Annotated in this window: 39 protein-coding genes and 1 pseudogene; 27 read left to right on the top strand and 13 right to left on the bottom strand. The window is 37.7% G+C overall.

Features of this window, described 5'->3' with window-relative positions:
• The 3 genes and pseudogenes from WBG45_RS16240 to WBG45_RS16230 form a co-directional block, all read left to right on the top strand.
• Positions 1–176, top strand: a pseudogene (locus WBG45_RS16240) (protoporphyrinogen oxidase); the annotation flags it as partial.
• Positions 177–1,194: 1,018 nt separating this feature from the next.
• Entirely contained in the window at positions 1,195–1,764 is a 570-nt protein-coding gene (locus tag WBG45_RS16235; protein WP_424416126.1) for a TetR/AcrR family transcriptional regulator, read from the top strand.
• Between the two features lie 81 nt (positions 1,765–1,845).
• Entirely contained in the window at positions 1,846–4,029 is a 2,184-nt protein-coding gene (locus WBG45_RS16230) for a YhgE/Pip family protein (protein WP_424416125.1), read from the top strand.
• A 79-nt stretch (positions 4,030–4,108) separates the two neighbouring features.
• Here the strand turns inward: WBG45_RS16230 and yhfH are convergent, their stop codons facing one another.
• The gene (gene yhfH / locus WBG45_RS16225) at positions 4,109–4,234 is read right to left on the bottom strand and encodes a protein YhfH (RefSeq protein ID WP_424416124.1); all 126 of its coding nucleotides are present in this window, start codon (positions 4,232–4,234) and stop codon (positions 4,109–4,111) included.
• A 140-nt stretch (positions 4,235–4,374) separates the two neighbouring features.
• On the opposite strand from yhfH, the gene WBG45_RS16220 reads away from it, so the two are divergent.
• From WBG45_RS16220 to WBG45_RS16195, 6 genes are all read left to right on the top strand, one after another.
• The gene (locus tag WBG45_RS16220) at positions 4,375–5,367 is read left to right on the top strand and encodes a lipoate--protein ligase (protein WP_424416123.1); all 993 of its coding nucleotides are present in this window, start codon (positions 4,375–4,377) and stop codon (positions 5,365–5,367) included.
• 242 nt (positions 5,368–5,609) lie between these two features.
• Positions 5,610–6,314, top strand: coding sequence for a winged helix-turn-helix domain-containing protein (locus WBG45_RS16215; protein WP_424416122.1), 705 nt, complete (start codon positions 5,610–5,612; stop codon positions 6,312–6,314).
• A complete protein-coding gene (locus WBG45_RS16210) occupies positions 6,314–7,330 on the top strand; it encodes a sensor histidine kinase (protein ID WP_424416121.1) in 1,017 nt (338 codons plus the stop codon). Before WBG45_RS16215 ends, WBG45_RS16210 begins: the two co-directional genes overlap by 1 nt.
• Positions 7,327–8,100, top strand: coding sequence for an ABC transporter ATP-binding protein (locus WBG45_RS16205; RefSeq protein WP_424416120.1), 774 nt, complete (start codon positions 7,327–7,329; stop codon positions 8,098–8,100). Before WBG45_RS16210 ends, WBG45_RS16205 begins: the two co-directional genes overlap by 4 nt.
• Positions 8,072–10,006: an FtsX-like permease family protein gene (locus WBG45_RS16200; RefSeq protein WP_424416119.1), complete on the top strand. Its 1,935-nt coding sequence runs from the start codon at positions 8,072–8,074 to the stop codon at positions 10,004–10,006. Before WBG45_RS16205 ends, WBG45_RS16200 begins: the two co-directional genes overlap by 29 nt.
• Positions 10,007–10,170: 164 nt before the next feature.
• Entirely contained in the window at positions 10,171–11,724 is a 1,554-nt protein-coding gene (locus WBG45_RS16195; protein ID WP_424416118.1) for a fatty acid--CoA ligase family protein, read from the top strand.
• A 236-nt stretch (positions 11,725–11,960) separates the two neighbouring features.
• Here the strand turns inward: WBG45_RS16195 and nadA are convergent, their stop codons facing one another.
• From nadA to nadB, 3 genes are read right to left on the bottom strand one after another with little or no spacing between them, the layout of a single operon-like run.
• Complete coding sequence (gene nadA, locus WBG45_RS16190; RefSeq protein WP_424416117.1) at positions 11,961–13,055, bottom strand: quinolinate synthase NadA; 1,095 nt, start codon at positions 13,053–13,055, stop codon at positions 11,961–11,963.
• Positions 13,052–13,906, bottom strand: a complete 855-nt coding sequence (gene nadC / locus WBG45_RS16185) for a carboxylating nicotinate-nucleotide diphosphorylase (RefSeq protein ID WP_424416116.1) — start codon at positions 13,904–13,906, stop codon at positions 13,052–13,054. The genes nadA and nadC overlap by 4 nt, the downstream gene beginning before the upstream one ends.
• Positions 13,903–15,444 carry an L-aspartate oxidase gene (gene nadB, locus WBG45_RS16180; protein WP_424416115.1) on the bottom strand — a complete coding sequence of 514 codons (1,542 nt, stop codon included), beginning with the start codon at positions 15,442–15,444 and terminating at the stop codon, positions 13,903–13,905. The genes nadC and nadB overlap by 4 nt, the downstream gene beginning before the upstream one ends.
• Before the next feature lie 114 nt (positions 15,445–15,558).
• Here nadB and WBG45_RS16175 point away from each other — a divergent pair, with 114 nt between their 5' ends.
• Positions 15,559–16,695 carry an IscS subfamily cysteine desulfurase gene (locus tag WBG45_RS16175; RefSeq protein ID WP_424416114.1) on the top strand — a complete coding sequence of 379 codons (1,137 nt, stop codon included), beginning with the start codon at positions 15,559–15,561 and terminating at the stop codon, positions 16,693–16,695.
• Between the two features lie 412 nt (positions 16,696–17,107).
• Here the strand turns inward: WBG45_RS16175 and WBG45_RS16170 are convergent, their stop codons facing one another.
• Together WBG45_RS16170 and WBG45_RS16165 are read right to left on the bottom strand one after the other, a co-directional pair.
• Complete coding sequence (locus tag WBG45_RS16170) at positions 17,108–17,245, bottom strand: hypothetical protein (RefSeq protein WP_155979631.1); 138 nt, start codon at positions 17,243–17,245, stop codon at positions 17,108–17,110.
• Positions 17,245–18,534 carry a helix-turn-helix domain-containing protein gene (locus WBG45_RS16165; protein WP_424416113.1) on the bottom strand — a complete coding sequence of 430 codons (1,290 nt, stop codon included), beginning with the start codon at positions 18,532–18,534 and terminating at the stop codon, positions 17,245–17,247. Before WBG45_RS16165 ends, WBG45_RS16170 begins: the two co-directional genes overlap by 1 nt.
• A 267-nt stretch (positions 18,535–18,801) precedes the next feature.
• Here WBG45_RS16165 and WBG45_RS16160 point away from each other — a divergent pair, with 267 nt between their 5' ends.
• Positions 18,802–19,098, top strand: coding sequence for a DUF3006 domain-containing protein (locus WBG45_RS16160; protein ID WP_424416112.1), 297 nt, complete (start codon positions 18,802–18,804; stop codon positions 19,096–19,098).
• 100 nt (positions 19,099–19,198) lie between these two features.
• Here the strand turns inward: WBG45_RS16160 and WBG45_RS16155 are convergent, their stop codons facing one another.
• A complete protein-coding gene (locus tag WBG45_RS16155) occupies positions 19,199–20,488 on the bottom strand; it encodes a helix-turn-helix domain-containing protein (protein ID WP_424416111.1) in 1,290 nt (429 codons plus the stop codon).
• Between the two features lie 240 nt (positions 20,489–20,728).
• On the opposite strand from WBG45_RS16155, the gene WBG45_RS16150 reads away from it, so the two are divergent.
• Positions 20,729–20,938, top strand: a complete 210-nt coding sequence (locus tag WBG45_RS16150) for a hypothetical protein (protein ID WP_424416110.1) — start codon at positions 20,729–20,731, stop codon at positions 20,936–20,938.
• Positions 20,939–20,989: 51 nt separating this feature from the next.
• Here the strand turns inward: WBG45_RS16150 and WBG45_RS16145 are convergent, their stop codons facing one another.
• The 3 genes from WBG45_RS16145 to WBG45_RS16135 form a co-directional block, all read right to left on the bottom strand.
• On the bottom strand, positions 20,990–22,129 hold the full coding sequence (locus tag WBG45_RS16145; RefSeq protein ID WP_424416109.1) for a zinc-dependent alcohol dehydrogenase: 1,140 nt from the start codon (positions 22,127–22,129) through the stop codon (positions 20,990–20,992).
• Positions 22,130–22,298: 169 nt separating this feature from the next.
• Positions 22,299–24,161, bottom strand: coding sequence for a SpoIIE family protein phosphatase (locus WBG45_RS16140; RefSeq protein ID WP_424416108.1), 1,863 nt, complete (start codon positions 24,159–24,161; stop codon positions 22,299–22,301).
• 164 nt (positions 24,162–24,325) lie between these two features.
• Positions 24,326–25,903, bottom strand: coding sequence for an FAD-dependent oxidoreductase (locus WBG45_RS16135; RefSeq protein ID WP_424416107.1), 1,578 nt, complete (start codon positions 25,901–25,903; stop codon positions 24,326–24,328).
• 156 nt (positions 25,904–26,059) lie between these two features.
• Here WBG45_RS16135 and WBG45_RS16130 point away from each other — a divergent pair, with 156 nt between their 5' ends.
• From WBG45_RS16130 to WBG45_RS16100, 7 genes are all read left to right on the top strand, one after another.
• Positions 26,060–28,042, top strand: a complete 1,983-nt coding sequence (locus tag WBG45_RS16130; protein ID WP_424416106.1) for a S9 family peptidase — start codon at positions 26,060–26,062, stop codon at positions 28,040–28,042.
• Between the two features lie 11 nt (positions 28,043–28,053).
• Positions 28,054–28,596 carry a GNAT family N-acetyltransferase gene (locus WBG45_RS16125; protein WP_424416105.1) on the top strand — a complete coding sequence of 181 codons (543 nt, stop codon included), beginning with the start codon at positions 28,054–28,056 and terminating at the stop codon, positions 28,594–28,596.
• Positions 28,597–29,248: 652 nt separating this feature from the next.
• Positions 29,249–29,884, top strand: a complete 636-nt coding sequence (locus WBG45_RS16120; protein WP_424416104.1) for a class I SAM-dependent methyltransferase — start codon at positions 29,249–29,251, stop codon at positions 29,882–29,884.
• Positions 29,885–29,896: 12 nt separating this feature from the next.
• On the top strand, positions 29,897–30,367 hold the full coding sequence (locus tag WBG45_RS16115) for an S-ribosylhomocysteine lyase (protein ID WP_424416103.1): 471 nt from the start codon (positions 29,897–29,899) through the stop codon (positions 30,365–30,367).
• Complete coding sequence (locus tag WBG45_RS16110; RefSeq protein WP_424416102.1) at positions 30,367–31,305, top strand: PLP-dependent cysteine synthase family protein; 939 nt, start codon at positions 30,367–30,369, stop codon at positions 31,303–31,305. Before WBG45_RS16115 ends, WBG45_RS16110 begins: the two co-directional genes overlap by 1 nt.
• Positions 31,302–32,435 carry a bifunctional cystathionine gamma-lyase/homocysteine desulfhydrase gene (locus tag WBG45_RS16105; RefSeq protein ID WP_424416101.1) on the top strand — a complete coding sequence of 378 codons (1,134 nt, stop codon included), beginning with the start codon at positions 31,302–31,304 and terminating at the stop codon, positions 32,433–32,435. Before WBG45_RS16110 ends, WBG45_RS16105 begins: the two co-directional genes overlap by 4 nt.
• Before the next feature lie 107 nt (positions 32,436–32,542).
• A complete protein-coding gene (locus WBG45_RS16100) occupies positions 32,543–32,920 on the top strand; it encodes a hypothetical protein (RefSeq protein ID WP_424416100.1) in 378 nt (125 codons plus the stop codon).
• A 349-nt stretch (positions 32,921–33,269) separates the two neighbouring features.
• Here the strand turns inward: WBG45_RS16100 and WBG45_RS16095 are convergent, their stop codons facing one another.
• Positions 33,270–34,046 (bottom strand): enoyl-CoA hydratase-related protein, encoded by a 777-nt coding sequence (locus tag WBG45_RS16095; RefSeq protein WP_424416099.1) that lies wholly within the window; start codon positions 34,044–34,046, stop codon positions 33,270–33,272.
• Positions 34,047–34,162: 116 nt separating this feature from the next.
• Between WBG45_RS16095 and WBG45_RS16090 the strand changes: the two genes are divergently transcribed.
• Both WBG45_RS16090 and WBG45_RS16085 read left to right on the top strand, forming a co-directional pair.
• A complete protein-coding gene (locus tag WBG45_RS16090; RefSeq protein ID WP_424416098.1) occupies positions 34,163–35,776 on the top strand; it encodes an ABC1 kinase family protein in 1,614 nt (537 codons plus the stop codon).
• Positions 35,777–36,389: 613 nt separating this feature from the next.
• Positions 36,390–36,755 (top strand): hypothetical protein, encoded by a 366-nt coding sequence (locus tag WBG45_RS16085; protein WP_424416097.1) that lies wholly within the window; start codon positions 36,390–36,392, stop codon positions 36,753–36,755.
• A 77-nt stretch (positions 36,756–36,832) separates the two neighbouring features.
• Here WBG45_RS16085 and WBG45_RS16080 read toward each other — a convergent pair whose 3' ends face one another.
• A complete protein-coding gene (locus tag WBG45_RS16080; protein WP_424416096.1) occupies positions 36,833–37,381 on the bottom strand; it encodes a competence protein ComK in 549 nt (182 codons plus the stop codon).
• 187 nt (positions 37,382–37,568) lie between these two features.
• On the opposite strand from WBG45_RS16080, the gene WBG45_RS16075 reads away from it, so the two are divergent.
• The 4 genes from WBG45_RS16075 to WBG45_RS16060 all read left to right on the top strand — a co-directional run bounded on the left by WBG45_RS16075 (position 37,569) and on the right by WBG45_RS16060 (position 44,175).
• On the top strand, positions 37,569–37,808 hold the full coding sequence (locus WBG45_RS16075) for an IDEAL domain-containing protein (RefSeq protein ID WP_424416095.1): 240 nt from the start codon (positions 37,569–37,571) through the stop codon (positions 37,806–37,808).
• A gap of 241 nt (positions 37,809–38,049) precedes the next feature.
• Entirely contained in the window at positions 38,050–40,032 is a 1,983-nt protein-coding gene (uvrB, locus tag WBG45_RS16070; RefSeq protein ID WP_424416094.1) for an excinuclease ABC subunit UvrB, read from the top strand.
• A gap of 6 nt (positions 40,033–40,038) precedes the next feature.
• Positions 40,039–42,939, top strand: a complete 2,901-nt coding sequence (uvrA, locus tag WBG45_RS16065) for an excinuclease ABC subunit UvrA (RefSeq protein WP_424416093.1) — start codon at positions 40,039–40,041, stop codon at positions 42,937–42,939.
• A gap of 78 nt (positions 42,940–43,017) precedes the next feature.
• Positions 43,018–44,175, top strand: a complete 1,158-nt coding sequence (locus WBG45_RS16060) for a DUF4097 family beta strand repeat-containing protein (RefSeq protein WP_424416092.1) — start codon at positions 43,018–43,020, stop codon at positions 44,173–44,175.
• A gap of 116 nt (positions 44,176–44,291) precedes the next feature.
• On the opposite strand, the gene WBG45_RS16055 is transcribed toward WBG45_RS16060, so the two are convergent.
• Positions 44,292–44,909 carry a cyclase family protein gene (locus tag WBG45_RS16055; protein ID WP_424416091.1) on the bottom strand — a complete coding sequence of 206 codons (618 nt, stop codon included), beginning with the start codon at positions 44,907–44,909 and terminating at the stop codon, positions 44,292–44,294.
• Between the two features lie 432 nt (positions 44,910–45,341).
• Between WBG45_RS16055 and zwf the strand changes: the two genes are divergently transcribed.
• Both zwf and WBG45_RS16045 read left to right on the top strand, forming a co-directional pair.
• The gene (gene zwf / locus WBG45_RS16050; RefSeq protein WP_424416090.1) at positions 45,342–46,796 is read left to right on the top strand and encodes a glucose-6-phosphate dehydrogenase; all 1,455 of its coding nucleotides are present in this window, start codon (positions 45,342–45,344) and stop codon (positions 46,794–46,796) included.
• A gap of 117 nt (positions 46,797–46,913) precedes the next feature.
• Positions 46,914–48,222: glucose-6-phosphate isomerase (locus tag WBG45_RS16045; RefSeq protein WP_424416089.1), on the top strand; the 1,309-nt coding region annotated here is incomplete at its 3' end.

Below are 48,222 nucleotides of genomic sequence, written 5' to 3'. Positions count from 1 at the left end.
TTGTAGGACATAGAGAACGAGTGGCTAAGTCGAAAAAGGAAATTCAAGAACATTTCCCGATGATTCAGCTTGCTGGAAGTTCTTATGAAGGTCTTGGCTTACCAGATTGTGTTGATCAAGGGAAAGCGGCAGTTGAGAAAGTATTAGAAGAATTGTTTGTGAATCCAACTAATTAGAACTGTTTAATCCAAGTCCGTAAAGGGTCTTGGATTTTTTCTTTTTTAATGGCTATATTAAATGTTGCTGTTGATATTCCGCAAAACAGTTACGCTTTCCGCGGGCTTGCGCCGAACTAACTCGGACTTAACGTCCGAGTGGAGTTCTGCACTTCGCTTTTCCCGCTGGTGTCTTCACTGTTTTGCTCCATATCACTAAATCGAAAGCTATCTCATATACTTATTCACTAGAATGATTGTAGTAGAAGGCGCGGGAAAACATGGTGCTCCTGCGGTTACTCGTCGCAAAGATATTGGACGAAATGACAGTTCGTTCAATATTTTTCCAGCGGGATAAGCGTGTCCAAACTAGACCCCGCAGTGAGCATAAATAAGGAGAGAAGGCAAAGTACGTCACTTCGTGGTGCTCCTGCGGTTACTCGTCGCAAAATGCAGGGCTAAGAAATTTGACAATGCCTTCGTGACCAACATCCTGTTGGCCCGAGGGAGGCTAGTGACCGCCCGCGGAAAGCATCCGCCTGTTTCTGTTTCTGTTTCTGTTTCTGCATCGCTTTGCTAGCTTCGAAACATGAAAGTGCGCTGCATCGCTTTGCTAGCTTCGAAACATGAAAGTGCGTTGGAACGAAAATCAACAATATCGTTTAACTGAGCCTTTTTAATTATAAATGGTGTATAGTTTAAATTATGAGAATATGAGTTTAGGAGTGTAGATTTCGTGTATGCCATTTTAAAATATTTAATATTCATTATCCTTATATATGTGTTTGACTACCTCTTAAAAATTATTATTTTTCATCCCTTAGGTTTCGATGGAATCATGAGCTTTTTCGTGCGATCCTTCATTGCAACGGTATTGACCATAATTAGTACATACTATATTTTAAGATTGATCAATGATTTATAAAAAGTAAGTTTACAAATATATTCTTGCAAAAATTTTATAAAACAGGTAAAATAATGACTAAATGACCAATGTGGTTTTTTAGTCATTTTTTTATTGATACGGGGTGAACCATAAATGGATCGCAGACAAGTAATTTTAGAAGCGGCGACTAAATCATTTTCTTTATTCGGCTATAAAGCGACTACCATGGACCAAGTTGCAAAGCTTGCGAACGTAGGAAAAGGGACGATATATACGTTTTTCGCAAATAAAGAAGAATTATTTCATGAAATCGTCTTTACAATGATTCATGAAATGAAAGCAGAAAAAGATGCGGTAATTTCTGATCAGTGTTCGTTCCAGGATAACGCTCATCTCGTTTTGATGAAAATGCTGGAATTCCGGGAACGTCATGCGTTGCTGGCAAAGTTAATTGCTGAAGAAAAAGATATGCAAACACCAATCGTTCAAGCGGTTCTTGTAAAAGTAGAAAAAGAAATTTTGCAATATATCGCAGAACATATCGAACGAGCTATTGCTAAAGGCGAAATAAGACAAGTGGATGTCGAGCTTGTTGCTTATTTATTATTTAAAGCCTATTTGGCCTTTGCAGTAGATTGGCAAGTTACGCATGAACATGCCTTATCAGAAGAAAAAATTGTAGACGTATTTCGTGATACGATTTTTCGCAGTCTCATCAAGTGAGACTCTTTTTTTGGAATAATATGACCAATTGGACATATTGGTCAATTAGTATTAAAGATACTTTATTAGGAGGAAATTTTAATGATAAAACAAGAATTCTTAAATATCTTCAAAAATAAAAAATTACTGATTCCGGTACTAGCTGTGCTTTTTATCCCCGTATTATATGCGGGAATGTTTTTATGGGCTTTCTGGGATCCGTATGAACAGTTAAATGAGCTCCCAGTAGCTATTGTTAATGAAGATTTAGGAGCAGAACTAGAGGGTGAACAATTGTCTGTAGGAAAAGATGTTACAAAGAAACTAATAGAAGGTAAACAATTTCATTTTGTCGAAGTATCAAAAGAGCAAGGTGAAGAAGCATTAGAAAATCAAGATTATTATATGGTAATAGAAATTCCTTCAAATTTTTCACAACACGCAACAACTCTTTTAGATAAACAACCTGAAAAATTAATGATTGAATACAAACCTAATGAAGGCTTCAATTTCTTGTCAGCACAAATTGGAGAAACTGCAATGGAAAGAATTCGTGCGGAGGTAAATAAGCAAGTCGTTGCAAGCTATTCCGAAAAACTCTTTGCATCCATTTCGAAAATGGGTGATGGTTACGGAGATGCAGCAGATGGGGCTGGGAAATTAACAGCTGGGGCAAATAAGTTATCTTCTGGTGCATCAGATTTAAAAGGATATTTAGAGCAATTAGCTAGCGGCTCTGTTGATTTAGCAGATGGTACGACAAAATTAGCTTCAGGAACTGTAAAAGCATCAAATGGAGCTACTGAGTTGAATTCAGGACTTGGCAAACTATATTCTGGAGCGACACAACTACAACAAGGATCTAGTCGCTTATCGTCAGGTGCTGGCCAGTTACAAGAGGGTGTTGCAACATATACACAAGGAGTCGCACAAATATCAGCTGGAATGGCTACGGCAAATGAAAAAGAGCAACAACTTGTAGCAGCTTTGAATCAACTTCAAGAAGGTGCAGCGACAGCAAATCAATCAGTTGGACAATTAGCTGGAGGGGCATCTCAAGTAACTTCTGGAATCGAGTCTTTATCACAACAAATGGCTCCGATTTTAGCATCTTTGCCTGAGGAACAACAAGTGGCTCTCAAAGGGGCCTTCACACAACTACAACAAGGAAGTTCACAAGTTTCGGAAGGCTTAGGTGCACTTCAAGGTGGAACGGAACAGCTAAGCGGTGGTTTGAATCAAGCTTCAACGGGAGCTGGGAAATTAGCGGCCGGACATACAGAAGTAGCTAAAGGACTTACAACTTTAACGCAGTCTTCAACTACGTTAAACGAAGGAGCTTCAGGCTTAGCAACTGCTAGTGGCACACTTACGAACAAATTAAGTGATTTTCAAAAAGGAGTAGAAAGTGCATCTACTGGAAGCCGAAACCTCTCTAATGGTTTACAGCAACTAGTACAAGGGTCAACCCAATTAACTTCAGGTACATCTGAATTTGCTTTGAAATCGGGTGAAATTGCAGAAGGATCAAGTCAGCTTGTAGATGGAACAGTGGAACTTGCACAAGGCACAACTACTTTACAAAATAAACTATCTGATGCTTCAATTAAAGCTGATGAAGTTAACCCGACAGCTGATACTATAGACATGGCTTCATCTCCAGTCGAAGTTACTAAATCTGCAATTAATCATGTTCCTAACTATGGTACAGGGTTTGCACCATATTTCTTGTCACTTGGACTATTTGTGGGAGCATTAATGATTTCAATTGTTTTCCCGCTTGTCCAATCAGCTATTCCACCAACGAGCGGATGGGCATGGGCAACAAGTAAAATGGTCGTGTTAGGCATAGTTGGAGTTGCGCAAGCATTAATGGCTGTAGGTATTTTACTTTTTGGTTTAGGGTTGGAACCCGTCAATCTTGGGTGGTTTATTGCTACCGCCATTATGACAAGTTTCACATACTTAGCTCTTGTTCAATTGCTCGTATCGGTTCTTGGCGACAGTGGACGTTTTGTAGCTATTTTAGTTCTCATCTTGCAGTTAACAACAAGTGCTGGTACATTCCCACTTGAATTAATTCCAAGACCTTTGCAAATATTTAACCAATGGTTACCAATGACTTATTCCGTTCAAGGCTTCAAAGCAGCGATATCTTCAACAGATATTAGTTTTATCCAATGGAATAATAGTGTTTTATTCACCTTCTTTATTGTTGCTGTTGGATGCACCATTTCTTACTTTATGGTTATATTTAAACGACGATTTTCACATATTCATGAATAATAAAAAGCAGCCGTTCAGGAGAAAACCCTGAACGGCTGCTTTTTTTTGAGCCGAGCTCAAATGGAGCTTTGCACTTTTTTTATAAGTGGTTACATTTGTCGCAAGTATTGCCGTAGCATTCATGCTGTTCTTCGATTTTATCACCACATTGTGTACATTTTTTCGGCGGAAGATTTTTAAAGAATTCGATTACATTGTCAATCATGTCGTTGTCCTCCTTTTTTCATACTGTACTAGTACTGTTATTGTTTATAGTAGTGTATTATAACAGTCAGACATTTGTCAACACAAAATGAGAATTTTCCTTTATAGTGTATGTAGCACGTTTAAAAGGAGCGATACTTTATGTATTTTATTGATAACAAAGGAATTACTGATCCTCGCATAAATTTAGCGATTGAAGAATACGCATTGAAAACAATGGATGTTGATAAAGATTCTTTCTTCCTGTTCTATATCAATGAACCAGCTATTATTATCGGCAAAAACCAAAACACAATAGAAGAAATAAATACGGACTTCGTCGACATCAATGGAATTCACGTAGTACGCCGTTTATCAGGTGGAGGAGCTGTGTATCATGATCTTGGAAACTTGAATTTTAGTTTCCTTACGAAAGATGATGGTGATAGCTTCCGTAACTTCAAAAAGTTCACACAACCTATCGTTGATGCATTGAAAGAAATGGGCGTTGATGCAGAACTATCTGGACGCAATGATATATTAGCCGAGGGACGTAAAATTTCTGGAAATGCACAATTCACTACTAAAGGTCGGATGTTTAGCCATGGTACATTGATGTTTGATACAGAAATTGATGCTGTAGTTTCTGCTCTTAAAGTACGCAAGGATAAAATCGAATCAAAAGGTATTAAATCAATTCGTAGCCGTGTCGCCAACATTACAGAGTTTTTGGAACAGAAAACATCGATTGAAGAGTTCCGCTTAACATTGCTGGAGTCGATTTTTGGTGGCAAAGAAAACATCAAAGAAATGGTGTTAACTGAAGAAGACTGGACAAATATTAAAGAATTATCAAAAGAGCGTTATGGTAACTGGGATTGGAACTATGGAAAATCTCCAGCTTTTAACATGTCTCACTCAGAACGTTTCCCTACCGGAGGAATTGATGTGCGTTTACAAGTGAAAAATGGATTGATTGAAGATGCACATATTTACGGAGATTTCTTTGGAGTCGGTGACGTTGCTGACATCGAAAAGCGTTTGATAGGTGTGTCATATGACAAATCAGTGATTTCAGAAGCATTAGGGGATTTAGAAATCACCACTTATTTAGGAGGCATAACGAAAGAACAATTCCTTCAATTAATTTATTAATTCACCTTGTAGCCTGACTTCGGTCAGGCTATTTTTCATTTATTCGTCTAAATAGTATTTTGTACAACCTGGAACAGCAAAGCGTCAACCTGGATCGACAAAGCGTCAACCTGGAACCGCAAACTGTCTAGCCGTAGCAACTTCAATGTTGAATTCACTCTTTCAATCTACAATCTAGCAAAAGTAGCACTTTGGGCTGTTCTTAAGTACAATTAAGAAAAAGAGTAAAGGGTGAAGAAAAGATGTCGACCCATCGTATTTATATTGTTGAAGATGATCGTAAAATCGCCTCACTACTTGCCGATACCTTACGTAAATATCATTATGAAGTGAAAACAGTTCAAGATTTTGATCTTATTTTAGAAGAATTTGAAGAGTTTGATCCTCACCTCATTTTGTTAGATATTAATTTACCTTCTTATGATGGGTACTACTGGTGCCGTCAATTCCGTACGAAAACGACTTGTCCAATCTTGTTTATATCAGCTAGGTCAGGGGATATGGACCAAGTATTCGCTTTAGAAAATGGAGGCGATGATTTCATAACGAAACCTTTCCACTATGAAATCGTCTTAGCCAAAATAAGAAGTCATTTACGAAGAACATACGGTGAGTATGCGATGAAACAAGAAGAAAGGACCGTTAAGCTTGGCAAATTATGTTTATATTTAGAGAGAATGGAACTGCATTTTGCTTCTCTTGAAATTCCACTGCAAAAGCGAGAATGTACAATATTGGAGCTATTATTAAGTCAGTCACCTAAAGTGGTAACTCGAGAGCAATTGCTTGAAGAATTATGGGATGATCAAGCTTTTGTTGATGAAAATACCTTAAACGTTAACATGACCCGTGTCCGTAAAAAGTTACAAGACTATGGAATTACGTCATCTATTGAAACTGTGCGAGGAGCAGGCTATCGGTTTGTATTGAGCACGGAGGAGTCATGATGAGTTTTCATTTGTTTGTTAAAGAACATGTTGCATATGTAATTTTCCAACTGATTATGGTGCTCTTCATCATGTCTCTATATTGGTTAGATGGTTTTCGGAATATCGATACTGCTATTTATTCTGTTGTCATTAGTACGTTACTGATATTTTCGTTCTTATTTGGAAGGTATGTGAAGCGCTATAGCTTTTACCACAAATTATTGTCACGCCCTACTCAAATGGAAGCTGCATTGCAACGTGACGGAAAATCACCTGAACAATATCAAGTTGAAGCATATCTTCACGGGTTATATCGTTTATATCAAAATGAAGTAGAAGCCTTATATGCTAATCAAAATCGTCATTTGCAGTTTATGAATCAATGGGTACATCAAATGAAGACTCCATTATCAGTAGCTGAATTGCTCCTTCAAGAAGATGGTGAGCTTGATAAAAAAAGCATGCAAGAAGAAATCGATCGGTTAAAACGAGGACTTGATTCAGTTTTAATCAATGCTCGACTTGATACATTTGAACAAGATATGCAAATTGAACAAGTACAGTTAAAAACATTGGTAACAGAAATCGTGTCTGAAAATAAACGTTTATTTATCACACATCATGTGTATCCGGTCATTTCAATCGATGAAAAATTCATCGTTCCTACGGATGCAAAATGGATGAGATTTGTCATTGGTCAGTTCATTACAAATGCAGTGAAATACACATTTGAAGAAGGCAAAAAAGTACATATCCAGGCAACTTGTCAACAGGGACAAGTATTGCTTAAGGTACGAGATGAAGGAATTGGAATTCCGCCAACTGATCTTCCGCGAGTAATGAAAGCTTTCTTTACAGGCGAAAATGGAAGAAAGACCGGTGAAAGTACAGGTATGGGATTGTATTTAGCTAATGAAATTTGTGAGAAACTAGGTCACGAACTGAGCATAATGTCTGAGCAAGGCAAAGGAACGATTGTTTCAGTATTGTTTCAACATCAACCAGGAGCAGAGAGGGGGGGGAACGGAAGATGACGATACTGAAAATGGCGGAAGTGACCAAAGTGTACGAGGGAAAAGTGACCCATCGTGCGATTAATCAACTTAGTTTTGAAGTCAACAAGGGTGAGTTTGTCGCAGTTATGGGTCCTTCAGGAAGCGGTAAAACGACACTCCTCAATCTAATTTCAACAATCGATTCGGCTACTTCCGGTACCATTACAATTGATGGGCAGCGTCCCGAAGAAATGACTAAAACCGAGTTGGCTCTTTTTCGTCGGAGACAGCTCGGTTTTGTCTTTCAAGACTTTAATTTATTGCAAATGTTAACAGTAGAAGAGAATTTGGTGCTTCCATTAACTTTAGATAGTATCCCAATTGACGAAATGAAGAAACGAATTAAGGAATTGGCTAAGAAATTAGACTTAGATCAAATTCTTGAAAAACGTCCAAATGAAATTTCAGGAGGACAAGCGCAACGTACAGCAATTGGCCGAGCACTTATTCACAAACCGACCTTTATTTTAGCGGATGAGCCTACGGGAAATTTGGATTCCAAAGCATCCCGTGATGTGCTAGAACTTCTTGTAAAAGTAAATCAAGAACAAAAAACGACTATTCTAATGGTCACACACGATCCAATTGCGGCAAGCTATTGTGATCGTGTGATTTTTATAAAAGATGGCGAGTTTTTCAATGAAATTTATAGTGATGATCGAAGACAAACCTTTTTCCAACGCATTTTGAATGTGTTGTCTTTGCTGGGAGGCAATGTCAATGACCTTTCGACAATTCGCTTACCGTAATGTCGTTCGAAACAGAAGAATATATGCAGCCTTTTTCATGGCGAGTATGTTTTCAGTCATGGTATTTTTCATGTACTCCATGTTATTGTTTCACCCGAAAATTGAAGATGAATTTTTAAGGGAATTTGCAGCGTCCGGAATGATTGTAGCCGAAATTATTTTATATATCTTCACATTATTTTTCTTGTTCTATTCCATGAGCGCTTTTTTGCAAGCACGGTCCAAAGAGTTTGGATTACTTCTTCAACTTGGGATGGAAAAGAAACAATTAAACCAATTGATTTTCCTTGAGACAATGTTGATTGGTGCCGTATCCGTTGCAACGGGTATCTTTTTTGGCTATGCTTTCTCCAAGTTTTTCTTCATGATTGTTCGTGAATTATTGCAATTAGAAAGCTTACCTTTATACGTGTCCTTCAGACCGTTTGCATTGACAATTGGTGCCTTTTTCAGCCTTTTCATCATTATTGCAATGACAAGCGTGGTCTTTATTCGAGAGCAAAAAATTATTGAACTTATTCGTGGGTATTGGAAAACGGATGAACTGCAAGATTATTCAACCATAAAAGCATATCTTGGGATTGGCATGTTGTTATTTGCTTACGGGGCAGCTGCTTTTACTTCGATGAATGTTGTCTTGGCACTTGCCATTGTCTTGCCACCACTTGCAGCACTTGGGACCTATTTTTTCTTTACTCATAGCATCTTGTTCTTACTTCATCAAATTAGAAAAAGAAAGTCACTCTACTGGCAACCCTATCGTTTGATTGCTATTTCAGAAGTAGCTGTGAAATTACGTGAAAATGCAAGGATGTATTTTATCGTTACGATTGTTTCAACCGTTGCATTTCTATCTGTAGGAACCTTAACTTCTTTATCATCTTATACCGGTCAATACCGTCAGTTAAATCCACTATCCCTCATCTATACAAGTGAAATGACAAATCCTTATGAATCGGATCATATCTCTGCCTTACGAAATGAATTAGAAGAGCAAGGGTTGTCCTATTCACTTGTGCCGTTTCTAATTAAACAGCAAACATCTTCGTTTTCACGGAATTCAGTTGATGTATTAAGAGAGTCGGATGTCAATAGTTTGGCTGTCGCACTTGGCTCCCCCCTGATCGAGTTAGATACCGGGGAAGCAATGTTTATTCCATATTCAGAGGAGTCAGTTGAGAGTTTAACTAATAAAGAAATACAAACAGTCCTTGAAGAAAGTAATGTCCCAATTCAAATTCGCGGTGTATACCCACAAATGCTGTTTCCTTCTATGATTATTGGTTCGAACATTATTGCAGTGAGCGACGAAGATTATCAAATAATAGACGAGCCGTTTAGTGGAAAGAGCATAGAGGATTCTTCTTATAAATTCTTTGCTTTCCACGTAGCAGAATGGGAACGGACAAAGTCAATCGGATTAGATATTGAATCGCAAGTATCAGAATCAATTGATGCTGGTAGATTTACTAATCTGCCGTTTTACTTTGAAAACCCTGGCTTAAATTACTCGTTTATTCGAGCAACGTTTTCTTTGTTGTTATTTACAGGGTTAATGGTTGCAGCCGTCTTGCTATTAGCTGCGGGTAGTTTTGTGTACTTCAAGTTGTACACGGGGTTAGATCGAGATAAACGCCAATTTGATTTATTAAAACGTATGGGTTTAACAGACCAGGAACTAATAAAAATCGTCAATCGTCAACTCATTCCACAGTTTTTCTTGCCATGGGGTATTGCCATGTTGCATAGCGCATTTTCATTCTTATCATTGCAAGTCATTTGGAGCAATTTAGCTGAAGTTTCTATATTAAGTGAAATGATTTTAGTGTTAATCGGCTTTACCTTCATTCAAATCGTTTATTATTTCTTAATTCGCTGGCGCTACATTGCACATGTCAGAGCATAGTCTGCGACGAGTAACCGCAGGAGCAATCTTATCTGTGACGAATACCCTTGGAAGCGAAGCACCGTGAAATTTCTCGGTGCTTCTTGTATTGACAGAACATTTCTTATATAATGAAGATATTGAATAATGAATGAGTATTCATTCAATACAAAGGGGAATTACATATGAATTTAGTGTCTCGTGTTCTTGAAACTGCTTTAGAACAACCGAATAAAACAGCTTATCATTTTATGGGTAGCGATACGTCGTATGCAGAGTTTGATCAATCCATTTCACGCTTCGCTTCAGCCTTACGTGAATTAGGTGTTGAAAAAGGTGATCATGTTGCTTTTTTACTTGGTAATACACCACATTTTTTAATTTCACTTTATGCAACAATGCGTTTAGGGGCAACGGCAATTCCTATCAATCCAATTTATACACCTGATGAGATTTCTTACATTCTTCAAAACAGCGACGCTAAGGCAGTAATTGCGCTTGATATGTTATTACCATTGATTGAAAAAGTATCTGGCTCATTCCCTTCTGTACTTACATATGTCATCTGTGAAACAACACCAGAGGCAGGGGAAAAGATTTCTGCTCTTCCAGAAGATGTTCGCAAGAAAGTGAAACCGTTTACACAGTTAATTAAGACATCTTCACCTGACGTATTACCAGTCGATATTTCACCAGATGACAATGCAGTTATCTTATATACATCTGGCACAACAGGACGTCCAAAAGGAGCAATGTTAACGCATGAGAACTTATTCTCAAACGCGCGTGATACGGCAGATTATTTAGGATTTACTGGTTCAGATAAAGTGTTGGCTACATTGCCAGTATTCCATGTTTTTGCACTAACCGTTGTGGTAAATGCACCACTTTTAAAAGGAGCAACGATTTTACTTGTACCACGATTTACCCCTCAAGATGTGTTTGACATGGCTAAGAATCAACAAGCTACTGTCTTTGCAGGGGTTCCAACCATGTATAATTTCTTATATCAATCTCCACAGACGAGTGTTGAAGATTTTTCAACAATACGATTGGCAATCTCAGGGGGTTCTTCATTACCAGTAGCATTGCTTCATAACTTTGAAGATAAGTTTAAAGTGCGTATTTCAGAAGGATACGGTTTGTCTGAAGCTTCACCTGTAACTTGTTTCAATCCACTGGATCGGGATCGTAAGCCAGGTTCAATTGGTACGTCAATTCGAAATGTTGAAAATCGCATTGTAAATGAATTAGGCGAGGATGTTCAAGTAGGCGAAGTGGGAGAGCTAATTGTACGTGGACCAAACGTTATGAAAGGCTATTACAAAATGCCTGAAGAAACTGCTGCAACGATTCGCGATGGCTGGTTGTATACAGGGGATTTAGCTAAAATCGATGAAGATGGTTATTTCTATATAGTGGATCGTAAAAAAGATTTAGTCATTGTCGGTGGCTACAATGTCTATCCACGTGAAGTAGAGGAAGTATTATTCGCACATCCTGGTGTCGTAGAGGCAGCTGTAATAGGCATGCCTGATGCAAACTTTGGAGAGGCAGTTCACGCGTATGTAGTAGTAAAAGATGAAACAACTGATGTAGAAACATTAAGTTCTTATTGCGCTGAGCATTTAGCGAAATACAAAATACCTCGTAACTTTGAGTTTTTAACTGAATTACCAAAGAATACGACCGGAAAAATTTTGCGTCGCTCGTTAAAAGATTTAGCTCTTTCTAAATAATAGACTACCAGACACATTTAAGTGTCTGGTTTTTTTGTGCACGAGTAATGAAAGGTGTTTCGTTGCAACTTTGGGGATTTCGTTGCAACTTTTTCGTTTTCGTTGCAACTTTCTCGGTTTCGTTGCAACTTTTCAAATTTGGTTGCAACTATCCAAAATCCTCCTAATTATCTTCCGAAAATTAACCTGAAACTCCAAACAAAAAACCATTCCACTAATGTGAAATGGTCCTTTACTTATAACATTTTCTCCAAAGCCATTTTCGCTTCTACTGAGGTTTTGTCATCGACTACAATTTGATTGATAACACGACCTTCAACAAGTTCTTCTAGTGCCCAAGTTAAATGGGGCAAGTCTATTCGGTTCATCGTTAGACAAGGACACATAAATGGGTTCAAGGATACGATATCACGATCCGGATAGGTAGCGATTAGACGATTAACTAAATTCATTTCTGTACCAATTGCCCACTTTGAGCCAACTTCTGACGCGGCAATCATATCAATAATGTATTTCGTCGAGCCTGCAAAATCAGAGGCATTGACGACTTCATACGTGCATTCAGGATGCACAAGAATTTGGCGGTCCGGTTCTTTGTCACGTAAATTCTCTACGTGTTTTGGTAAGAAATTCATGTGTACAGAACAATGACCCTTCCATAAAATCACACGGACATCTTCTAGAGCACATTGAAGTTCAAGCTTTTGTTTAATCGGGTCCCAAATAGCCATTTGCTCTAAAGGAATACCTAGCTTAACTGCCGTGTTCCGACCTAAATGTTGATCTGGTAAAAAGAGCATTCGTTGTTTTTGTGTCAATGCCCATTCAACCATTTCCTCTGCGTTGGAAGAGGTAACAGTTGCACCACCATTGCGGCCAACAAAAGCTTTAATGGCTGCGGTCGAATTGACATAAGTTAACGGGACGATTGTGTCTCCAAAGTGTTTTTGTAACTCAATCCAAGCACGTTCGGTTTGATCAATATTCGCCATATCAGCCATTGAACAACCTGCACGCATATCTGGAAGAATGACTGCTTGATTTGGAGTCGTTAAAATGTCAGCAGTTTCTGCCATAAAATGAACACCACAAAAAATAATGTAATCTGCAGTTTGTTTTGAGGCGATTTGAGATAGTTGTAAAGAGTCCCCCGTAACGTCTGCATATGTAATCACTTCATCTTTTTGATAATGGTGTCCAAGAATATACAATCTCTCACCGAGAAGCTTTTTCGCGTTTAGGGCACGTTGATGAAGTTCTTCCGTAGATGCATTTAAATAGTGAGCGGGAATCGCATCAGCTAGTTGTAATTCTTCTAATAAAGATGTCATACGAACACAGCCTCCTTGCTTGAAACAGACAAATTCATACTAATATCTATATTTGAAACACTATGTGTTAAAGCTCCGATGGAAATAACATCCACACCTGTATCTCGATAAGCCGCTAATTTTCTTAAATCTATTCCGCCTGAAGCTTCTGTTCGAATAGAAGAAGGGACTAGCTTTGCCCAGTGCGTCATTGTTTCAGGTGTCTGATTATCAAACATAATGACATGGGGTTGTGCGGCAATCGCTTCTTGTAATTGATGTTCTGTTTCGACTTCGACTTCAATCATTACCATATGACCTAGTGAAGCTCTAACTTTTTCAACAGCCTGTGTAATGGATCCTGCCGCAGCAATATGATTATCTTTTAACATTACCGCGTCGTATAAGCCAATGCGATGGTTGAAACCACCACCAGTGCGCACCGCATATTTTTCAAACATTCGAAGACCAGGTGTAGTTTTTCGTGTATCTACGATACGAGTATGGGAAGACCCTAAAGTTTCTACGCATTTTGCTGTTAATGTGGCAATAGCACTCATCCGTTGCATCAAATTTAACAACACACGCTCTCCTGAAAGTAATGAAGCGACTGGACCGGATAAACGGACTACAGCTTCACCAGACTTTACATAATCCCCATCTGATTTTAATAATTCAACTTTCACGCCTTCGTCTAGTAATCCGTAACCCCATTTGAAACAGTGTAAACCAGCAATTACTCCATCTTCTTTAAAACGTACAATTGCTTCGCCTAGATCCGTTTCTTTGAAGAGGACGGAAGACACGTCACGGTCTCCTATATCTTCAATTAAGAAATGTTTTAACGCTTTTTCTACTTTCAAGCGGTTCATTTTACAGTCTCCTTACGTTCAATTTTGCGCGTACTAATCGACACCCCGTGGATGGATTGTTCAATTACTTTTCCTGTCCATTCGTCTGTAGAGGTCGGGTAATCATGACGATAGTGACCGCCTCTGCTTTCAGTTCGAAGAAAAGCGGATGTTGCGATCAAACTGCTCGCTGTATAACGGTGGATATATTGTATTTCTTGATTCGTATATTCAGAAAGATTTAACGGATGAAGCGGGAAATCGTTTACAAATGTATGTAATCCAGTCCCCGTCCGTATAATTCCAACTTGTTCCGTCATCCGCAATTTCATGTCACTTCTATTGACCTGATTCAACAACTTCGCATCAACCTGTATGGAATGTTTAGTACTTGGACGAATCACGTTTTCTTCTAATCTTTTAGCTAATCTATGTGCAAATACAAGCCCTTCTAATAATGAGTTACTGGCTAACCGATTTGCACCATGTACACCAGTTGAAGCAACTTCACCAATCGCATACAACTGAGACACAGATGTTTCTCCGACATCATTCGTTTTTACACCGCCCATGTGAAAATGGGCACCAGGGCGAACAGGTAATAATTCATGAAGAGGGTTTACACCATGACTTAAGCAATTTGCGAAAATGGATGGAAATTTTTCATCAAAGCGATAGATATGGCGTGCATCTAAAAATACGGGGTCATTCTTTTGCCAATGCCACTCTATAACTCGAGCCACAATGTCCCGTGGTGCTAACTCAAGTAAGGGGTGAACATCTTTCATCACTCGTTCACCGTCTTGATTCACAAGAAAAGCACCTTCACCTCTAACAGCCTCGGAAATAAGACCACATGATTTTCCATTCAATGTAAAAATAGTAGGGTGAAATTGAACAAATTCCAAATCCTCTAAAACGGCACCAGCATGATAGGCAAGCGATAAACCGTCGCCAGTGGCAACAGATGAATTAGATGTTTGGTTGAAAAGGTGACCAATCCCACCAGTAGCTAGAACAACATGTCGCGCATTTATAATATGTCTGCTCCCATGTTTATCACTTACTAAGACTCCTGTGCAACGACCTTCATAGAGTTGTAATTGTAATACGGAATGAAAAGGGAGTCTGGTTACTTTTTCTTGCGTATGTTTAAGCAGATACTGCATTAGCATCTTTCCAGTTTGATCGCCGCCTGCATGTAAAATTCTTCTTTGGGTGTGTGCGGCTTCTTGACCTAAATCTGGAATACCAATTATTGTTGCGTCAAAAGGGAGTCCTTGTGACATTAGTTTCTCGACAAGCACTTTCCCTTCTTGAACAAGGATGTCGACTCGTTCGGAGTGTGCATGATTAGCAGTGGCAAGCATCGTGTCAACGGCATGTGTCGAAGGTGAGTCAAAGGGAGCTAAAGAAGCTGCAATTCCACCTTGAGCAAGCGCAGTATTACTCGTGAAAGGATCTTCTTTTGTGAGGATGGCAATTGACATGGAAGAGGGGAGAGAATGAGCTAGCATCAACCCTGCAACACCACCACCAATAATGCAAATATCAAACATTCTTTACACCAACTTTACTGAAAGTTTACAAGTGTCTTGACACTATTAATGACATAAAGATACAGTGATTACAAGAAGAAAATCATTTTTTGAAAGGAATTTGGTGAAGAGACGATGATTTACTTAGATTCCGCAGCTACATCACCCATGAGAAAAGAAGCGCTGGATGCTTATATTGAAGCTGCTACATCAGCATTTGGAAACACCCAAAGTTTGCATGATGCTGGCTCCACGGCAGCTGATTACGTAGCTTCATGTAGACAAATGTGGGCACGTTTTTTAAATGGACGGGAAGAAGGCATTTACTTTACAGCAAATGCGTCAGAAGGAAATCAATTAACGATTAGATCGCTATTACGAGGAAGACCACCGGAGTTCAAGGACATCGTAACGACGAAATTAGAACATGCCTCTGTATTAACCACGATGCACGAATTAGAAAAAGAAGGTTATCGTATTCATTACATTCCAGTAAATATTTTTGGAGTTATAGATATCCAGGCATTTGAACAAACTGTAAGTCATGAAACTGCTTTAGTCGTCATGCAACTAGTCAACTCGGAAATGGGTGCCATTCAACCTGTTAAAGCCTGTGCCAATTATGCAAAGCAATATGACGTTCCGATTCATTGTGATATCGTTCAAGGGTTTGGGAAAATTCCACTAAATGTGACTGAATTAGGTGTAACATCTGTTGTGTGTTCAGCGCATAAAATAGGGGGACCAAAAGGAGTAGGAATCGTTTATATAAACCCTTCTATACACTGGGAATCAGTATATGAAGGCACCACACACCAACATGGCTTTCGAGCTGGTACAGTCGATGTTCCTGCGATAGTAGCGGCAACAATTGCTGCCAAATATGCACTAGCTGATCAACCAGAAGCTTTTCAACAGGCATTGCTATTGCAAAAATTTGTGTTAGAGAACTTACCACTAAATGTTCAATTGGTTGGGCGTCAATCCATGAAGTCTCCCTTTATTTTAGGACTCATTATGCCTCATGTGGAAGGGCAATGGATGATGCTTGAATGTAATCGCCATCAAATTGCCATCTCTACTGGTACTGCTTGTAAAATCGGATTTGGAGAGGCAATGTCTGCCATGAGTGCAATTGGCTATGAAAGTGACGAGGCAAGAAAATTTGTCCGTATTTCCTTTAACCAACATACAACAGTCGAAGAAGTAGAAGCATTTTTAAAAGTTGTAAAACAATCTCTTTATGAAAACAAAATAAAAGCCACACTGTAAATGGGTGGCTTTTGACGATGGTACAATTCAATCATTGCGTTTCGTTGCTTTCTTCAACCACAAGTTTATCCGTGAGCTCTTGTTGGGTAATAGGTTGAGGTAAGATTAATTAAATTGTGGGCTTTCATGAAACTGAAACATGAGCAAATGCGTACTATATACATATAAAGAATTCGTGGGAAGGGAGTGAACCAAATTGAATCTAGGTGATGTCATTTTCACTATTATTATTTTCATAATTCCTCTGATCATCATAGGGCTACTAATCTTTATGTTCATTTCAATGAAAAGACGTAAAGATAAACTTAACCAAATAGAACACTCACTCTCTGAAGGAGTATCTAAAAGACAAATTAAATAATAAAAAAAGCAGAAATGACTTGAATTGAATCAAGTCGTTTCTGCTTTTTAATTAGCTACTTAGTGTAGCTGTACCAGGTTGAATACTTGTGATTCTTGGAAGCATTTCGGCTGCATTAGATTGAGACGGTTGAGCAAAACCTCCAACAAATACTGTTACTAATAAAATTGCTAATAATTTTTTCTTCATTATAAATCCTCCCAGTAATTAATTGATTTTATTTTATATGAAAAGCTTATTGCTTTTTGTAAATAAAGAGTAGAATTTTTATATTTTCTAATTTCTGAATACTTATTACCTAATAATATTGAATATTTATAAACATAATGAAATTCATTATTACTTTCAAAATAGTCAATTGCATTTACTAAGATACTTTCAAATTCTAAATCTTTATTGTGTAACAATTTATAAATATTAAAGTGATAAAAATAGGATAAATAGTCGTTATCTAAAAGTTTAGAAATGTACTCAAGACCAGTATTCGTCCATTGTAATACCATCAAGTCATCATTTTGTTTGGAATATTCTTTGGCAATAGAATAGATGGTTAAAAGATAATTCTCGTCTCCAGAAGAGTTTTTGAGACTTTCTTTAAAATATTCAATTGCTATTTTTGATTGACCTTGAATAGCGAATAAGGAGCCTAAATTGTGATTGATAATCTCAGTATATTCACTCAATTTAAAGTTTATGACAATTTTCTTAGCCAATAAAAAGCTTTCTTCTGCGTTTTTAAAATTTAAATTTAGTTTATAAGCTATTCCAATGACAATATAGCAATCAATAGCTCTGTTGAATATTAAATTATCTTTATAAAACTTTAAAGATTTAGTGGAATACTCGATTGTGTTTAAAAGGTGATTATTAGAAAGATACGACATACTCAGTGCATGGTAAAAGTCTGCAAATTCCCATTCTTGAAGATGAAAGTTAGTTACATATTCAAGCGCTGATTCAAAATAACTTAGTGAAAGCTTATAATCTCTTACTAGGTAATAATAGAAGCCGCAATTTTTGTTGAATATAAAATGTTGTCTTTCATCGAACTTCTCTTGCATTTGATCTAATGCATTCATCAGATTTTTTACTTTGTTAACATCAGCTTCTGTAATTAATGATAGTCGAAATAAATAGAGATTATACGTAAAAAAGTTACTTTCATCAACAAAAAGAAAATTTCTTTTATTATATGTAGTTAGCCTTTCTGTTATCTCGCTTTTATTTCTTTCAATGATTGCTTCTTTGTAGAGCAAATAAAGTTCTGATAGAAACTTCAATTCTTGTTCAGTCGAAAGATCTTCGTAATCTAATTCCAGTCTTTCCAAAAGAAGTTGTAGTACATCCTCACTAGGTATAGTTTGGTTATTCTCAATCTTACTTAAGTAGGATGTTGAACAGATGCCTTTGGCTAGACTCACTTGCTTCATATTCTGTTGGATACGTGCCATTTTGATGAGCAAACCAATATTATTCATATATCCACCTTTTATACTACTAGAGTAATTGAGTAATATCTACTACATGAGGTTGGGAAACATTATAGGAATACCTATAAAAAAACGCATGTTTTGGAAAAAAGTTTCCCAACCTGTTTTTCTTCCTAATTCTATCTTAACGAATTATGATTATATTGTAACTAGTAAATCATTTAATATCTCTTCAAATTCTACGTTTATTAAGAATATTTAGCAATTAATAACTTTCTACAAGCAAAAACATCATTTAAAAGGGAGCTGTTCACTATGTTTACAGGAAGAATGTACAAATTGGATCGATTTGAAGAAGATTTAGCAGTTCTTTTAGAATTCCCTAGTGAATCAAATGTTTTAGTGGTTCCAATGGATGATTTAAAGCATGATATGAAGGTCGGCGACATATTGTTAGTGGATATAGAAGAAGAAGGATTTATTATTTCGAAGGTTAACAAACGTACTGTCAATAAACAAAAGAATGCAGAATCTCTTTGTCCTTCGAAGAAAATTAACAGTTATTATATTGACTATGAACATGGTTGTTTAGTTTATACGACAGCAAGTTAATCATCGCGTTCAGAGACATCTTCGCCAATGTCTATGACATATACAGAAAAGCCTGTAACTATTTCCCCCGACCTCGGGAAATAGTTACAGGCTTTTTGCATTATAAATCTTCCCAATAAGATATTTTCTGCTTTTTAAACATGTTCTCATTTGAATATGAAAAGTATTTTGCTGCATTCTTGTATTTGTTCAGTTCTTGATAAAAATTTCCTAGTAAGAGGGAGTATTTATGTGAATGACGATAATCTTTAATTTCTTTGAAATAATTATATGCATCGATAGTTACTTTTTCAAATAAGTTTGGGTTTTTTTCTCTTGCTAAATAAACATTGAAATGATGAGAAAATGTTTGAGTGCTTGCATTTGAACAATCATTAATTAAGGATAGTCCAAGAGTAGACCATTTCATTATTTCTTCGGAATTCTTTAGTTTAGAATATTCCTTTACAAGAGAATATATAGGAAGCAACTTCTCGACAGGATCTTTTCTGGCCTCAAGGCTTTCCAAATAATATTGAATCGCTACATCTGTGAGGCCTTTTCTAGTTGCAGAACTCCCTAAGTTTTGTTTAATTATAGGGAAATTCTCAACCAAATTGAGTTGAGAAGCTATCTTTTGAGCAAGCAACAAATTTTGGTATGCTTCTTCATATTGATATGAATGATCTTGAGCAATTGACAAAATTAAATAACATTCAACGACGCGTGCATTATAAAATCCACTTTTGAAAAATTCGAGTGATTTTAGAATATATTCAATTGAAATTACCCATTGTTGTTGTGTTAAATAACAATGGCCTAATAAATACTGAAAATCGGCTTCTTCCCATTTTTCAATATTAATTCGTTTAAAATACTCAATTGCTTTTTCATAAGCTTGCAGAGTCGAATTAAAGTCCAACATAAATGAATAATAGCTACCAACATTTGAATGAAATAAAAACATCTGGTAGTCATTAAAATTACTTGAAAGCTCAGAAAGGGCCATAATTAATTCGCTTGTATCATTTTGGATATCTTGCACGATTAGCGTTAGTCTTAAAACCATAAGTTGATATGTATAATAGTTGGTTGAATCACTGAACATATAGCGTTCATTATTAATTTCCTTTAGTTGCTGGGCTACTAGTTCTCGGTCTTTGTTCATAACTGCATTGAAATAGATTTCTTTAATATGTTTAAGGTAACTTTCATCATCTAAATTTTTGTTTTGTGTAATGGAAAGTTCAAGTCGGTTTAATAATAAATCAATCACTTCTTGACTTGGAACAATTGAATTATTTTCGATTTTACTTAGATAAGAAGGCGTACATATTCCCTGAGCTAGTGTTATTTGCTTCATATTATTTCTGATTCGCTCAAGTTTAATGACGTGTCCAAAATTATTCATGGGCGATGTCTCCTTAGTCACTACAAAATTTAACAATTCTAATCTTTATCCTACTATACGTTGAAAAAACTTTAAACAAAAGTATTAGCAAGAAATTTATTTCATATAAACACGATTATTATGGTTTAAATGTGAAAACATTCCCAACTTTTTCGACATTTTTCGACGTTTATTTCATGTAGAATAAAACTATAGAATGAAACGAATAAAAAAGGTCGAAATAAAGAAGGGTGGTTCGTCATGAAAAATGGTACACAAGAGTTTATGGAATTTACAATTGATTGGATGCTTTTACGAATGCAAAGAATTGTGAATAAGCCTATACACTTTATTGCCTTAACTTTTTTTGTGATGTTTTTGATTTATACCGTAACTTCTTTACTACCTATACTTGGTGAAAGTGTCATAGAAGTCAAAAAGCATATGAACACAGACGGGATTCGCTTTTAACAATAAAACAAAAAATTCTCTTTAGCATCTTTTATGCTAAAGAGAATTTTTTTAAGGCTTCAACACAAACTTAATACTTTCATCTTCATGATCGTTAAATAATTGGTATGCCTCACTTGCTCTAGCGAGTGGAACGGTATGTGTAATAATTTCAGTTGGGTCGAATTCACCCTTGGTGATTTTATCGAAAAGCAGCGGCATGTAATGGATGACAGGTGCTTGCCCCATTTTTAACGTTACATTCCGTTCGAATATATTACCGAGAGGGAACATGTTATATAAAGAGCCATATACACCTGTCATTTGAATTGTTCCGAATTTTCGTACCGAATTCAAAGCGATGTCAATCGCACTCAGTGTACCTCCTTGCAATTTAAGCTTCTGTTCTACTTTTTCTACCATGGTTTTTTTACCATCCATGCCGACGCAATCAATAACAACGTCAACACCTCCATGGGTTATTTCTTTAATATGGCCACCCATATCTTTATAGTCATCGAAATTGAACACTTCAACATTGTTCATTTTAATCGCATGTTTTAAGCGATAAGGCAAATGGTCAACTGCGATTACCCGTTTTGCACCTTTCATCCATGCAAATTTCTGAACCATCAACCCAATTGGACCCGACCCTAACACTGCCACAGTATCTCCAGCCTTCATTCCCGAATTTTCAACACTCCAGTATGCAGTCGGTAATACGTCAGACATAAAGAGAAGTGATTCATCTTCGAGTTCACACGATTCTGGGATTACGAAGGGCATGAAATTTCCATATGGCACCCGTAAAAACTCTGCTTGTCCTCCAGAGTAGTCTCCATAACGTTCAGTAAAACCAAAGTATCCGCCAGTATCCACTTTTGGATTGTCGTTAGAATTATCACATTGGCTTTCCATCTCGTGGTTACAATAGTAGCAATCCCCGCAAGAAACATTGAAAGGAAGGACGACTCGATCTCCTTTTTTTACTTTTGTCACTTCTGAGCCCACTTCTTCGACAATACCCATTGGCTCATGTCCAATCACATAATCTTTTCTAGCTGGAAGTGCACCTTGATAAATGTGGAGATCTGAACCGCAAATTGCTGTTGAAGTAATTCGGACGATAATATCATCTCGTTTTTCAAGTAGGGGATCTGGAACTTCTTTAACTTGGATATCTTTCGTTCCTTGAAATGTAACTGCCTTCATACATCATCCTCCTCAATAATAGTTCATCAATTGCTTTTCTCCGTGGCAATACTCAATTGAAAATATTGAAAATTATCACATATTTCTAAATTTACCCGCATCTTTTAAAAATAAAACATAAAAAACAAGTAGCTTTTATTCTTAAGCTACTTGCCAGTGTGGACTTTTTCTATGCTTTTAATACGATAACTGTTCGATCATCGTGTATGTTTCCTAGGCGTTGTTTTTCCACTTCGGAAATGAACTGTTTTGAAAGGGTATCAGCTGGTAATGATAAATCCGAATTACGAATAGTGTCCATTAAGTCTTTTAACAAATCGTCCTCAAGCTGCTTTCGGTCCTCAATCAATCCGTCCGTGTAGAGAACAACAATATCCCCTTCAATGAGCTCAATTGTTTTTGTTTCATACCTGGCATTTGCAAAAAAACCAATTGCCGCGCCCTTTGTTTCGAGAAGAGTGAATTTGTCTTCTTTTGAATGGTAAAGCAGGGAAGGCTCATGTCCTGCGGAACAATATTGCAGCACATTTGTTTCTTCATCATAAATCAACGTGAACATGGTCATAAAGTGCTCTGACTTGCTGTATTTGGAAAACATACGATTAATGAATTGAACAAACTGATCTGGGGTTTCTTGATGTAAATTTACGTGTTCAATTGCGCCAATCATTAACGAAGTTTGAACTGCAGCTGGAATCCCTTTTCCGCTTATATCCGCAATAGTCACCATCGTTTTACTACCCTGTTTGATGGTGTTATAAAAATCCCCATTTAACCGTTTGAAAGGGAAAGAGACAAAGCCAATTTGTTCGCCAGATGAGATATTGGAAAAGAAATCTTTTTGGACAGTAGCCGCTGTTTCAATTTCAAAATCAGTTACTAATTTCTCTTTCGCCAAACGTTCATTTTCTATCGCTTCGCGTAAGTCTCGTAATGTATAAAAGTATCCAATAATTTGCTTGTTTTCAATTAAAGGAAAACGATCAATCTCTACAGGTATTTTTTCCCCTTTGTAGGATGTGATTTCTTCATAAATTTCACCCATAGTTGCTTTACTTTCAAATTGACTTATCAATAAAGTGTTATCTGATAAAGAAGGCAGGTCTAATAATTCTTTTGCTGAAATATTAACATATTGGATAGCCCCTTTAGAATCAGTTTCGATAATACCAAGCTCTAGCATATTAAACATCATTCGATTACGATCATGTAAGCGAGTGATTTTTTGATAGGGGGCTTTTACGCTAACTGTGTACAAAACACTGAAAAACATTAAATATCCGATGATTTTAAATAAATGTCCGGCCATGTTGAGATAGGCATCTACTGATTTATATTGGACAAAAAAGATAGAGGACAAGGCTATGGAAAATGAGCCAATGACATACAAATTACGAATAACAAAATCATCAAATTTTTCCGTATTTCTCAAACAATAAAATACAACTGTGATATGAAGCATGACAGTGATTAATTCAAGTAAGTTTTTGAAAAGTGTAGGTGCGCCATCAACATTGAGTAAAGGTAATTGCTGGTGGAAAATGAAGACCACAGAAATTATCAATAATGTATAGATTATCGTAGTCGTAAAAGCGACGTTACGATTAATTTTCTTAATTATCGCAGGGATGAAAAAAACTACCGTTAAAGCAATACTTTCTGTTAATCGAGCAACTATCCAAAACCACGTAGAAGTCATGGTTGTACTTTCAATAAAGAATAATGGCATCCCAAGAAAGGTCAAAGAATGGATCGTATCGATAATGCCAACTGAAAAGAAAGCTGCGGCAAGGAATATAGGGAACTGATTTTCTCTTTCTTTGTACGTAATCCAACCATGTATAGCGATGCTCATGGATATGAAAATGGATACCATTTCAATGAGTAAATGCATAGAAGCATGACTAGGACGAAACGGTTCATATAACTCACTGAAAGTAGTTGGAAAGACAAAAAAACTTGCGCAAGTTATGCACAAGATTAAAATATAGACACTTAAACGAGCAGTTGTATTAGGTGTAAATAGATTCATAATCTTCTCCAATAACTTTAAGATATACATATTGTGATATTTTAATCGGATATGTACTGATTTTTTTATAGCGAAATAAAGGCATTTATATATATTTTAGCTTTTAAATAGGAAAAAAGCCAACCCCTCAATTTACCAAAGGAGGTTGGCTTAATAATAAACAATTATTTTTTTTCCAAAGGTTTTACGGCAGGACCTTCTAACACATCACCTGTATAAGAGAAACGTGAACCGTGACATGGGCAATCCCACGATCGTTCTCCATCGTTCCAGTGAACGTCACAACCTAAATGCGTACAAGTTGGTTTAACTAAGTGAAGTTTACCGTTCTTATCTTTATATGCACCTGTCTTATGGTTATCAATCATGACAATGCGTCCTTCGTCATTTTTTATATCTTCCACTGAATCTTTTGGTCGGTCGAATTTACCGGTCACTAATTCTTTTGCTACATTGGCGTTCATTTTCGCAAAATGTTTAGCGTCTTCTTTTTTCATTTTTGATCGAGTGGGTGAGTATAAGTCTTTATATGGATTGAATTTATTTTGTGCAAGATCAGCAAGTAGTAAACCGGCAGCAGTCCCATTTGTCATACCCCATTTTGAAAAACCAGTTGCTAAAAATACATGTGACGAACCACTAGACATTTCTCCAATATAGGGAAGGCGGTCAAGTGTCTCATAATCTTGTGCTGACCAATGCGTATCGATCGTTTCAACTTGGAAGTGTTGTTTGGCAAATTGAGTTAATGTTTCATAACGTTGAGTGGTAGATACGTCATGAGAATCATCGTCATGTTGTCCTGTTTTATGACCTTCTCCACCAACAATCACATAGCTTTCGCCTTTGTCTCCTTTAGCTGTACGAATGGAGCGGCTAGGCTTTTCTACATTAATGTACATCCCATTCATTTGCTCACTTGGAACCTTTACACAAACTGCATAGGACCGTTGCGGGGACAATCGTGAAAAATAAAACCCTTCTTTATCGTTAAAAGGAAAGTGACTTGTTACTAATGCTTGATTGGCCTTAATAATATGTCCTTCCATCGTTTCGATGAGAACGACATCGTTATCTTCTCTAAGTGATTTGGCGCGGGTATCTTCGTAAAAAATTACACCCAGTTTCTGTGCCTCTTTAACTAAAGCGTTAATATATTTGACTGGATGAAATTGAGCTTGATTAGGTAGAGTTAATGTTTCGCTAACTGGAAAAGGGAGTTCATTTTTAGATGTTGACAGTTCTCCGGGAATCTTTAATTGGTCATATGCTGCTTTCTCCGTATGTAATTGTTCAACCCCTTGAGGAGTTTGTGCATAGAGAACCGCGTGACGTTCTTCATAATCACAATCGATAGCAAGTGAATCGACCCATTTTTTGATTTGCTCTCGTGCCTTTTCGTTTGCATCAAAGTATTGACGTGCTTCATTTTTACTGAATGTCTGTATTAATTCATCATAAATAACGCCATGCTGAGCTGTTATTTTAGCGGTAGTAAATCCAGTAGTACCACTGACGATTTTACTTCCTTCTATAACTTTAACAGTCACACCTGCTTTTGCGAGCACGTAGGCAGCTGTGACCCCAGCAATGCCAGCTCCAATAATACAAACATCTGTTGTAAGATTTTCTGTTAAAGCTGGATACGTTTTATTAGATCGTTCTTTTCTCCAATAGGATTTTGTGAATTTTGGTAGTTCAAGTGGACACATAAGAATCCCTCCCGCAAGTAGTTTCTTCATTATTACCCATTTCCAGAAAATACAATCATTCTCCGTTTTATTTCATCTTTTCAACATGAAATTATTTATGGATGGAAAATTTATGCTTCATAATTAAAGGAAAACTCTTACGATTGTCGAAATAGATAATATACGGCAACATTGGGAGGAATTATCATGACAAAACGTAAATTAACAATTGAAGATTTAAATAAGTTGGTTTCGGTTACTCAACCTACACTAGCACCCAACCAAAAAGAAGCAGTTTTTGTACAAACAAAAATTAATGATAAAGACAATACATATCAAGCCAATTTATGGCATGTAGATTTGGAATCAAAGAAATTGACTCAGTGGACACATGGTAAGGAGAAAATTTCTTGTCCAAGCTATTCACAAGATGGCACTCAGCTGGCGTTTCTTTCTACGCGTGATGACAAAAACCAATTATATGTTTTATCCACAACAGGTGGAGAAGCACGAAAAGTTACTTCGTTTGAAAAAGGTGTTAGCAGTTTCTTATGGTCTCCATGTGGAAAGAAAATTTGGTTTTTGGCTCCTTTAAAAGAAGGAAAGAACTTTACAGATGAGCCAGACCTAGACAAAGAAGAAAAGAAAAATCCTGAACCTTATATCGTAAATAAAATGAAATATAAAATGGACGGAGCAGGTCTACTTCCTAACGACACGTATAAACATATTGGTGTTATAGACCTTGAAACTGAGGAAGTGACACAATTTACACAAGGAAATCATGTGTATGCTTTACAGGCGATTTCTCACAATGGAACGAAAATCGTGTTCAGTGTGAATCGTTCTGAAAATCTTGATTTTGAATTCCGACAAGTTTTGTATTTGGTTGATATTAAATCGAAAGAAGAAAACATAATAATTGACGAAGATGGTTACTTTGGTGGTGTGGCGTTTTCATTTGATGATAAAAAACTGGCGTTTGTGGGAAGTGATTCTGCTTATAAAAATGCTACGCATACGGAATTGTATATTTATGACCTCGAGTCAGGCGCTCGTGAAATTTTGACGGAAGGCATCGATGCACCGGTAGGAGATTATGTCGTTGCAGACAGTCAACAAGGAGCAGATGCACCAAGTGTAGTCTGGACGGAAGATAATCTCTTGTATTTCCAAGTGTCTACTATGGGTGACGTTCGTTTATATGCAGCTTCTTTAGAAGGTGAGATGTATCCTGCCACTGCTGAAGATGAACACGTATACGGCTATGATGTGGCGAAGTCTGGTGAGTTTGCACTCGTCACTGTTTCAAATTCAACGAAAATCGGTGAGCTTTATATTCAAACTATCGCTACTGGTGAACGCCAAACATTAACGTCATTTAATGAAGCATTTGAATGTGAAGTTGAACTTGTTCAACCACAAGCGATTATGTTCCTAGGGGCTCAACAGTGGGCTGTGCACGGCTGGTTAATGAAACCAGCAGGCTTTGTTGAAGGACAAAAATATCCCTTGATTGTGGAGATTCATGGCGGTCCACACGCGATGTTTGCCAATACGTTTTTCCATGAGCTTCAATTGTTATCTGCACAAGGATACGGGGTTCTATATATTAATCCTCGTGGAAGTCACGGCTACAGCCAACAATTTGTCGACGCAGTGCGTGGCGATTACGGTGGTGGTGATTATGAAGATATCATGGCAGCTGTTGACTCAGTGCTATCCGATCATGACTGGATTGATGAAAATCGTCTAGGTGTAACCGGGGGGAGTTATGGTGGCTTTATGACTAACTGGATTGTTGGTCATTCAAATCGATTTAAAGCTGCAGTCACTCAACGTTCGATTTCAAACTGGGTGAGTTTCTTTGGTGTATCAGATATCGGCTATTATTTTAATGAATGGCAAATTGGGGCAGATATGACAGACGTAGATAAACTGTGGAATCATTCACCTTTGAAATACGCTCAACATATTGAAACACCATTGCTCATCTTGCATAGTGAAAAAGATTTCCGTTGTCCGATTGAACAGGCAGAACAACTGTACATTACCTTAAAACAAATGAAGAAAGAGACAGGCTTTGTCCGTTTCCCAGATGCGGATCATAACTTATCGCGAACTGGCTATCCGAATCTACGCTATGCACGACTTGAACAAATTACTGGTTGGTTTAAACAGTATTTATGAGGTGAAAGTACTTGAAGGATTTATCATCGCAGGTCCATTTGCGACCTTTTTATGAAGACGATTTATACGAACTTTGGGAAATGAGTGCGAAAGAAGAGAAGCCCGAATGGAAGAAGTGGGATGCACCGTATTATCCATACAAACCGCAGACACTAGAAAATTTCCTTTCAAATAAAGATCGATACCTTCGAAAAGAACATATGTATGCGATTGAAATAAATCAAGAACTCGTTGGTATGGTCTCTTACTACTGGGAACATGAACCTTCTTTGTGGCTTGAAATGGGAATTGTCATATTTAAACCTAAATACTGGAGCGGAGGTTATGGTACCGAGGCGATTAAACAATGGATGAATCGATTGTTTAAAACCATGCCCCTCGTAAGAGTTGGATATACAACCTGGTCTGGAAATGATCGAATGATTCGGGTCGGTGAAAAGCTCGGCATGACGATGGAGGCTCGCATCCGCAAAGTTCGCTTCTACGAAGGTGTTTATTATGATTCCATTCGAATGGGGATTTTACGAGAAGAATGGGAAGCTATAAAAATATAAAATCAAGACCCTTTTCGGCAAATCCGAAAGGGGTTTTTTTGAAAGATAAGAATTTAATTATAGTTTCATAAATCCAGTGTTTCAGGTGTTTTGGGAACAATTAGATTCATTAATATTGTTGATTTCCGTTTTAGGCGGACGCTTTCCGCGGGGCGGGCGGTGAGCCTCCTCGGTCGCTTCGCAATCAGCGGGGTCTCACCTGTCCCGCTGATCCCGTCCGAGTCGCCGCCTTCCACTACAATCCATGAAGTGAGTAGTAACCCACAAGAAAATCTATCAATTGCTTCTTGCGAAGACACGAGTAAATGATTTTAAGATAAGCTAGAGATAGAACTAACCTATAATCGTAGTTGCCATCTATATTAGTTGATTGAAGCGGAGGTGGCGACTTCAGCGGGAATAGCATGAGCTGAAGACCCCGCAGGAACGCAGTGACGAGGAGACTGAAGCCATGCCCGCGAAATGCGTCCATCGTAGCGGAAATCAACAGGCTACTATGGTTACTCTTCTTAAAATGACCGGGCGCACTTTGCACAGGTTTTTTTGAGTGTAAGAGTAGATATAACAATCTAAATATGTTATAAATAAGTCTGTTAACCTAATACCGAGTATTCAGGTAGGAATAATATATGAATAAAAAGGAGAATTTACTATGGGGCGTGAATTCGTAGAAATTTTTGATGATTGGGTAGATTCTTATGATGCATCAGTGTCAGGACAAGATCCTGAATATCGTGATGTATTTGAAAAATATGAAGAAATACTTTCTGGTGTTGCCAACAAGTCTTTTGGTACGGTTGTTGAATTTGGAACAGGAACTGGCAACTTAACGGCGAAGTTAATAGATGAGGGACATAAAGTTATTGGAATCGAACCAAACGATGCAATGCGCGCTGTAACAGCGAAGCGTTTTCCTAACTTAGTTCTTATTGACGGCGATTTATTAGATTTTGAGGCACCACAAAAGGTTGATACGTTTGTTAGTTCGTATGTATTTCACCATTTAAAAGATAATGAGAAAGAAAAAGCTTTATCAACATATGCTAATATATTGCCAGTTGGTGGTAAAGTTGTATTTGCAGATACCGTTTTCACATCAGAAGAAGCTAAACAATCACAGATATTAAAAGAACGTGAACGTGGTTTTAACAACGTGGCTGACGACTTGGAACGCGAGTACTACACAACGATTCCTGTGTTGACGAAGTCCTTTGAAAAAGCAGGATTTGATGTACAATTTGAACAGATGAATGATTTTGTGTGGTTAATGGACGCAACTAAAAAATAAGGAGTGGAAAAGATGAAACAAATGAATGTAGAGAGTTTCAACTTAGATCATACGAAAGTAGTGGCACCATATGTACGATTAGCAGGACGAAAAATGGGTGCAAATGGAGACGAAATTCTAAAATATGATATTCGTTTTAAGCAACCGAATAAAGAACACATGGAAATGGCTGGACTTCATTCTATTGAGCATTTAATGGCCGAAAACATTCGTAATCATACAGATAAAGTGGTAGACATGAGTCCTATGGGATGCCAAACTGGATTCTATTTAGCTGTTATTAATCATGATAACTTTGACGAAATCTTAACAATTTTAGAAAAAACGCTTGAAGATGTTATGCAAGCAACTGAAGTTCCTGCTTGTAATGAAGTACAATGTGGCTGGGCTGCTAACCACAGTTTAGAAGGTGCGAAAGAGATTGCACGTGAGATGCTGTCTAAGAAAGATGAATGGCGTACGGTATTCACGGAGGAAGCATAATGAATGTTTATGGAAGCGTGCACGAATTGATTGGCAATACACCAGTCATAGAAATTAATAATATCGACATTCCGAATAATTGTCGTATCTTTGCTAAGCTTGAGTTCATGAACCCAGGTGGTAGTGTAAAAGATCGTCTGGGTGTTTCTTTATTAAAAGATGCCGTTGACTCCGGTAAACTACAACCAGGCGGAACTATCATTGAGCCAACAGCTGGCAATACAGGAATTGGTGTCGCTTTAGCCGCAATTGGCAAAGGCTACACGGTGAAATTTGTTGTGCCACAAAAGTTCAGTATGGAAAAGCAATCGTTGATGCGTGCACTTGGCGCTGAAGTCATAAATACTCCTACTGAACTTGGAATGAAAGGTGCCATTGCAAAAGCAGCGGAGCTTGTAAAAGAAACTCCGGGTGCTTTTTCACCTTCTCAGTTTTCAAATCCTGCCAATCCAGAAACGTATGTACACACATTAGGACCAGAATTATGGCGTGACCTAGATGGGCGAATTAACGTCTTTGTTGCAGGTGCTGGATCAGGTGGAACATTTATGGGAACAGCGAAGTATTTAAAAGGCAAAAATGCAGACATTAAAACAGTAATCGTTGAACCTGAAGGGTCAATATTAAACGGTGGTAAACCAGGTTCCCATTACACAGAAGGCATTGGAATGGAATTTTTACCAGGCTATATGGATCAAACGTATTTTAACGCGATTCATACTGTTACTGATATAAATGCTTTTGAAAAAATGCGTGTCTTGGCAAAAGAAGAAGGTTTACTTGTCGGTAGTTCTTCAGGAGCCGCTTTTTATGCTGCACTTGAAGAAGCGAAAGTCGCGGAGACAGGAAGTCATATCGTGACGATTTTTGCAGACTCAAGCGAACGATATTTAAGTCAAAATGTTTATGAATTATTGAAGGAGGATGGTGCTAAGTGAGAGCGAAAACAAAATTAATTCATGCGGGAATCGTTGGAGACGAAACCACGGGTGCCGTTTCCACACCAATTTACCAGGTAAGCACATATAAACAAGATGCTGTAGGAGACTTCCGTGGATACGAATATTCACGTACCGGAAATCCAACTCGTCATGCTCTTGAAGTTCTAATTAGTGATTTAGAAGGTGGTCATGCTGGCTTTGCTTTTGGCTCTGGAATGGCAGCTATCAGTTCAGTTATGATGCTTTTTAATTCGGGCGACCATATCGTGATGACTGACGATGTTTACGGTGGTACATACCGTGTCATGACAAAAGTTTTAAATCGTTTTGGTATTGAATCGACATTCGTAGATTCATCAAACGCTGCTGAGTTTGAAGCGGCAATTCAAGAAAATACTAAAGCGGTCTTTATCGAATCTCCAACCAATCCATTATTAAAAGTAACGGATATTGCGGAAATTGCTAAATTAGCAAAAGCAAAAGGTTTATTAACGATTGTGGATAACACGTTTATGACACCTTACTTGCAACAACCATTGTCTCTTGGAGCTGACATCGTGTTGCATAGTGCAACGAAGTACATCGGAGGCCATAGTGATGTGGTAGCTGGTTTAGTTGTTGTAGCGACAGAACAATTAGCAATAGACTTACACGCTGTTCAAAACTCAGTGGGGGCGATTTTAGGACCTCAAGATTCATGGTTACTAATTCGTGGATTAAAAACGCTTGGAATTCGTATGGATGAAACGAATTCAAGTGCACAACGTATTGCAGAATTCTTAGTCGCTCACGAAGCAGTAGGCAAAGTATATTATCCAGGTATTGAGTCTCATACAGGCCACGATATTATGAAAAAACAAACGACTGGTTTTGGTGGAATGATTTCATTTGACGTGGGCAGCACTGAAAAAGCCGATCAGTTGCTCAAGAAATTGAAATACTTTACACTTGCGGAAAGTTTGGGAGCAGTGGAAAGTTTGATTTCCGTCCCGGCAAGAATGACGCACGCTTCAATTCCAGCAGAACGCCGCCAAGAACTCGGTATTTTAGATGGATTGGTACGTATCTCAGTTGGTATTGAAGATGTTGAAGATTTACTTGAAGATTTAGAGCAAGCTTTAGCTTAAATATCGGTTACCATTAGTCACTCCATAGTAATATGGGGTGATTTTTTTGTGTAAACTATTATCAACAATTGAAACATATTCTATAGAAAGGGAAGGGGATGGGGGCAATGAAAAAGTTTAGTTTGTGGCTTGGTGCGTTATTGGTGATTTTCTTTGTACTTATTGCTTTTCGCTACGGTTATCTATTAACGAAAGATGAAGGGACGATTCGTCTTGTTGCCGCCATCTCTATCCTAGATTCCACTCCACGTGACTATGTGAAATTCGATGAAACCATTTTTGTTATTCGGTACGTTTCTGAAAACAGTGGTGACTCCAGATACGATATTATTAAAAAAGTCTTGAGCGATTTAGGATGGTCGTACAAAACTCAAGAAGGGGCAGCACTCTTCTTTCAAAAAGATAAAGACATTCTTGTTGTAGAGACGAAATTATTTACAGGAAATTACTATTTATGGGATGTGCCAATAGAAGCAAGTGAATAGTAGTTTTAATAAAAGCTATGTTAATTATAGGAATTATATTGAAGAAGAGACGAAAGAGTACATTTGCGACGAGTAACCGCAGAAGCAGCTCTTATCTTTGCGACGAGTAACCGCAGGAGCAGCTCTTATCTTTGCGACGAGTAACCGCAGAAGCAGCTCTTATTTTTGCGACGAGTAACCGCAGGAGCAGCTCTTTAAAAGAATGAGACCCACAAGTGTGTGGTTTTCATTCTTGTTGGCTCATACGGAACGTGCGGGCAGCGCAAAGGGTACGATAACAATAATATAATTTAGCAAAGCAAATACAAAAAGCGATTGTAGATGAGCTCAGCTCTACAATCGCTTTTGGCTATTTTCCTTTAAACATCGGTTTGCGTTTTTCTCCAAAAGCAATAAGTGCTTCGACACGGTCTTCTGTCGGAATTGTAATTTCATACGCTTTGCGTTCAATATTTAAGCCAGTATGTAAATCTGCGTTCATGCCATGTTTAATGGCAAACTTCGCTTGTTGTAAGGCAATCGGTCCATTTGCAAGCATTAAATCTGCAAACTTCCCAGTCTCTTCTAGTAAACTTTCCCGAGATACTACTTTTGTTAACATGCCATAAGCCTGTGCTTCGTCTGCTTTCAAGCGACGAGCTGTTAAAATTAGTTCTAATGCTTTGGCTTCACCGATTAAGCGAGGCAAACGCTGTGTGCCGCCTGCACCTGGAATAATGGCTAAGCTTGTTTCAGTTAAACCAAGGACAATGTCGTCAGCCGCGATGCGGAAATCACATGCAAGAGCAAGTTCCATGCCGCCACCAAATGCGTAGCCATTCATCATCGCTATTGTAGGTTGTGGTAAATTTTCAATTGTTGAAAACACTTCGCCTATTTTATAGATATTACGTTTCACTTGTTGCTCTGTTAGAGTTTTGCGTTCTTTTAAATCTGCTCCTACACTGAATGCTTTTTCCCCTGCTCCAGTGAAAACAACGACACGAATGTCTGGATTAATTCGGATGGATTCCGCTATTTGACCGAGTTCACGTAACATTTCATAGTTAAATGCGTTCATTGACTCAGATCGGTTTAATGTGACGATTGCTAAATTTCCCTTTTGTTCATAATGAATGGCTTCCATTGGATATCCCCCTTAGAATGTTCACAATTTCGAAATTTTTTCTCATACAAAACATATCACTATTTGGACGTTGTTGCCATCACTCCTTATAATGGAGGTCAAAGGAGGCGCTTGAAATGGATCGTTTGGCAATATATCGGATTTATCGCATTGTGTGGATGTCCGTAAAGTTTTTTTTACAAGTAACACTTTTTCAGCGCCGCTATAAAGGCCGATGGACACCAGTAACAAACGAAAAATGGGAGCGACTTGTTACAAAACAAGCAAAAGAATATAAACGTACTGCGCTTAAGCTAGGCGGTTTAATGATTAAGATGGGCCAATTTTTATCGACACGTGCAGACATTATGCCTCCCTCATTTATTGCAGAGCTAGAAGGGTTAACAGACCGAGTTCCCGCGGTTCCAAGAAAAGATGCAATTGCTCTACTAGAAGAAGAGTGGAACACATCACATAGCGATTATGTCGAAAACTTATCTGACAAACCGGTGGCTTCGGCTTCTATTGGGGAAGTCTATAAAGGGACACTAAAAGACGGTACACCTGTAGCTGTTAAAATTCAACGTCCAGACATAGACCGCATTTTACGTGCTGATTTTCGCGCAATGAAAATCGTTATTTGGTTAGTGAAACGCTTTACGGCTTTTGGTAAACAAATCGATTTTAATTTATTGTATAGTGAAATGGTTAATACCATTGGTGCAGAACTTAATTTTTTACAAGAATTACAAAATGGACGCAATTTTGCAGATCGTTTTGAAGAAATGCCGGGTGTTCGTTTTCCCGTGTATTATGATGAATTCTCTACACGCCGTGTTCTGGTAATGGAGTGGATTGAAGGCGCGCGTATTACCGATTTAGCGTTTATCGACGCGAATGGATTAAATCGCCGCGACTTATCGGAGCGATTGTTCCGCTTGTTTTTAGAACAAGTTCTAGACGGTGGACAATTCCACGCTGACCCACACGGTGGAAATATACTAATTAAACCTGATGGTACCATCGTTTTGATTGATTTCGGAATGGTTGGGTCCATTAGTAAAGAAGAAGCACGATCAGTATTGAAAGTAGTGGAAGGAATTCTTTTCAAACAATATGATCAAGTAATCGATGGATTAGAAGAGTTGAGGTTCCTGTTGCCACATGCGGATCGTCGAGTACTTGCTGACGCGATTTCTCGTGTTGTGGCGGCATATGAGTCACAAGAATTGACCCAGATGGACAGTTTTGTTGTAGACAGATTGTTAGCTGACATTAAAACAATTGTCCGTACACAACCCGTGCAGCTTCCAGCAGAATTCGCCTTTTTTGGTCGTGCTGTTTCCACATTCGTTGGAGTTCTTCACGTGTTAGATCCGAAGGTAGATTTACTGGCAATAGCACGTCCTCGCGTTTTGGAGTGGGTAGCGAAGCAAAGAGGTGGAGAAAAATCATTTTCAAAAGATGATGCAGTGCGTATAGCCTTAAATGCGATTGGGCCATTACGTGCCCTCCCACAAAAAATTGTTAATTATCTTGATGAACCGGCCCGCATGAGAGAATACATGCAAATACGAGATGTAGGACTGGAAGTAGAACGCTCTAAATTGCAAACGCGTATGTTTGCAGGAATTGTTGGGGTGATATCTTTAGTTACCATATTCTTTGGAGTGTGGGATGAACATATTCCACTAATCGCCACATCAGGATTTTTCTTTCTAATAGCAGCCTTTATTTTTAGGCTCAGTTAAACGATATTGTTTATTTTCGTGCCATACGGACGCTTTCCTCGGGCGGTCAACTAGCCTCCTCGTGGCAACGGGATGTTGGTCACGAAGGCATTGTCAAATTTCTTAGCTCTGCATTTTGCGACGAGTAACCGCAGGAGCAATCTTCTTTGCGACGAGTAACCGCAGGAGCACCATGTTTCCCCGCCGCCTTCTACTACAATCATTCTTGTGAACAGGTATATGAGAAAGCTTTCGATTTAGTGATATGGAGCAAAACAGTGAAGACTCCAGCGGGAATAGCGAAGTGCAGAAATCCACTCGGACGTTAAGTCCGAGTGAGTTCGGCGCAAGCCCGCGGAAAGCGTAACTGTTTTGCGGAATATCAACAGCAACATTTAACATAGCCTACTTTTAAAGGACAATCACCTAAATAATACTGAAGCCATCTCTTTGTGAGGTGGTTTTTTTTATGGCTTTTTAGGATAAATAACTCTAGTTATCTCACATTATAGTTAACTTGAAGTGAGACGCATCAAGGCTTTGAATGAAAAATACCCTAAATTCCCACTTGTAATTTCTTGAAATAAGCGTACAATATAAAATACGAACAAACGTTCTTAAAGGAGGCGAGAACATGCCGCTCATTCCATCCGAAAGTTTACCTTATTTCGAGAAAATGATTTATTTGCCGATGGTATTAACCATTTTGGAGCGGGATCGAGAAATCGTTGAAAAAGGTCCCTTCAAATTGAAGAAACCTTATGTTGCGATGATTGAGCATGCAGTAAAAGAAGCGCAGCGGGAACTAAAAGACACGAAGCTCTATTTGCGCCAACATAACATGAAAGTCATTCGTGGCAATCGAGACGATACCTTTACCGAATACGTTTTCTTTCACAGTGGATACGAAGAACATCGTCGCTACTTAAACGTAAGACTGCGGAATCGAGTGGAGGAATTACTTGGCGTGTATCTATCGGTTGCCAAACAAGCAAATTGAGAGAAATAACCGCGAAGGTTACACCAAAAAGCATAATAAAAAGCCCTTTTAAAGAGCGAAGGGCTTAAGTCTATGTATCATCTCTTAGGATTTTTTCGAGTTGGAGTATATGTAAGTTTTGACTGGGAAAAGGGATGATTCATCTGGTCACGCGTTTTTTGAAAATGATTCGTCAGGAAATGGGAAAGAACAAATTGCCTGCACATTGTAGAATGAGAAACATTAACTGGTAGGACTTGAGAATTAGTGAAATGTACCAAACATTGACTGTGAGAGTTAATGGAATAACGATCAATAGCAGAAAAAGAAATCCAAATATTCCCTTCAGATTCAGCTGAAAGTGTAGGCATCATAATTAAAGGGACTCCAAAATCATGTGAAATCATGAGAGGAAGTTTGTGTAAACGTCCAATTGATTCTCTCGAAAAAAAGGTAGCATGTTTATAAGAATTTCCATAAAAAACGAGTGACTTTTTTATAATTGAACTAGGTTTCATTTTTACAAGAAATTCAGTATGATTTTCGATGACTCTAGTGTAAAGATTATTCTCAATCCAAATTGGTACGAGTGCAACGGTATTGAATGAAACTAGGTAATTAGATGTTGTTGAAAACTTTTCCCCCATGTATTCACTCCCCTATTAGTAGACTACAAACCCTATTATAGAGAAAATTGGTAATTAATCAACACTAATTTCCTAATAATTATAAATATTTAGAAAAAAATAAAACATGGTGAATTTTCAGAAAAAACATTTGCAACTTCCTAGAGTTTTTACTTATAATAGAAAAAAGGCATCCGAGGTGATTGCAATGGATAAGTATTATTCATATGCTGATTTTCTAAAAGCGATGGGGCGAAATCAAACCGTTAGTGAAGCGGAAAAACTGTTGAACGAAATCTACATGGATTTATTTCTAAACCATGTACATAGAGAACAACGGAAAGATCGCTTATTAACCTTGATTGATAACGCGCTCGATCAAAAAGATAGAGGATCGTTTGTTGAGTACGCAAACGAATTATGTCAGTTGCAGCAAGACAGTGTGTAATTTTGATTCTATAGATATGTGAATCATCCGCTCTTTTTGAAGAGCGGATTTTCTTTATGTCCAAATCAATAGGTTCTACCTAGGCGAACACAAGCCGTTCATCGCCACTTTTCGTTCGAAAAACATATGTTCGCTTTTTGTTCGTATTAAAATGGGGAATATGATAAAATATGAACAATAAATAAAAATGATTAACGAGAGCTAAAGCATCCATTTTTTCTATTAAGTTAGGGGAGAAACCATGAAACAATCTTTTGATTTACAGGCTCCTTATACACCAGATGGAGACCAACCACAAGCGATTCAAGAATTGATAAAAGGGATTGAAGAAGGTAAGAAGTATCAAACATTGCTCGGTGCGACAGGAACAGGTAAAACATTTACCGTTTCTAATGTCGTAACCGAAATTAAAAAGCCGACATTGGTCATGGCTCATAATAAAACACTTGCCGGACAACTATATAGTGAGTTTAAAGAATTCTTTCCAAATAATGCGGTGGAGTATTTCGTTAGTTTCTACGATTACTATCAACCAGAAGCATATGTACCGCAAACAGATACGTATATCGAAAAAGATTCAAGCATCAATGAAGAAATTGATAAGTTGCGTCACTCTGCAACCTCGGCCTTATTTGAACGAGAAGATGTATTAATAGTTGCATCTGTTTCATGTATATACGGTTTAGGTAATCCTGAGGAGTACCGTGATATGGTATTGTCTCTCCGTATGGGGATGGAAATTGAACGCAATCAATTGCTTCGTAAATTAGTCGATATTCAATATGAACGAAATGATATGAACTTTGTGCGAGGAAAGTTCAGAGTTCGAGGAGATGTGGTTGAAATTTTCCCAGCTTCTCGAGATGAACGTTGTATTCGTGTTGAGTTTTTCGGTGACGAAATCGATCGAATTCGTGAAGTAGATGCATTAACTGGTGAAATCATCGGAGAAAGGGAACATGTTGCAATCTTTCCAAACTCCCACTTCGTTACACGTGAAGAAAAATTGCTAGTAGCGATTGAAAATATTGAAGTTGAATTAGAGCAACAATTAAAAGTCCTTCGAGGTGAAGATAAGTTACTGGAAGCGCAAAGACTAGAACAACGCACTCGCTATGACTTAGAGATGATGAGAGAAATGGGCTTTTGTTCAGGGATAGAAAACTACTCACGCCATTTAACACTTGGTGAGCCAGGAGCAACTCCATATACATTACTGGATTACTTCCCAGACGACTTCTTAGTGGTCGTCGACGAAAGCCATGTAACATTACCTCAAGTCCGTGGGATGTTCAATGGTGACCAAGCACGTAAAAAAATGTTAGTAGATCATGGTTTCCGTTTACCATCTGCAATGGATAACCGTCCATTAACATTCCAAGAATTTGAGGGACATATGAAACAAGCGATTTTCGTTTCAGCTACACCAGGACCTTATGAACTGGAACACACACCAGAAATGGTGGAACAAATTATTCGACCAACAGGACTATTAGACCCGACAATCGATGTTCGCCCTATTGAAGGACAAATTGATGATTTAATTGATGAAATTCGTCAACGTGCAGAGCGTAACGAACGTGTGCTGGTTACTACATTAACGAAAAAAATGTCCGAGGATTTAACTGATTACTTAAAAGAAATAGGCATTAAAGTTAACTATTTACACTCAGAGATTAAAACACTGGAGCGTATTGAGATTATTAGAGAACTTCGAATGGGAACGTATGACGTATTAGTAGGAATCAACTTACTGAGAGAAGGTCTTGATATTCCAGAAGTGTCACTCGTGGCAATACTTGATGCGGATAAAGAAGGATTTTTACGTTCGGAACGTTCACTTATCCAGATCACCGGACGAGCAGCTCGAAACTCTAGTGGACACGTTATCATGTATGCTGATCGCATGACGGATTCAATGACGAAAGCCATAGGAGAAACAGAACGTCGTCGCAACATTCAGATTGCCTATAACGAAAAACATGGAATTACACCTAAGACGATTCAAAAGAAAATTCGCGATGTTATTCGTGCATCTCATAATGCTGAAGAAACAACTACTTATATGGAAAAAGTAACAAAAGGTAAGAAGTTAACAAAAGATGAGAAAGAGACTTTATTGTTAACACTGGAAAAAGAAATGAAAGATGCAGCGAAGGCGCTTGATTTCGAACGTGCAGCTGAACTGCGTGACACGATTTTGGAACTGAAAGTGGAAGGATGAAGTCATTTGAGAAATCAAGAAATTCGTATAGAAGGTGCACGTGCACACAATTTAAAAAATGTTAGTTTAACCATTCCACGCGATAAACTTGTTGTTATGACAGGTTTATCAGGTTCTGGTAAATCGTCACTTGCTTTCGATACCATATATGCAGAAGGTCAACGACGTTACGTAGAGTCGTTATCATCTTATGCCCGCCAATTTTTAGGCCAAATGGATAAACCAGATGTGGACGTAATTGAAGGCTTGTCCCCAGCCATTTCGATTGATCAGAAAACAACAAGTCGTAACCCGCGTTCGACAGTAGGTACTGTAACCGAGATTTACGATTATTTACGTCTGTTATTTGCCCGTGTAGGGAAGCCGATTTGTCCAAATCACGGTATCGAAATTTCTTCTCAAACTATTGAACAAATGGTCGATCGATTGATGGAATTTCCAGAAAAAACGCGTATGCAAATTTTAGCCCCAATCGTCTCTGGTCGAAAAGGGACACATGTCAAAATGCTTGAAGATGTGAAGAAACAAGGGTATGTACGTGTACGAGTTAACGGAGATTTAATGGATTTAGATGATGATATTAATTTGGATAAAAATAAAAAGCATGACATTGAGATTGTAATTGACCGAGTTGTTATGAAAGAAGACAGTGCCCCGAGGCTAGCAGATTCATTAGAAGCAGCACTAAGACTAGCGGATGGACGAGTGTTAATTGATGTTATGGAACACGAATTATTGTTGTTTAGTGAACACCATGCATGTCCGATTTGTGGCTTTTCAATCGGTGAACTAGAACCACGCATCTTTTCATTCAACAGCCCTTTTGGTGCATGTCCAGAGTGTGATGGACTTGGTACGAAGCTAGAAGTTGACCCAGAACTCGTCATTCCTGATTGGTCGAAGTCGTTAAGTGAAGGTGCTATTGCTCCATGGGAACCGACGAGTTCGCAGTACTATCCGCAACTGTTAGCCGCTGTGTGCAAACATTATAAAATAAATATGAAAAAGCCTGTTGAAAAACTGCCAAAAGATCAAATGGATAAAGTGCTTCATGGATCTGGAACGGATAAAATCCGATTCCGTTACGAAAATGATTTTGGACAAGTTCGAGATAATGAAATTTATTTTGAAGGCGTTCTAAAAAATATCGAACGTCGATATAAAGAAACATCTTCGGATTATATTCGTGATCAAATGGAAAAATATATGGCACAACAAGACTGTCCAACATGTACAGGGTATCGCTTAAAGCCTGAAACATTAGCTGTTAAAGTGGCATCACTTCATATAGGACAAGTAACAGCATTTTCGATTGAAGAAGCAGATGCATTTTTCAAATCGTTGGAGTTATCCGAAAAAGATATGCAAATTGCACGTCTTATTTTACGTGAACTTCATGAACGATTAGGGTTCCTTATTAATGTAGGATTAGACTACTTAACATTAAATAGAGCAGCGGGTACATTATCGGGTGGTGAGGCACAGCGCATACGTTTAGCGACTCAAATCGGTTCACGTTTAACGGGTGTCCTTTACATTTTAGATGAGCCCTCAATTGGTTTACATCAACGTGATAACAACCGCTTAATTGATACACTAAAAAATATGCGTGATATTGGTAACACGTTAATTGTAGTTGAACATGATGAAGACACCATGATGGCAGCGGATTATTTAATAGATGTTGGCCCTGGGGCTGGAGTTCATGGTGGCGAGATCGTAGCGGCAGGAACGCCGACACAAGTAATGAAGAGTACGAAGTCGATTACTGGTCACTATTTAAGTGGAAAGAAATTTATTCCACTTCCCACTGAACGTCGAAAACCTGATGGTCGTATGATTTCGATAAAAGGGGCAACAGAAAATAACTTGAAAAATGTATCGGTAGATATCCCTCTAGGTGTCTTTACTTCTGTTACAGGTGTATCAGGTTCAGGAAAAAGTACATTAATTAATGAAATTTTGCATAAATCATTGGCACAGAAATTAAATCGTGCAAAAGCTAAGCCAGGAAAACATAAAGAAGTAACTGGAATCGAACAGCTTGAGAAGGTTATCGATATTGACCAATCCCCAATTGGTCGAACACCTAGATCAAACCCAGCAACTTATACAGGAGTTTTCGATGATATCCGTGATGTGTATGCATCAACGAATGAAGCGAAAGTTCGAGGGTACAAAAAAGGACGTTTCAGTTTCAACGTCAAGGGTGGTCGCTGTGAAGCTTGTCGAGGCGACGGGATTATAAAAATTGAAATGCACTTCTTGCCAGACGTCTATGTACCTTGTGAAATTTGTCACGGCAAGCGTTATAATCGTGAAACACTAGAAGTAAAATACAAAGGTGAAAACATTGCTGACGTATTACAAATGACTGTTGAAGATGCGGTCAAATTCTTTGAGAATATTCCAAAGATAAAACGCAAACTTCAGACGATTGTTGACGTTGGGTTAGGATATATGACGTTAGGTCAACCAGCTACAACGTTATCCGGAGGTGAAGCACAGCGTGTGAAATTGGCTTCTGAATTACACAAACGCTCGAATGGTAAGTCTTTCTATATTTTAGATGAACCGACAACTGGATTACATGCACATGATATTGCACGATTACTAATCGTCTTACAACGTTTAGTGGAGAGCGGTGACACGGTTCTAGTTATTGAACATAATTTAGATGTAATCAAAACATCAGATTATGTGATTGACCTAGGTCCTGAAGGTGGAGACAAAGGTGGAACGATTTTAGCAGTGGGAACTCCTGAAGAAATTGCCAAAGTTAAAAAGTCTTATACAGGTCACTATTTAAAGCCAATACTTGAACGAGATAGCAAGCGTATGGAAGAGCAAATTGCTAAAGCGTCATCAAAAAGAAAGCCGAAAAAAGAAACAGTTTCAGTAAAATGAAACTTTTCCTGTTTCTAATCCGTATGTATTAGGGAAGAACAAAGTCCGCGCAAAGCGGCTTTGAAGGAGGCCAAATTTATGCAAGAAGAACGTAAACGCATTTTAGATTCAGTCGAAAAAGGGACGATATCTGCTCAAGAAGCGTTAATATTGCTAGAGGCTCTAGGAAATGAGGGGGCTGCAAGTGCATCAGCTTATGCTGGCACAGGTCACTCTGAATCAAAAACTCATTCTACACACACAAATTCAGAAACACACAACAAGAAATCCACGTCCTCTCAAGCAGAAGATTTTATGGAAGATATTAAACGAGATTTTACCCAATTCAGTGACCGCTTCATGCAATTTATGCAAACAACTGTAGGGAAAATGAAATCTTTTGATTTCGATATGCCATTTGGTGAACCGAATGAATTTCATCACACTGTTACGACAGAAAACGTTGACTTTAAAGAGATATCTGTAGATATTGCAAATGGTAAATTTGAAATATATCCGTCACAAGACGGTCAAGTACGTGCAGAATGTCATGTGAAGGTCTACCGCACGTCACAAGAACAGGATACAAAGAAAGAGTTTCTTGAGAAGTTTGTATTTGTCGTTGATCAACAACGATTACGAATCATTAGTGATTTGAAAACTACCTCTGTAAATGTCGTTTTATATGTACCAAAACAGCTGTATGATTCAATTTCAGTTCGCTTGTTTAATGGTGCCTTTATCGGAAAGCATTTAGAAGTAGATCGTTTGAAAGTAAAAACAGCCAATGGCAAGATTGAACTGAAAGATGTTCAAATCGAAGATGGTGAAGTTCAAACTGCAAATGGTGCGATTCAAATAAAAGACGCTAAAGGTAATAAAATTGATGCTGAAACCCTCAATGGAAAAATTTATATCGATGGTCATTTGGTAGACATTGAGGCACAGTCTGTTAACGGACATGTCGTTGTTACCACAAAAAATATAGAAGCTCGTAAAATTGAAGGTCGCGCGGTAGCTGGAACAGTAGAAATCTATGTTCCTTCAACAGTTGCTTTACAAGGCGACATAGCTTCAAACTTTGGAAAAATGGATGTTGCGCTATCTGATGTGACACGAGTAAATGAGCAAGAGCATTTCTTGCAAAAAAATATCCGTTTTACAAAAGAAATTGCAGGATCTACAGTTGCTCCTCTTTACATTAAGGGCGAGGCCAAAACCGGTTCAGTTCTTGTTCGTTACATCTCTTCTGAATAATGAAGAGTGCATCAAAATAAAAAACCCCATATCTCAGACACTTTTAAAAAAGTGTCTGGATTTGGGGTTTTTCTATGGATTTTTTCGAAATACTGTACCTCTAATATCAGAGAAGCTTATTGTAGTCCTTCAAATAACAACACTCTTGCAGGTGAACCGTCTGTACCCTCTAACTTAAGTGGTGCAGCAACCATAAAATATTCACCTTGATTAATTGCCTTTAAGCGAAGTCCTTCAATGATAATAATTTTTTTGGCAAATAATGTTTTATGAGTTGGATGCCCTTCTTGACTACGTTCGATTCCAAGTGTGTCTATTCCTACCCCTCGTACACCTATCTCAGAAAGGTATTCTGCTCCGTCTTGCGCAAGATAAATAAAATCGAAATTAAATGTATCCTCAAAAGAATTTTTCGTTTTGAAAAATACGAAATCGTCTTTTTGAATATCAAATCTTTCTAAATCCTTTTTCGAAATTCCATCTTCCACTTGCGTTAAATCGAAAACTTTACATTGTCCCACAAGATCATCCATTGAGATTGTTTCAAACGTATCACCATCAATAACCATATGACGTGGGGCATCAATGTGTGTCCCTGTATGTACATCTAATTCAAGGCGAGTTTCCGTGACATATCCATTTGTTACGTGATTCATTTTTGGTTGTTTTTCTGATTTATTCTTATAAACGGTCATTCCTTCAAAAATAGTTCCAGTAACGTCATACATTTTCATTTTATAATCCCATCCTATAAAAGTATTTTCTTCATATGCATTAAGGTTATCCTCGCATGTACTTTATTAAGTTGTCTAGTAAAACTACTTTTTCTTTTTGTATATACACAGTTTTTTGGAAGCGACTTGCTATATGACAAAGTCTATAAAAAAATTTGTGTTTATATTCTGTGGTTGGGTATATTACGAATGTACAAGTTAAGCCTATACTTCATACAGTCTACAGTATGTTTTTTGTTACTAACTATATCAATAGTAACTAGCTGTTAATAAAGTGCGTACTTACAAAAAAACAGGATAAACATTATACTTACTTTTGTACTAAATCTACTATGAGTGGATGAACGAAAAATCTTAATATTCTTTTATTATAAATAACCAAAAATAAGCATTATTCTAGTGTGGAAATGTTTTTGAAGTGGAGGAAAAAAAGTGGATTCTATGACTTTTGTTTTGTTTGGGGCTACGGGGGATTTAGCTAAGAGAAAGATCTATCCGGCCTTGTTTAATTTATTTCTAGATAATAAATTACCGAATTCTTTTTTAATTATTGGTGTAGGAAGAGGAGAATTATCTGATGATGATTTTCAAGCACGTATAAAAGAATCGTTACTAACTTTTTCTAGACATTTAACGAATGAAAAACCTCAAATAGAAGAGTTTGTAAAGTTATGTCGTTATAGCCGTTTAGATGTCACGGATGCTGAAGATTATAATAAATTGCTTGAAGTCGTTCAACAAAGTGAAAAAGACAGAGAAACGAAAGAAAATCGTATGTTTTATCTATCTGTTGCACCTGAATTTTTTGATATGATTGCATCGAACATCAAGAAGAGCGGATTAAGCTCAACGAATGGATGTAAACGATTGATTATCGAAAAACCATTTGGGCATGACTTGGAATCTTCACAACATTTAAACGAAAAATTAAGCAATGCTTTTGAAGAAGACGAAATTTATCGCATAGACCATTACCTTGGAAAGCCTATGGTTCAAAATCTTGAGGCGTTAGGATTTGCCAACCCTATACTTCAAGCATTGTGGAACAATCAACATATTGCCAATGTCCAGATTACCGCTAGTGAAACGGTTGGTGTAGAAGCGAGAGCAGGTTATTATGACAAAGCAGGTGCGATTCGTGATATGGTTCAAAATCATATGCTACAACTGCTAATGATGACGGCTATGCACCTTCCGACACAGATAAGTACGACGGACATTCGTTCTGAGAAGATAAAAGTCATGGAAGCTCTTCGACCACTAAAAAAAGTTGAGGTAGTTGATCACGTGGTACGCGGACAATATGGTCCAGGCGAAATACAGGGGTCTGGCGTAATAGGGTATAATAAAGAACCAGGTGTTGCCACTTCTTCTAAAAATGATACATTTGTAGCAACTCGCGTATGGATAGACAATGATTTTTGGCAGGGTGTACCCTTCTACATTCGTACCGGAAAGAGAATGAATGAGAAATTCACGAAAATCGTAATTGAATTTAAAAACCCATTAAAGGATTTGTTTAGAAACGACAACCAAAATGCTGCACCAAATTTATTAGTTATCAATGTAAGCCCATATGAAGGTGTATCGATGCAACTAAATAGCAAAAATCCTCAAAACGGGAATTTAGAACCTATTGTTGTTGATTTTTCTTCGAGCGAAAAAGATGTACCAGAAGCCTATGAGTTATTGATTTTTGATGCTTTACGTGGTGATTCGACATTCTTTGCTCATTGGAAAGAAGTTGAATTATCTTGGCAATGGGTACAACCTATTCTAGAGGCATTTGAGGAAGACATCCTTCCGCTTCATCAATATCCTGCAGGTTCAATGGGACCTGCCCCATCTAATCAATTATTGAAAGAGGATGGATTTAAATGGTGGTAGGAAACTCTACTGCCATTGGTGAAGGTTGAACTTTGGAGAATAGTGAAATCGACTTTTAAAAGAGTAGACGGATAATACCCGAAAAATAAGTAGTTCATTCGAAAGGGGAAAAAAAGTATGACAGTTTCTTTTGATTACACTAATGCACTATCATTTATGGAAAAGAGTGAAGTAGATAATTTAAGTGAATTTGTAAAAGTTGCACACGATATGCTTCATGAAAAGAAAGGTCCAGGTTCTGACTATGTTGGGTGGGTAGATTTACCAATCAATTATGATAAGAATGAATTTGATAGAATTAAACAAGCAGCAGAGAGAATCAAAAACCAATCTGATGCTCTTATTGTCATCGGTATTGGAGGGTCATATCTAGGTGCTCGAGCAGCAATTGAAGCTCTATCTCATAGTTTTCACAATCAAATGAAAGATAAAACTCAAGTTTATTTTGCAGGTCAAAATATCAGCTCTACTTATCTAACTCATTTATTTGAGCTATTAGAAGGTAAAGATATCTCTGTCAATATCATTTCTAAATCAGGAACAACTACAGAACCTGCACTTGCTTTCCGTATTTTCCGCGATTTTATGGAGAAAAAATATGGAAAAGAAGAGTCCAAAAAACGTATTTTTGCTACTACAGATCAGTCAAAAGGGGCATTAAAAGAGCTTGCTGATAAAGAAGGCTATGAAACCTTTGTAATTCCAGATAATGTAGGAGGAAGATATTCAGTTCTTACAGCAGTGGGTCTATTACCGATTGCTGTAGCAGGACTAAATATTGACCAAATGATGGCAGGGGCTGCAAATGCTGCTGTTAAATACAATAATCCGGATTTAGCTACGAATGAAAGTTATCAGTATGCTGCAGTTCGAAATGCACTTTACAATAAAGGGAAAGTCATTGAACTCCTTGTTAACTATGAGCCTTCACTACATTATGTTTCTGAATGGTGGAAACAATTGTTTGGCGAAAGTGAAGGAAAAGATCAAAAAGGTCTGTTTCCTGCAGCTGTAGATTTTTCAACTGATTTACATTCAATGGGGCAATATGTACAAGAAGGTAGACGTAACCTTTTTGAAACAGTTCTTCAAGTGAAGAAACCTCTAGTTGAAGTGACCATTCAAGAGGATCCGGAAGACACTGATGGATTAAATTTCTTAGCTGGCAAGACAATGGATGAAGTTAATAAAAATGCATTCCAAGGTACTCTTTTGGCACATATAGACGGGGGAGTTCCAAACCTTGTGATTGAATTCGATGAAATGAATGAATACACCTATGGTGAGATGGTTTATTTCTTCGAAAAGGCATGTGGGATTAGCGGATATTTGCTCGGAGTGAACCCGTTTGATCAACCTGGAGTCGAAGCATACAAGAAGAATATGTTTGCTTTACTTGGTAAACCAGGCTTTGAAGCTGAGAAAA

It is taken from the genome of Paenisporosarcina sp. (genome assembly GCF_049671445.1).
Classification (GTDB): domain Bacteria; phylum Bacillota; class Bacilli; order Bacillales_A; family Planococcaceae; genus Paenisporosarcina.
This window is presented reverse-complemented; position numbering and strand designations above follow the sequence as displayed.

What these genes read in the sequence shown, in the direction of transcription:
- WBG45_RS16235 (WP_424416126.1), top strand. Translation starts at nt 1,195, where the DNA reads ATGGATCGCAGACAAGTAATTTTAGAAGCGGCGACTAAATCATTTTCT.
- WBG45_RS16230 (WP_424416125.1), top strand. Translation starts at nt 1,846, where the DNA reads ATGATAAAACAAGAATTCTTAAATATCTTCAAAAATAAAAAATTACTG.
- yhfH (WP_424416124.1), bottom strand. Translation starts at nt 4,234, where the DNA reads ATGATTGACAATGTAATCGAATTCTTTAAAAATCTTCCGCCGAAAAAA.
- WBG45_RS16220 (WP_424416123.1), top strand. Translation starts at nt 4,375, where the DNA reads ATGTATTTTATTGATAACAAAGGAATTACTGATCCTCGCATAAATTTA.
- WBG45_RS16215 (WP_424416122.1), top strand. Translation starts at nt 5,610, where the DNA reads ATGTCGACCCATCGTATTTATATTGTTGAAGATGATCGTAAAATCGCC.
- WBG45_RS16210 (WP_424416121.1), top strand. Translation starts at nt 6,314, where the DNA reads ATGAGTTTTCATTTGTTTGTTAAAGAACATGTTGCATATGTAATTTTC.
- WBG45_RS16205 (WP_424416120.1), top strand. Translation starts at nt 7,327, where the DNA reads ATGACGATACTGAAAATGGCGGAAGTGACCAAAGTGTACGAGGGAAAA.
- WBG45_RS16200 (WP_424416119.1), top strand. Translation starts at nt 8,072, where the DNA reads ATGACCTTTCGACAATTCGCTTACCGTAATGTCGTTCGAAACAGAAGA.
- WBG45_RS16195 (WP_424416118.1), top strand. Translation starts at nt 10,171, where the DNA reads ATGAATTTAGTGTCTCGTGTTCTTGAAACTGCTTTAGAACAACCGAAT.
- nadA (WP_424416117.1), bottom strand. Translation starts at nt 13,055, where the DNA reads ATGACATCTTTATTAGAAGAATTACAACTAGCTGATGCGATTCCCGCT.
- nadC (WP_424416116.1), bottom strand. Translation starts at nt 13,906, where the DNA reads ATGAACCGCTTGAAAGTAGAAAAAGCGTTAAAACATTTCTTAATTGAA.
- nadB (WP_424416115.1), bottom strand. Translation starts at nt 15,444, where the DNA reads ATGTTTGATATTTGCATTATTGGTGGTGGTGTTGCAGGGTTGATGCTA.
- WBG45_RS16175 (WP_424416114.1), top strand. Translation starts at nt 15,559, where the DNA reads ATGATTTACTTAGATTCCGCAGCTACATCACCCATGAGAAAAGAAGCG.
- WBG45_RS16170 (WP_155979631.1), bottom strand. Translation starts at nt 17,245, where the DNA reads ATGAAGAAAAAATTATTAGCAATTTTATTAGTAACAGTATTTGTTGGA.
- WBG45_RS16165 (WP_424416113.1), bottom strand. Translation starts at nt 18,534, where the DNA reads ATGAATAATATTGGTTTGCTCATCAAAATGGCACGTATCCAACAGAAT.
- WBG45_RS16160 (WP_424416112.1), top strand. Translation starts at nt 18,802, where the DNA reads ATGTTTACAGGAAGAATGTACAAATTGGATCGATTTGAAGAAGATTTA.
- WBG45_RS16155 (WP_424416111.1), bottom strand. Translation starts at nt 20,488, where the DNA reads ATGAATAATTTTGGACACGTCATTAAACTTGAGCGAATCAGAAATAAT.
- WBG45_RS16150 (WP_424416110.1), top strand. Translation starts at nt 20,729, where the DNA reads ATGAAAAATGGTACACAAGAGTTTATGGAATTTACAATTGATTGGATG.
- WBG45_RS16145 (WP_424416109.1), bottom strand. Translation starts at nt 22,129, where the DNA reads ATGAAGGCAGTTACATTTCAAGGAACGAAAGATATCCAAGTTAAAGAA.
- WBG45_RS16140 (WP_424416108.1), bottom strand. Translation starts at nt 24,161, where the DNA reads ATGAATCTATTTACACCTAATACAACTGCTCGTTTAAGTGTCTATATT.
- WBG45_RS16135 (WP_424416107.1), bottom strand. Translation starts at nt 25,903, where the DNA reads ATGAAGAAACTACTTGCGGGAGGGATTCTTATGTGTCCACTTGAACTA.
- WBG45_RS16130 (WP_424416106.1), top strand. Translation starts at nt 26,060, where the DNA reads ATGACAAAACGTAAATTAACAATTGAAGATTTAAATAAGTTGGTTTCG.
- WBG45_RS16120 (WP_424416104.1), top strand. Translation starts at nt 29,249, where the DNA reads ATGGGGCGTGAATTCGTAGAAATTTTTGATGATTGGGTAGATTCTTAT.
- WBG45_RS16115 (WP_424416103.1), top strand. Translation starts at nt 29,897, where the DNA reads ATGAAACAAATGAATGTAGAGAGTTTCAACTTAGATCATACGAAAGTA.
- WBG45_RS16110 (WP_424416102.1), top strand. Translation starts at nt 30,367, where the DNA reads ATGAATGTTTATGGAAGCGTGCACGAATTGATTGGCAATACACCAGTC.
- WBG45_RS16100 (WP_424416100.1), top strand. Translation starts at nt 32,543, where the DNA reads ATGAAAAAGTTTAGTTTGTGGCTTGGTGCGTTATTGGTGATTTTCTTT.
- WBG45_RS16095 (WP_424416099.1), bottom strand. Translation starts at nt 34,046, where the DNA reads ATGGAAGCCATTCATTATGAACAAAAGGGAAATTTAGCAATCGTCACA.
- WBG45_RS16090 (WP_424416098.1), top strand. Translation starts at nt 34,163, where the DNA reads ATGGATCGTTTGGCAATATATCGGATTTATCGCATTGTGTGGATGTCC.
- WBG45_RS16085 (WP_424416097.1), top strand. Translation starts at nt 36,390, where the DNA reads ATGCCGCTCATTCCATCCGAAAGTTTACCTTATTTCGAGAAAATGATT.
- WBG45_RS16080 (WP_424416096.1), bottom strand. Translation starts at nt 37,381, where the DNA reads ATGGGGGAAAAGTTTTCAACAACATCTAATTACCTAGTTTCATTCAAT.
- WBG45_RS16075 (WP_424416095.1), top strand. Translation starts at nt 37,569, where the DNA reads ATGGATAAGTATTATTCATATGCTGATTTTCTAAAAGCGATGGGGCGA.
- uvrB (WP_424416094.1), top strand. Translation starts at nt 38,050, where the DNA reads ATGAAACAATCTTTTGATTTACAGGCTCCTTATACACCAGATGGAGAC.
- WBG45_RS16060 (WP_424416092.1), top strand. Translation starts at nt 43,018, where the DNA reads ATGCAAGAAGAACGTAAACGCATTTTAGATTCAGTCGAAAAAGGGACG.
- WBG45_RS16055 (WP_424416091.1), bottom strand. Translation starts at nt 44,909, where the DNA reads ATGAAAATGTATGACGTTACTGGAACTATTTTTGAAGGAATGACCGTT.